At 72.5% G+C, this 56,356-nt stretch carries 52 protein-coding genes (1 of these 52 only partly in view); 24 read left to right on the top strand and 28 right to left on the bottom strand.

Translation table 11 applies throughout. The annotated features are described in order from the left end of the window. From ACZ6C6_RS14045 to ACZ6C6_RS14035, 3 genes are all read right to left on the bottom strand, one after another. Positions 1–287: the 5' portion of a DoxX family protein gene (locus ACZ6C6_RS14045; RefSeq protein WP_469202414.1), read on the bottom strand. The gene continues 82 nt to the left of window position 1, outside the view; only the first 287 of its 369 coding nucleotides appear in the window; the start codon lies at positions 285–287; its stop codon lies beyond the left edge, outside the window. Positions 288–290: 3 nt separating this feature from the next. Further along, entirely contained in the window at positions 291–890 is a 600-nt protein-coding gene (locus ACZ6C6_RS14040) for a TetR/AcrR family transcriptional regulator (protein ID WP_469202412.1), read from the bottom strand. Positions 891–971: 81 nt separating this feature from the next. After that, positions 972–1,862, bottom strand: a complete 891-nt coding sequence (locus ACZ6C6_RS14035; RefSeq protein ID WP_469202410.1) for a TIGR03620 family F420-dependent LLM class oxidoreductase — start codon at positions 1,860–1,862, stop codon at positions 972–974. 206 nt (positions 1,863–2,068) lie between these two features. Here ACZ6C6_RS14035 and ACZ6C6_RS14030 point away from each other — a divergent pair, with 206 nt between their 5' ends. The 4 genes from ACZ6C6_RS14030 (at position 2,069) to ACZ6C6_RS14015 (ending at position 6,193) form a co-directional block, all read left to right on the top strand. Continuing rightward, the gene (locus ACZ6C6_RS14030; protein WP_469202408.1) at positions 2,069–3,613 is read left to right on the top strand and encodes an MFS transporter; all 1,545 of its coding nucleotides are present in this window, start codon (positions 2,069–2,071) and stop codon (positions 3,611–3,613) included. A gap of 68 nt (positions 3,614–3,681) precedes the next feature. Next, positions 3,682–4,545 (top strand): GNAT family N-acetyltransferase, encoded by an 864-nt coding sequence (locus ACZ6C6_RS14025; protein ID WP_469202406.1) that lies wholly within the window; start codon positions 3,682–3,684, stop codon positions 4,543–4,545. Between the two features lie 82 nt (positions 4,546–4,627). After that, positions 4,628–5,413, top strand: coding sequence for a restriction endonuclease (locus ACZ6C6_RS14020; protein WP_469202404.1), 786 nt, complete (start codon positions 4,628–4,630; stop codon positions 5,411–5,413). A gap of 84 nt (positions 5,414–5,497) precedes the next feature. Then, a complete protein-coding gene (locus tag ACZ6C6_RS14015; protein WP_469202401.1) occupies positions 5,498–6,193 on the top strand; it encodes a hypothetical protein in 696 nt (231 codons plus the stop codon). A 35-nt stretch (positions 6,194–6,228) separates the two neighbouring features. Here the strand turns inward: ACZ6C6_RS14015 and ACZ6C6_RS14010 are convergent, their stop codons facing one another. After that, positions 6,229–6,951 (bottom strand): response regulator, encoded by a 723-nt coding sequence (locus tag ACZ6C6_RS14010; protein WP_469202399.1) that lies wholly within the window; start codon positions 6,949–6,951, stop codon positions 6,229–6,231. Continuing rightward, the gene (locus ACZ6C6_RS14005; RefSeq protein ID WP_469202704.1) at positions 6,948–8,183 is read right to left on the bottom strand and encodes a sensor histidine kinase; all 1,236 of its coding nucleotides are present in this window, start codon (positions 8,181–8,183) and stop codon (positions 6,948–6,950) included. Before ACZ6C6_RS14005 ends, ACZ6C6_RS14010 begins: the two co-directional genes overlap by 4 nt. Before the next feature lie 244 nt (positions 8,184–8,427). On the opposite strand from ACZ6C6_RS14005, the gene ACZ6C6_RS14000 reads away from it, so the two are divergent. From ACZ6C6_RS14000 to ACZ6C6_RS13990, 3 genes are read left to right on the top strand one after another with little or no spacing between them, the layout of a single operon-like run. Continuing rightward, positions 8,428–9,135 (top strand): ABC transporter ATP-binding protein, encoded by a 708-nt coding sequence (locus tag ACZ6C6_RS14000; protein WP_469202397.1) that lies wholly within the window; start codon positions 8,428–8,430, stop codon positions 9,133–9,135. Then, entirely contained in the window at positions 9,132–11,483 is a 2,352-nt protein-coding gene (locus ACZ6C6_RS13995) for an ABC transporter permease (RefSeq protein WP_469202395.1), read from the top strand. The genes ACZ6C6_RS14000 and ACZ6C6_RS13995 overlap by 4 nt, the downstream gene beginning before the upstream one ends. 33 nt (positions 11,484–11,516) lie before the next feature. Continuing rightward, positions 11,517–12,077 (top strand): YrhB domain-containing protein, encoded by a 561-nt coding sequence (locus ACZ6C6_RS13990; RefSeq protein ID WP_469202393.1) that lies wholly within the window; start codon positions 11,517–11,519, stop codon positions 12,075–12,077. A gap of 28 nt (positions 12,078–12,105) precedes the next feature. Here the strand turns inward: ACZ6C6_RS13990 and ACZ6C6_RS13985 are convergent, their stop codons facing one another. Then, positions 12,106–12,345 carry a DUF5133 domain-containing protein gene (locus ACZ6C6_RS13985; RefSeq protein WP_469202391.1) on the bottom strand — a complete coding sequence of 80 codons (240 nt, stop codon included), beginning with the start codon at positions 12,343–12,345 and terminating at the stop codon, positions 12,106–12,108. 235 nt (positions 12,346–12,580) lie between these two features. Further along, positions 12,581–13,483: a DUF3626 domain-containing protein gene (locus ACZ6C6_RS13980; RefSeq protein WP_469202389.1), complete on the bottom strand. Its 903-nt coding sequence runs from the start codon at positions 13,481–13,483 to the stop codon at positions 12,581–12,583. Between the two features lie 122 nt (positions 13,484–13,605). Here ACZ6C6_RS13980 and ACZ6C6_RS13975 point away from each other — a divergent pair, with 122 nt between their 5' ends. Genes ACZ6C6_RS13975 through ACZ6C6_RS13965 form a run of 3 tightly spaced genes read left to right on the top strand, consistent with a single transcriptional unit; the run spans position 13,606 to position 14,991 of the window. Further along, a complete protein-coding gene (locus ACZ6C6_RS13975; RefSeq protein ID WP_469202387.1) occupies positions 13,606–14,154 on the top strand; it encodes a hypothetical protein in 549 nt (182 codons plus the stop codon). A gap of 37 nt (positions 14,155–14,191) precedes the next feature. Further along, positions 14,192–14,533 (top strand): hypothetical protein, encoded by a 342-nt coding sequence (locus ACZ6C6_RS13970; protein ID WP_469202385.1) that lies wholly within the window; start codon positions 14,192–14,194, stop codon positions 14,531–14,533. 11 nt (positions 14,534–14,544) lie between these two features. Beyond that, the gene (locus ACZ6C6_RS13965; RefSeq protein WP_469202383.1) at positions 14,545–14,991 is read left to right on the top strand and encodes a glutaredoxin domain-containing protein; all 447 of its coding nucleotides are present in this window, start codon (positions 14,545–14,547) and stop codon (positions 14,989–14,991) included. 10 nt (positions 14,992–15,001) lie between these two features. Here ACZ6C6_RS13965 and ACZ6C6_RS13960 read toward each other — a convergent pair whose 3' ends face one another. From ACZ6C6_RS13960 to ACZ6C6_RS13915, 10 genes are all read right to left on the bottom strand, one after another. Next, a complete protein-coding gene (locus ACZ6C6_RS13960; RefSeq protein WP_469202381.1) occupies positions 15,002–15,889 on the bottom strand; it encodes an NAD-dependent protein deacetylase in 888 nt (295 codons plus the stop codon). Positions 15,890–15,928: 39 nt separating this feature from the next. Beyond that, positions 15,929–18,529: a rifamycin-inactivating phosphotransferase gene (gene rph / locus ACZ6C6_RS13955; protein ID WP_469202379.1), complete on the bottom strand. Its 2,601-nt coding sequence runs from the start codon at positions 18,527–18,529 to the stop codon at positions 15,929–15,931. Between the two features lie 194 nt (positions 18,530–18,723). Then, positions 18,724–19,731: an adenylate/guanylate cyclase domain-containing protein gene (locus ACZ6C6_RS13950; protein ID WP_469202377.1), complete on the bottom strand. Its 1,008-nt coding sequence runs from the start codon at positions 19,729–19,731 to the stop codon at positions 18,724–18,726. Beyond that, on the bottom strand, positions 19,728–20,177 hold the full coding sequence (locus tag ACZ6C6_RS13945; protein ID WP_469202375.1) for a universal stress protein: 450 nt from the start codon (positions 20,175–20,177) through the stop codon (positions 19,728–19,730). The genes ACZ6C6_RS13950 and ACZ6C6_RS13945 overlap by 4 nt, the downstream gene beginning before the upstream one ends. Before the next feature lie 135 nt (positions 20,178–20,312). Continuing rightward, entirely contained in the window at positions 20,313–23,903 is a 3,591-nt protein-coding gene (locus ACZ6C6_RS13940; RefSeq protein ID WP_469202373.1) for a S8 family serine peptidase, read from the bottom strand. Between the two features lie 22 nt (positions 23,904–23,925). Further along, the gene (locus ACZ6C6_RS13935; protein ID WP_469202371.1) at positions 23,926–27,516 is read right to left on the bottom strand and encodes a S8 family serine peptidase; all 3,591 of its coding nucleotides are present in this window, start codon (positions 27,514–27,516) and stop codon (positions 23,926–23,928) included. Positions 27,517–28,030: 514 nt separating this feature from the next. After that, positions 28,031–31,771, bottom strand: coding sequence for a S8 family peptidase (locus tag ACZ6C6_RS13930; protein WP_469202369.1), 3,741 nt, complete (start codon positions 31,769–31,771; stop codon positions 28,031–28,033). A 151-nt stretch (positions 31,772–31,922) separates the two neighbouring features. Further along, positions 31,923–32,729, bottom strand: coding sequence for a sigma factor-like helix-turn-helix DNA-binding protein (locus tag ACZ6C6_RS13925; RefSeq protein ID WP_469202367.1), 807 nt, complete (start codon positions 32,727–32,729; stop codon positions 31,923–31,925). A gap of 207 nt (positions 32,730–32,936) precedes the next feature. Further along, positions 32,937–36,227, bottom strand: coding sequence for a S8 family peptidase (locus ACZ6C6_RS13920; protein ID WP_469202365.1), 3,291 nt, complete (start codon positions 36,225–36,227; stop codon positions 32,937–32,939). A gap of 121 nt (positions 36,228–36,348) precedes the next feature. Then, entirely contained in the window at positions 36,349–36,948 is a 600-nt protein-coding gene (locus ACZ6C6_RS13915; protein WP_469202702.1) for an SUKH-4 family immunity protein, read from the bottom strand. Positions 36,949–37,052: 104 nt separating this feature from the next. On the opposite strand from ACZ6C6_RS13915, the gene ACZ6C6_RS13910 reads away from it, so the two are divergent. Then, positions 37,053–37,589 carry a GNAT family N-acetyltransferase gene (locus ACZ6C6_RS13910; protein ID WP_469202363.1) on the top strand — a complete coding sequence of 179 codons (537 nt, stop codon included), beginning with the start codon at positions 37,053–37,055 and terminating at the stop codon, positions 37,587–37,589. Between the two features lie 29 nt (positions 37,590–37,618). On the opposite strand, the gene ACZ6C6_RS13905 is transcribed toward ACZ6C6_RS13910, so the two are convergent. Next, the gene (locus ACZ6C6_RS13905) at positions 37,619–38,029 is read right to left on the bottom strand and encodes a RidA family protein (RefSeq protein ID WP_469202361.1); all 411 of its coding nucleotides are present in this window, start codon (positions 38,027–38,029) and stop codon (positions 37,619–37,621) included. Between the two features lie 106 nt (positions 38,030–38,135). Further along, complete coding sequence (locus tag ACZ6C6_RS13900) at positions 38,136–38,810, bottom strand: ThuA domain-containing protein (RefSeq protein ID WP_469202359.1); 675 nt, start codon at positions 38,808–38,810, stop codon at positions 38,136–38,138. Positions 38,811–38,959: 149 nt separating this feature from the next. On the opposite strand from ACZ6C6_RS13900, the gene ACZ6C6_RS13895 reads away from it, so the two are divergent. The 5 genes from ACZ6C6_RS13895 to ACZ6C6_RS13875 all read left to right on the top strand — a co-directional run bounded on the left by ACZ6C6_RS13895 (position 38,960) and on the right by ACZ6C6_RS13875 (position 42,646). Further along, positions 38,960–39,184, top strand: a complete 225-nt coding sequence (locus ACZ6C6_RS13895) for a hypothetical protein (protein ID WP_469202358.1) — start codon at positions 38,960–38,962, stop codon at positions 39,182–39,184. Between the two features lie 146 nt (positions 39,185–39,330). Beyond that, positions 39,331–40,026, top strand: a complete 696-nt coding sequence (locus tag ACZ6C6_RS13890) for a response regulator transcription factor (protein ID WP_469202356.1) — start codon at positions 39,331–39,333, stop codon at positions 40,024–40,026. Then, a complete protein-coding gene (locus ACZ6C6_RS13885) occupies positions 40,019–41,098 on the top strand; it encodes a sensor histidine kinase (RefSeq protein WP_469202354.1) in 1,080 nt (359 codons plus the stop codon). Before ACZ6C6_RS13890 ends, ACZ6C6_RS13885 begins: the two co-directional genes overlap by 8 nt. Positions 41,099–41,168: 70 nt before the next feature. Next, positions 41,169–41,855: a VanZ family protein gene (locus tag ACZ6C6_RS13880; protein ID WP_469202352.1), complete on the top strand. Its 687-nt coding sequence runs from the start codon at positions 41,169–41,171 to the stop codon at positions 41,853–41,855. Continuing rightward, the gene (locus ACZ6C6_RS13875; protein ID WP_469202350.1) at positions 41,852–42,646 is read left to right on the top strand and encodes a DUF3152 domain-containing protein; all 795 of its coding nucleotides are present in this window, start codon (positions 41,852–41,854) and stop codon (positions 42,644–42,646) included. The genes ACZ6C6_RS13880 and ACZ6C6_RS13875 overlap by 4 nt, the downstream gene beginning before the upstream one ends. A 12-nt stretch (positions 42,647–42,658) precedes the next feature. Here ACZ6C6_RS13875 and ACZ6C6_RS13870 read toward each other — a convergent pair whose 3' ends face one another. After that, on the bottom strand, positions 42,659–43,267 hold the full coding sequence (locus tag ACZ6C6_RS13870; RefSeq protein ID WP_469202348.1) for a TetR/AcrR family transcriptional regulator: 609 nt from the start codon (positions 43,265–43,267) through the stop codon (positions 42,659–42,661). Positions 43,268–43,420: 153 nt separating this feature from the next. Between ACZ6C6_RS13870 and ACZ6C6_RS13865 the strand changes: the two genes are divergently transcribed. Together ACZ6C6_RS13865 and ACZ6C6_RS13860 are read left to right on the top strand one after the other, a co-directional pair. Then, entirely contained in the window at positions 43,421–44,236 is an 816-nt protein-coding gene (locus ACZ6C6_RS13865; RefSeq protein ID WP_469202347.1) for an alpha/beta fold hydrolase, read from the top strand. A gap of 55 nt (positions 44,237–44,291) precedes the next feature. Continuing rightward, positions 44,292–44,501, top strand: coding sequence for a DUF4287 domain-containing protein (locus tag ACZ6C6_RS13860; RefSeq protein WP_469202346.1), 210 nt, complete (start codon positions 44,292–44,294; stop codon positions 44,499–44,501). Between the two features lie 55 nt (positions 44,502–44,556). On the opposite strand, the gene ACZ6C6_RS13855 is transcribed toward ACZ6C6_RS13860, so the two are convergent. The 6 genes from ACZ6C6_RS13855 to ACZ6C6_RS13830 form a co-directional block, all read right to left on the bottom strand. Further along, positions 44,557–45,828, bottom strand: a complete 1,272-nt coding sequence (locus ACZ6C6_RS13855; protein ID WP_469202345.1) for an MFS transporter — start codon at positions 45,826–45,828, stop codon at positions 44,557–44,559. Further along, positions 45,825–46,364, bottom strand: coding sequence for an ArsR/SmtB family transcription factor (locus ACZ6C6_RS13850; RefSeq protein WP_469202343.1), 540 nt, complete (start codon positions 46,362–46,364; stop codon positions 45,825–45,827). Before ACZ6C6_RS13850 ends, ACZ6C6_RS13855 begins: the two co-directional genes overlap by 4 nt. 112 nt (positions 46,365–46,476) lie before the next feature. Next, positions 46,477–46,698: a helix-turn-helix domain-containing protein gene (locus ACZ6C6_RS13845; RefSeq protein WP_469202341.1), complete on the bottom strand. Its 222-nt coding sequence runs from the start codon at positions 46,696–46,698 to the stop codon at positions 46,477–46,479. Continuing rightward, entirely contained in the window at positions 46,698–47,168 is a 471-nt protein-coding gene (locus ACZ6C6_RS13840) for a DUF2975 domain-containing protein (RefSeq protein WP_469202338.1), read from the bottom strand. The genes ACZ6C6_RS13845 and ACZ6C6_RS13840 overlap by 1 nt, the downstream gene beginning before the upstream one ends. Positions 47,169–47,251: 83 nt before the next feature. After that, positions 47,252–48,085 (bottom strand): NAD(P)H-binding protein, encoded by an 834-nt coding sequence (locus ACZ6C6_RS13835; protein ID WP_469202337.1) that lies wholly within the window; start codon positions 48,083–48,085, stop codon positions 47,252–47,254. A 96-nt stretch (positions 48,086–48,181) separates the two neighbouring features. Beyond that, on the bottom strand, positions 48,182–48,574 hold the full coding sequence (locus tag ACZ6C6_RS13830; protein WP_469202335.1) for an STAS domain-containing protein: 393 nt from the start codon (positions 48,572–48,574) through the stop codon (positions 48,182–48,184). A gap of 94 nt (positions 48,575–48,668) precedes the next feature. On the opposite strand from ACZ6C6_RS13830, the gene ACZ6C6_RS13825 reads away from it, so the two are divergent. The 4 genes from ACZ6C6_RS13825 (at position 48,669) to ACZ6C6_RS13810 (ending at position 52,286) form a co-directional block, all read left to right on the top strand. Beyond that, positions 48,669–49,001: a helix-turn-helix transcriptional regulator gene (locus tag ACZ6C6_RS13825; RefSeq protein WP_469202333.1), complete on the top strand. Its 333-nt coding sequence runs from the start codon at positions 48,669–48,671 to the stop codon at positions 48,999–49,001. A 170-nt stretch (positions 49,002–49,171) separates the two neighbouring features. Next, entirely contained in the window at positions 49,172–50,848 is a 1,677-nt protein-coding gene (locus ACZ6C6_RS13820) for a SpoIIE family protein phosphatase (protein ID WP_469202331.1), read from the top strand. Then, complete coding sequence (locus ACZ6C6_RS13815) at positions 50,845–51,921, top strand: cobalamin B12-binding domain-containing protein (protein ID WP_469202329.1); 1,077 nt, start codon at positions 50,845–50,847, stop codon at positions 51,919–51,921. Before ACZ6C6_RS13820 ends, ACZ6C6_RS13815 begins: the two co-directional genes overlap by 4 nt. Beyond that, the gene (locus ACZ6C6_RS13810; protein WP_469202327.1) at positions 51,918–52,286 is read left to right on the top strand and encodes an STAS domain-containing protein; all 369 of its coding nucleotides are present in this window, start codon (positions 51,918–51,920) and stop codon (positions 52,284–52,286) included. Before ACZ6C6_RS13815 ends, ACZ6C6_RS13810 begins: the two co-directional genes overlap by 4 nt. A gap of 21 nt (positions 52,287–52,307) precedes the next feature. Here ACZ6C6_RS13810 and ACZ6C6_RS13805 read toward each other — a convergent pair whose 3' ends face one another. After that, complete coding sequence (locus ACZ6C6_RS13805) at positions 52,308–52,712, bottom strand: ATP-binding protein (RefSeq protein ID WP_469202325.1); 405 nt, start codon at positions 52,710–52,712, stop codon at positions 52,308–52,310. A gap of 67 nt (positions 52,713–52,779) precedes the next feature. Then, positions 52,780–53,133, bottom strand: a complete 354-nt coding sequence (locus ACZ6C6_RS13800; RefSeq protein ID WP_469202323.1) for an STAS domain-containing protein — start codon at positions 53,131–53,133, stop codon at positions 52,780–52,782. A gap of 218 nt (positions 53,134–53,351) precedes the next feature. Between ACZ6C6_RS13800 and lanL the strand changes: the two genes are divergently transcribed. Together lanL and ACZ6C6_RS13790 are read left to right on the top strand one after the other, a co-directional pair. After that, positions 53,352–56,012 (top strand): class IV lanthionine synthetase LanL, encoded by a 2,661-nt coding sequence (gene lanL, locus ACZ6C6_RS13795; protein WP_469202321.1) that lies wholly within the window; start codon positions 53,352–53,354, stop codon positions 56,010–56,012. A gap of 45 nt (positions 56,013–56,057) precedes the next feature. Further along, complete coding sequence (locus ACZ6C6_RS13790) at positions 56,058–56,216, top strand: VenA family class IV lanthipeptide (RefSeq protein ID WP_018104907.1); 159 nt, start codon at positions 56,058–56,060, stop codon at positions 56,214–56,216. The last annotated feature ends 140 nt before the right edge of the window (positions 56,217–56,356 follow it).

The raw sequence follows: 56,356 nt of genomic DNA, 5'->3' as shown, positions 1-56,356 counted from the left end.
AGCGCCCGTGCGCGGATGTGTGCGGCAGCGGCCGCGAGGAAGTAGACCACGATCGCCGCGGTCGTCGTCATGGCCACACCGGGCACCCAGAAGCCGACGACGAGGCCCGCGACCGAGGCGGTCTTCGCGGTGGTCAGCACCCACCACCACTCGCGCGGCAGCCGTACACCCTCCAGGCAGTCCACGATGAACTTCGGCGGGCGCGGCATCATCGCCGCGTCACCGGCCTGGATGACGAGCAGAACCACCACCGGCCATATGGGGGAGGGGAGTTCGAGGAGCGACATGGGTCAGTTCCCTTCCTGCGCGGTGACGAAAGCGGCGATGGTCCTGAGCCGCGCCGCGGTCTGCTGGGGGTCGGTCGTTCCGGAGGCGAGCAGCATCAGTTCGCCCAGATAGCCGGCGAACATCACCTGCGCCCCGAGCCTGGCGCGCGGCTCGCCCATTCCGTCGTTCACCATCGCGGCCGTCAGGTTGTCCTCCGAGAGCGCGCGGAGTGTGCCGAGGGCGGCGTTCTCCGGCCTGCCGCGGGCCAGGGTCCGGAAGTACGCGCGGGCCAGGTCGTCGTTCTCGGCGAACAGGGCCAGGAACGGGTCGAAGTAGTGCGCCAGATAGTCCGCGGCGGGCGGTGCGGCGCCTGCCTCCGCCGGAGCGGGCGGGGCCGGGATCCGGTCGGCGATCGCCTGGTCGTACACCAGGCCCAGCAGCGATTCCTTGTCCCCGACCGCCATCACCGCCCCTACCGACACCCCGGCCTCGGCAGCGATCTGACGCACCGTCGTGCTCTGGAAACCCCGCTCGTGGAAGAGCGCGGCGGCGGCCCGGACGATGCGGGCGGAAGTCCGCCGCTTCTGCTCCGCACGGGTTGAGTGAACGTGTTCACCGAACATGTTCATAATGTACGAGTACGGCTCCGCCCATGCAAGAGCCCCGGCCCACGTGGTCGCGGACCGGGGCTCGGGCGCCTTCGGTTACAGCTCGTCGCCGAACGCGTCCGCCAGCTCGCGGTACTCGGCCAGCGGCAGCCCCGTCCTGCCCCCGTCCGCCGTGACCACCTGGAGCGCCACGTGGTCCGCCCCCGCATCCACGTACTCGCGCGTCCGCGCCTTCACCCGCTCGGCGTCGCCCAGCGCGAAAAGGGCGTCCAGCAGGCGCGTGCTGCCCCCGCCGTCGAAGTCGCCCTCGGTGAAGCCGAGGCGCAGCAGGTTCCCGGTGTAGTTGGGCAGCTTGAGGTACATCGCCAGCATCCCGCGCGCCGTGTCGCGGGCCCGGTCGAGGTCCGTGTCGAGCACCACGGACAGCTCGGGTGCCAGCAGCGCGTCCGGTCCGAGCGCCTGCCGCGCCTCCGCCGTGTGCGCCGCCGAGACCAGGTAGGGGTGCGCGCCCAGTGCCCGGTCGGACGCCAGCTTCAGCATCTTCGGGCCGAGCGCCGCCAGCACCCGGTGCCGGGCGCCCACGGACGGGTCGGCGGCGTCCAGCGCGTCGAGGTAGGCCACCATCGCGCTGTACGGCTTCGCGTACTGGGGGGCCAGCGCGTCGTGGCTGACACCCAGGCCGAGGACGAAGCGGTCCCGGGCATCGGCGTCGATCGCGGCGACGCGGGCGGCCACCTCCTCGGCGGTGTGGTTCCAGATGCTCAGGATGCCCGTCGCGACGGTGATGGTCCGGGTGGCGGCGACGATCTCGGCGGCGTCCTCGGGCGAGGGGCTGCCGCCGAGCCACAGCGTCCCGTAACCCAGCGCTTCGATCTCGGCGGCCGCCTCCGCGATCGCCTTCCTGCCGTCGGCGTCCACCCGCGACGAGTGCAGGGCGCCGTTCCAGATGCCGATCCGGCCGAACGTCTCACGCTTCTCAGAAGTCATGCCGGGGACAACAGTGGGCGGCGCGCACTATTCCCGCGCCTGCTGCGAACGGGTGAGTCCGTTGCCGACACGCCGTCAGCGGGTCATGCCCGGCCGCCATGTGGCGCAGTCGCCGCGTGTGCGGCGGCGACGCCGGGGCAACTGGCGGATATTGGAGGGCCTGCGGCTCCGCAGGACGCACCCGCCCGGATGAGGAGGTAGCTGCCGTGACGACCCCCGCCGCATCGGAGGGACCTGGAGACAGGGAACATCGCCCACACGGGGGAGGGGACCGGGGGCGCGAGGAGCGTGACGAGGCGGCGGCGCCCGGCGACTCCGGAGTCGGCACCGTCACCACCGCCGTACCGGCCAGACTCGACCGGCTGCCATGGTCGCGCTGGCACTGGATGATCGTCATCGGTCTCGGCACGGTGTGGATCCTCGACGGCCTCGAAGTCACGACGGTCGGCAACATCGCGAGCCGTCTCTCCGAGGACGGTTCCGGCCTGGACATCACGTCCGCCCAGGTCACCGGGCTCGCCGCCGCCCTGTATGTGGCGGGTGCCTGTACGGGAGCGCTGTTCTTCGGCTGGCTCACCGACCGGTACGGCCGCAAGAAGCTGTTCATGGTGACGCTCGCGGTCTACCTCGCCGCGACCGCCATGACCGCGCTGTCGTTCAGTGCGTGGTGGTTCTTCCTCTTCCGCTTCCTGACCGGCTTCGGTATCGGCGGCGAGTACGCGGCGATCAACTCGGCCATCGACGAACTCATCCCCTCGAAGTACCGGGGCCGGGTCGACCTCATCATCAACGGCAGCTACTGGCTGGGCGCGGTCGGCGGAGCGCTGCTGTCGATCGTCATGCTGGACACGGACATCTTCCCCAAGGACCTCGGCTGGCGCCTCACCTTCGCCCTCGGCGTCGTCCTGGGCCTGGTGATCCTCCTCGTACGCCGGCACGTCCCGGAGAGTCCGCGGTGGCAGTTCATCCACGGGCAGGGCGAGCAGGCCGACGAACTGGTCGATTCCGTCGAGCGGGAGGTCGAGGCGGAGAAGCACGAGAAGCTGCCGCCGCCGGCCGGAGAGATCACGATCCACCAGCGCAAGAGCATCGGCTTCGGGCTCATCGCCAGGACCGTCTTCCACAGCTACCCCAAGCGCGCGGTGCTCGGCCTCTCCCTCTTCATCGGGCAGGCGTTCCTCTACAACGCGATCACCTTCGGGTTCGGCGCGATCCTCACGACGTTCTACGACGTGGAGAGCGGGCACACCGGCTACTACTTCGCGGTGATCGCGGCGGGCAACTTCATCGGCCCGCTCGTGCTGGGCAAGCTGTTCGACACCATCGGACGGCGCATCATGATCGCCGGCACGTACATCCTGCCGGGCATTCTGCTCTTCATCACGGCCTGGCTGTTCGACCGCGGCTCGCTGACCGCCAACACCCTCACCGCGTGCTGGTGCGTGGTGCTGTTCTTCGCGTCGGCCGGCGCCAGCAGCGCGTACCTCACGGTCTCCGAGGTCTTCCCCATGGAGACCAGGGCCATGGCCATCGCCTTCTTCTACGCCATCGGCACCGCGGCCGGCGGGATCAGCGGCCCCCTGATCTTCGCCGACCTCACCGAGTCGGGCGTCCCCGGCGACACCGCTCTCGCGTTCTCCATCGGCGCGGCCCTGATGTGCGCGGCGGGACTGGTCGCCGCCTTCCTCGCGGTCGACGCGGAGCAGCGCTCCCTGGAGGACATCGCCAAGCCCCTGTCCCAGACCTCGTAACGCCCCCGGGCGACGGTGGCCCGGGAAACCGGATGCGGTCGGGCCCTGCGGTGGTGTGGGATCGGGGCATGACGATCGCACTCGGCACACCGGACACCGAGGGGCTGACCGCGGCGGCGGACGCGCTGCGGGACTGGCAGGCCGAGGGCGCCCCGATGCAACTGCACCCGGGCGACCTCGGCTGGTACGGCCGGAACGGCCCACGGGCCACCGCCGATGCGGTCAGGACCTGGAGCCGGGCCGGGCGGATCCTCGCTGTCGGGCTGCTCGACGGCCCCGGGCTCGTCCGGCTGACGACCGCGCCGGACGTCCGCCGGGACGAAGAGCTCGCACGACGGCTTGCCGACGACGTGGCCGTTCCCGCACACGGGGTGCTGCCGGAGGGCCGGGCGGCCGTCGAGGCGCCGCGGGACGCGCTGGTCCGGGAGGTGCTGGGGGAGCGTGGCTGGGGCATCGACGAGCCGTGGACGCCGCTGCGCCGCGACCTGACCGGCCCGGTGCCCGAACCGGATCTGGCCGTCGAGATCGCCGGTCCCGACCTGGCTCACCTCGTGGTGGCCGTCCACCGCTCGGCGTTCCCGGGCTCGCGGCTCACGGACGCCGGGTGGCGCGTGATGGCCGGGGGGCCGCTGTTCACCGAGGCCCGCTGTCTCATCGGGCGCGACGAGCGGGGCGACGCGGTGGCGACGGTGACGGTGTGGTCGGCGGGCCCGGGGCGGCCGGGGCTCCTCGAACCGATGGGCGTGCACCGGGACCACCGCCGCCGGGGCCACGGCAGAGCGATCACCCTGGCCGCGGCGGCCGCGCTCCGCGAACTCGGCGCGTCCAGCGCTTTGGTGTGCACCCCGGGCTCCAACACCGCGGGCGTCGCCGCGTACGTGGCGGCGGGCTTCGACCGGCGCCCCGAGATCCACGACCGGTTCCGCGCGTAGGCCGTGACGTGTCGATCATGGACGCCGCCGTTCGGGGCAGGCGGAGGGTGACGACATTCGCGACCCGCCGAAGGAGACGCCGGTGCCGATACGCAGAACGAGAGGCGCCACACCTCGCCCCCGCGCCACCGGCACGGTGCGGAGCCCTGCGCTCGCCCTCGCCCTCGCCGGCGCCCTGATCGGCGCGGCTGTCCTGCTGTTCATCCGCTTCGCGCACTGGGCCGGCGCCCATCCGGTGACCGCCGTGCTGCTGGCCCTGCTCGCCCTGCCCGTCCTCTACGTCCTGTTCCGGGCCATGCCCCGCGCCCGTGAGCTGCGCCGGGCGGCCCGCGCGGGCATGATCCCGCCGGACGGGGAAGAGCCCGGCCCTGAACGGGCTCCCGCCCCGCAGGTCCCGGACGCCGCCACCGACGCCCACGACGGGCTCACCGCCGTACTCCCGCCGCCCGCCCCGGACTTCACGCCGCCCGACTTCGCCGCCCTCGACCCGGACGGTTTCGAGGCGGCGGTGGCCGCGCTGTGCGAGCGGGACGGCTGTGAGGGGGTCGAAGTGGTCGGCGGAGCGGGTGACCTGGGCGCCGACGTCCTCGCCACGGCCCCGGACGGCCGCCGCGTCGTCGTGCAGTGCAAGCAGTACGGCCCCGAGCACAAGGTGGGCTCCCAGGACCTCCAGCGCTTCGGCGGCACCTGCTGGACGGTCCACGGCGCGCAACTCGCCGCCGTGGTGACGACCAGCGAGTTCACCGCGCCCGCCCTGGAGTACGCGGAGGCGTGCGGCATCCGCTGCGTGGACGGCGTCGCGCTCGCGGCCTGGGCGGAGGGCTCGGGCGCGGCCCCCTGGGGCCCGGCGATGCTGGGCACCGCCTGACAAGACCGCCGGACCCTGGGCGCCGCGCGCCTCACCCCTTACGCTCGCACCATCCATCAGGGACACACGGGGGAGGAACCTGCCATGCAGGCTTCGGAGTTGGCCGCTGCGGCGGTACGGGTGATGACCGGGGACGGGCCGGCCGCGAGCGGCCGCAAGTCCGCTGTCCAGGAGCTGGTGTGGGGCCGACTGGGCCGGAGCGACCTCGGTGCGTCCGCGCTGAGACGGCTGCACGAGCGACCCGGCGAGGGCGCGGCGGCCATCGTGGCCTCCGTGCTCGCCGACGACCTGCGTGCCGACGCCGACTTCCGGGCGAGGCTCGACGCGGCCCTGCGGGTGCCGCCCCGCCCCGACGAGGCGCCGGGTGCGACGTCAGAGGGGCCGGCCGGGGTTGCCGCGGCCGCCACCCCGCCGCCCGTGTCCGCCGCCATGCCGGGGGCACGCGGGCGAGCCGCATCCGGCGCCGTTCCGCAGCGGCCCCGGCAAGCGGGGCCCGAGGCCCGGCCCGAGGACACGGCCCGGGCCGTGCTCATGGTCTGGCTGCTGGGGCTGCCCCAGGTGATCCTGGCCTACGTCATCATCAGTGTGGTCGCCCGCCAGGATGCGAGCATGGCCCTTCAGGCCATCATCCTGGTCATCTCGGCCTGCGTGGCCGGATACGCGCTCTGGAGCGGAATCCGCCTGCTGCGCCGAGGAGCGCCGAACCCCTCGTTGCGGGCCGCGACGTTCCTCGCGGCCCTGGTCCTGCTGAGGCTCGTGCTCTGGGTGTTCGTCGTCTGAGCCGGCGTTGAACCCCCGCGGAGACACGACGGCGCCTACGGCAACGCTGTCCGCGGCTCCGGCCCGGCCGCGTCGTCCTGGCCGTCCGCCTCCCGTTCGCCCACACCGATCAGCCCCGTCTCGTACGCGACGATGACCGCCTGGACGCGATCCCGCAGGCCCAGCTTGGCCAGGATGCGGGCGACGTGTGTTTTCACGGTGGTTTCGGCCAGCTGGAGGCGCGCCGCGAGTTCCGCGTTGCTCAGGCCCCGGGCGAGCAGGCCCAGGACCTCCAGTTCGCGCGGGGTGAGCGCGGCGAGGTCGCGGTGCAGGGCGGCCGTGTCGCCGCCGCGCCGGGTGAACCGCTGCACCAGGCGCCGGGTGATGGCGGGTGCCAGGAGCGCGTCACCGGTACGGACGGTGCGCACCGCCGCCGTCAGCTGCTCGGGCGTGACGTCCTTGAGCAGGAAGCCGCTGGCCCCGGCCGAGAGGGCCGCGTACACATAGCGATCGAGGTCGAAGGTGGTCAGGATGATGACGCGGGGCTGCCCGGCGTCACCGGTGAGGATGCGACGAGTGGCCTCCAGGCCGTCCATCTCGGGCATCCGGACATCCATCAGCACCACGTCCGGCCTGGTGCGGCGCACCGCGTCGACCGCCTCCGCCCCGTTCGTGGCCTCGGCGACGACGTCGATGCCGTCCGCGCCGAGGATCAGCCGGAAGCCGGTGCGTACCAGGGTCTGGTCGTCGGCGATGAGTACACGCGGCGGCTCGGTCACGGCGTCTCCAGGGGGATCAGGGCCTCCACACGGTAACCGCCGCCCGGCAGCGGCCCCGTGCTCAGGGTGCCGTCGTGCACGGCCAGGCGCTCGCGCAGGCCGATGAGGCCCCGTCCGCTCCCGGCCCCCGCGCCCGAACGCCCGCCGGTGTCGGTGACCTCCACCCGCAGCCTGCCGGTCCCGTACGCGACGGACACGGCCGCCGACGCGCCGGACGCGTGCTTCACCGTGTTCGTCAGGGCCTCCTGGACGACCCGGTACGCCGCGAGTTCGATCCCGGGTGGCAGCGGGCGGGCCGTCCCGATCACCGTCAGGCCGACCGGCAGCCCCGCGTCCCGGACCCGCCCCACCAGTACCTCCAGCTGGTCGAGTCCGGGCTGCGGCGCCGGCACCACCGCATCGGGATCCGCCTCGCCGTCCTCGGCGGTCGCGGTCAACAGGCCCACCACGTGCCGGAGTTCGGTCATCGCCGCGCGGCCGCCCGCCTCCACGGCGAGGAGCGCCTCACCGGCCAGCTCGGGCGAGGACTTCATGATCGTGCGGGCGGCACCCGCCTGGATGATCATCACGCTGACGTTGTGCGTGACGACGTCGTGCAACTCGCGGGCGATCCTCGCCCGTTCCTGCTCCACCGCCCGGCGCAGCGCCTCCTCCTGCTCGCGCTCCAGGACGGACAGCCGCGCCCGCCCCTCGTCGGACCGCAGCTTCCACGTCCGCAACCCCACCGCGGCCACGGCCATCGGAATCAGGATCAGCAGCGCGATGTACTCGTTGGGGACGATCGGCGTCACCGAGTTCCCGGAGGTACCGACCAGCACCACCGACACCGGCAGCGCCACGAGCGTCGCCACCCGGTGCGGGCTGTACACGGCGGCGCTGTACACCGCGATCACGAACGCGTAGAACGTCAGGCGCATCACGCTCTGCGGGGTCGCCAGCGTCGCGGCCGTCACCACGCACAGCACGGCCAGCGGGCAGCGGCGGCGCAGCACGAGGGCGCCCGAGGCGACGGCCGCGAGCGTCACCATGAAGGCCATCCCGCCGGTCCCGGACGGGCGCTCCAGGGCATAGGCCGTGCCGCCGACCACCCGCACCACCACGTTGTCCGCGTTGTCCACGCCGTAGTACACGGTGGTGACTCCCAGGACCAGCGCCACCAGGGCGTCGAACCACCGGGCACGCGCGGTGGGCCGGGGTGGCGGACCGGCCGCCCGGACCGCGTCCACCCACATCAGGCCCACCCGCGTACGTACATCCGTCACCGCTTCATTGTCCTGGCGGCGCGGCCCCCGGGGGGTCCGCCCCCGTACCCATTCCGGCGACGGTGCGTACACCGCCCGCCTACATCGCAAGGACGACGAGTACACCGCTCATCCCGGCGCGGGACCGAGAAGGGGCCGCGCGGCCGACGCGCGCGGCGCCGGTCCGCTCCTAGCGTTCACGCCACCGGACCGCACATCACCGAGGAGCCGCGCCATGACCACCCCGCTGATCGAACTGTGCGAGGTGAGCCGTCGCTACGACGACGGACCGCCCGCCCTGCACGAGGCATCGCTGACCGTGCGGCCGGGGGAGGCCGTCGCGATCCTCGGCCCCTCCGGCAGCGGCAAGTCGACACTCCTCAACCTCCTCGCCGGTCTCGACCGGCCCGACGCCGGCACGGTCACCGTCGACGGCGTGCGCGTCGACCGGCTGGGCGAGGCCGCGTCGGCGCTGTACCGGCGCGCCCGCATCGGCATGGTCTTCCAGTTCTTCAACCTGCTGGACGACCTGACCGTCGCCGACAACGTCGCCCTGCCCGCCCGCCTCGCGGGCATGCCCCGGGGCGAGGCGGCCCGCCGGGCCGCCGGACTCCTCCGACAGCTCGGCATCGACCGGCACGCCGGCGCCCACCCCGGACGGCTCTCCGGCGGCCAGCGCCAGCGCGTCGCCGTGGCCCGGGCCCTGATGAACCGCCCCGCGCTCCTCCTGGCCGACGAGCCGACCGGAGCCCTCGACACCGCTGCCGGAGAGGACGTCAGCCGACTGCTCACCGAGCTCAACGCCGAGGGCCAGACCATCGTCCTCGTCACCCACGACCTCGCGCTCGCCCGCGCCTGCACCCACCGCACCGTCCGCATCGCCGACGGCCGCATCACCCACGACCTGCCGTCGCAGGCCGTCGCCCCGGAGGCCGCCCGATGAGCGCGCTCGGCCGGGTGGTGCGCTCCGGAGTGGCGCGGCGCCGCGTGCAGACGCTGGTCATCGGACTCGCCGCGATGATGGCCGTGGCCGCGTCCGTACTCGCCGGATCGCTGCTCGTGGTCTCCGGTGCCCCCTTCGACGACGCCTTCGCCCAACAGCACGGGGCCCACCTGTCCGTGCGGTTCGACGCGAACGCGGTGAGCGCCGCACGGCTGGCGCGGACCGCGCACACCGAAGGGGTACGCGAGGCGGCAGGCCCCTTCCGCACGGCGACGGTCACCCCGCGCGCCGACGCGACCGGCCCCGGCTGGCCCCTGACCGTGACGGGCCGCGCGGACCCGGGCAGCGACGTGGACCGGGTCGCCCTGACCGAGGGCCGCTGGGCCGCGCGCCCCGGCGAGGTCGTCCTCTCCGCCGACTCCTCCCTCTTCCCCGTCCTGGGCAAGGAGGTCCGCTTCACCGGACTGACCGGCGACCCCGCGCTGACCGTCGTCGGTGTCGCCCGCTCGGTCACCGGCACCTCCGACGCCTGGGTGCTCCCCGCGCAGATGCCGGCCCTGACCCCGCCCGGCGCCGGTGGTTACCAGATGCTCTACCGCCTCACCGAGGCGGACACCGCCGCGCGGATCTCCGAGGCCGCCAGGAGCGTGAAGGCATCCCTGCCCGCCAGGGCCGCCACGGGCGAGCAGTCCTGGCTGACCGTCAGGAGGAACGCCGAGCAGGACACCGCCCTGTACGTCCCGTTCCTCTCCGCGTTCGGCGCCCTGGGCCTCGTCATGTCGGTCCTCACCGTCGGCAACGTCGTCGCCTCCGCCGTCGGAACGGGGACGCGTCGCATCGGCATCCTCAAAGCCGTCGGCTTCACCCCCGCCCAGGTCGTACGGGCGTACGTGGGCCAGGCGCTGATCCCCGCGACCGCCGGCGCCGTCCTCGGCATCGTCGCGGGACACCTGCTCGCCGTTCCCGTGATGGCCGAGACCGAAGCGGCGTACGGCACCTCGTCCCTGGCCGTCGCACCCTGGGTCGACGCGGCGGTGGTCGCCGGGGCGCTCGGCCTCGTGTCGGCGACCGCCTGGGCCGCGGCCCGGCGGGCGGGCCGGATGCGGACCGTCGACGCGCTGGCCGTGGGGCGCACCGCGTCGGCGGGGCGCGGCCGTTGGGCCGCACGCCTCGCCGGACGTCTGCCGCTGCCGCGGCCCGTCGCGCTCGGGCTGGCCCGGCCGTTCGCCCGGCCGGCCCGCGCGCTGGCCATGGGCACCGCGATCCTCTTCGGCACCGTAGCCGTCACGTTCACCGTGGGGATGGCCGCCTCGCTCGGCGAGGTGATGAAGGCCAAGGCGCACGACGCCGCCGACGTCGTCGTACCCGCACCCCTGCCGGACTTCGGGCCTCCCGGCGCCGAACGCCCCGCACGGCGAACCCCGGCCGACCCGGCGGCCGTTGCGGCGGCGGTCGAGGCGGCCCCGGGCACCGCGAAGCACTACAGCGCCTCCACGGTCCGCGCCACGGTGGACGGGCTCACCGGCACCACCGACATCGTCGCCTTCACCGGCGACGCGTCCTGGGGCGGTTACACCATGGTCGCCGGCCGCTGGATCACCCGGCCCGGCGAGGCCGCCGTCCCGTCCCCGTTCCTCACCGCCACCGGCACCCGCATCGGCGACACCGTCACCCTGGGCGGCCTGGGCGCGCCCGTCACCGTACGGCTCGTCGGCGAGGTCCTGGACCCGCGCAACGACGGCATGCAGGTCTTCACCGACGCCGCGACGCTCACGGCGGCCCACCCGGACCTGACGGAGACCAGCCACCACATCGCGGTCGCCCCGGGCACCGACGTGCACGCCTACACCGACGCGCTCAACAAGAGCCTGGAGCCGCTGGGCGTAACGGCCAGGGCGGGCGGGCTCGGCGCGGGCGGGGACATGGTCGCCACGCTCAACGCCCTGTCCGCGCTCCTCACCCTGATGCTCGTCGCCGTCGCCGCGCTCGGCGTGCTCAACGGCGTCCTCCTCGACACCCGCGAGCGCGTCCGGGAGATCGGCATCCACAAGGCCCTCGGCATGACACCCCGCCAGACCTTCGCCATGGTCCTCACCTCGGTCGCCGCCACGGGCCTTGCCGCGGGCTGTCTCGGCGTACCGCTCGGCATCGCCCTGCACCGCCGGGTCCTCCCCGCGATGGGCGGGAGCGTGGGACTGCGCCTTCCCGAGTCCGTCCTCGCGGTATACCCCCCGGCCGGAGTGCTGCCGCTCGTCCTCGGCGGCCTCGTGATCGCCGCGCTGGGCGCGCTGCTGCCCGCGGGCTGGGCCGCCAGGACCCGTACGGCGGTGGCCCTGCGAACCGAGTAGACGCGGGGCGGGTGCGTGCGGAAGGCTGCCGGGGTGATCGACCGGGAGACGGCGGTGCGCCTCGTCGAGGAGCAGTTGGAGCGCGAACACCGCGAGTGGCTGGCCAAGGGCGTCGAGCAGCCTGCCGTGGCCGTGGGCGACGTCGAGGAACACGAGCTGGTGTGGATCGTGTCCTGGCAGTCCGTGAAGTACCTGCGGACCGGGGCCTTCGGGGACATGCTGCTGGGCACCGGACCGTATCTGGTCGACCGCGTCGACGGGAGCCTGCACAGCATCGGCGCCGTCTCGGCGATGTCCGGCGCGTGGATGGACGACTACCGCGGCCGGATCCGGGGACTGCCCGTCCGGACCGCGGTGGACGACCTCCACGACGCCGTGCGGGCGGCCGCCGCCGAGCACGGACGGCTGTACGCGGTGCGGATGCTGCGCCGGAAGCTGCCGGGCCTCTCGCCCTCGGCGGCCGCGAATTACGCGCGCACGCTGCTGGACGGCGAGCCGCCCGCGCACTTCGTGGCCGCCGCGACGGCGGAGCTGGTGGAGCCCGTCAACCCGGTCGAAAGGGTGCGGACCATCCGGCCGGGCCGCGCGACCTAGAAGCACGGTCCCACCTCGGGGGCGTGCCTCAGACCGGCACGGCGTCCGAGTGGTCGGCCTCCGTGGCGGAGGCGCCTCGGCTCAGCAGGGCGTCGGCGGTGCTCAGGGCCTCGCGCACGTCACTGACGCCCGTCATGACGCACAGGGTGTACGCGGTGTCCTCCCGCTGCCGGATGGTCTCCGGGGTGGAACGGCGCTCGTCCTCGATGACCGCGTCGGCGTATCGGGACAGTGCGGCACGCAGGTCTGCGGGCGTGGGAAGCAGCACAGCCAACTCCTCTCAACTGAACTGACCCTCCCGAGCCGGTGGGCGGCCGGGGCAGGGGTGTCGCTGACGACGATCATCGGATTCCCCGTCATACGCAGACCATTCCAACCGTTTTCGGCCGAAGAAGAATTCCCGCGACACCCTTGACAGCGCCGTCACGGGGCACACGTGCCCCATGGCCGGGGCGGCCGCCCTGCGGATGTGGACACCCAGCCCCGCACGGCAGGCCCCCCGGTCATTCGTCCTTTCCCGCCGGCACCGGCTCACCGGACGACCCGGTGACCTCCCCGCTCCGGTCCTCGTGCGGGAAGCCGAAGCGTGCCAGGCAGTGCCACACCTTCTTGACCGCCTGCGGGTCGAAACGCCCCGAGCGCGCCGCGTCCCCGACGACACGGGGGTCGAGGAAGCCGTCCACGGCGATGGCCGCGCCCAGGTCCACGTACTCCTGCCCCCGGTAACCGGGGTGCCGCCGCAGCTCGTCCACCGCCAGGCGGAACCCCGGGTGCCACTCCACCGCACAACCCAGGCGCCCGGCGGCCGCTTCCACCTCGGAGCCCCGGTAGCAGGGGTCCAGGACCAGCGCGTCCACATGGGAGTCAGGACGGACCGGGCCGTGCACCTGCGCCTCGATGTAGTCGTCGAGCACGTCCTGCTCATCGGCCAGCGCGAGGGCGATCAGGCCCATGCGCGCGGCGACCCCGAAGTCCGTGGGTTCGAGAAAGCTGTCCGGATAGCAGAAGGTCGTACGCTCCACCGCCCCGGCGTCCAGCCGGAAGTGCGCGGAGCCGAACCTCGGCGCTCCGCCGACCGGGTACCGCCGGAAGTTCAACGCCCCGTAGACGGGCCGCTCCGCGGCCGGCGCGCTGTCGTAGGCGCCGCCGAAGATCCTGCTCTCCCAGCGCCACCGGTCGCCGCCCGGATGGGCGGTGAGACCGCCGTTGCTCGTGCCGGTCACGAACTGCGAGGAGTAGAAGCCGGTTTCGGCCATCGTCTCCAGCACGGGCCTGCCGTCCAGCAGCCGGTCCGGGTGGAAGTTGAGGGTCACGCGCACGGCCGGGTCCGCCGCGGGACCCGAGGCCAGGGCCGCGACATGGGCGAGGGCACGCCGCTGGGACGCGCCGAAGGAGTGGGAGCTCATCGGCACAGTCTCCCCGCAGGCGGCCGACGGGCGCACGGGGATTTTGCACCGCTCAACCGGCCGCGCGATGCCGGAACGTTATGGTTTCTCCGCCGTGCAACAGGACCGACCGGGGGGCCTTCGTGAGTCTGACCGCACAGATACTGCCGCTCGCGGGCGTCGCCGTGGGGGCCGTCACCTCGTTCCTGGTGACCAGCGCCAACGAGCGTACGAGATGGCGCAGACAGCAGTCCGTGCGGTGGGACGAACGCCGCCTCACCGCCTACGCCGAATACGCGCACGCCGTCAAGGAACTGGCCGCGCGCTACCAGATGCTCGCCGCCGGCCGGGGACTCACGACCGGCCCCATCCCCGTGGAGGCGACGCCCGAGGTCCTGGCCGAGGTCGGCCAGCTGGAATCGCGGCGCTCCGCGCTCTCGGAGACGCTCGGCCTGCTCGGCGACACCGAGGCGAACACCGCCTCCAAGTCAGTGGACCACTGCCTGTGGCGGCTGGAGGCCCTGGCGCGGGGGGTCGAGACCTCGGTCGAGCAGGACTGGGACCAGGCGTACCGGCAGTTCCGGCAGGCGCGCGACCGTTACGTCGGCCGTGCCCGGGCCAGCCTCGGTGTGCCGGGGGCCGTCGCCCGCGCCGTGCCGTGGCCGGACGACTGGCGCCCCTCCGCAGGCTGAGCGGCACCGCCACGGCGTGCGCTACGTTCGTGGGGTTATGGACGACGACGCCGAGGCACCCTTCATCGACCCGGAGTCGGACTACCCGTGCTGCTGGTTCTGCCCCGCGCTGCGGCTGCCGCGCACCGGCTTCCTCGTCGCGGACCGGCCCAGCCGGGACTGGCCGTTCGACGCGGCGGACGGCTTCCGGTACACCGTGGAGGGCCGGACCCCGGTCTGCGTCCACCCCGGCCGGGTCGGCCTGGCTGCGGAGCTCACCGCCCGGACCTATGCGGACCCGCCGCTGCCGGACCCCGGGCCCGAGCACCCGGACGGGCGCCCGCGCCGGTGGTGGCGGCTGCGGCGGCCCGGCGTCCGGTCCGCACCGGCGCGCCGGTAGCCTGGGGCGCCATGACGCGTGCCTGGCTCCTGCCGATCCTCTTCCTCGCCTCCGGAGCGGCCGTCGCCGCCGGGCTCATCGCCAAGGGGAGCACCGGTGAAGGCGTCGTCCTCCTGGTGGCCTTCGCGTTGCTCGCGGGCCTGAACTCGCCCCTGGTCTTCCCGAGGTCGGTCAGCGCGGCGGAGGCCCGGCGCCGCAGCGCTGCCGACGGCCGCCCCATCGTCTTCTGGCGGCCGGGCTGCACGTACTGCCTGCGGATGCGGTTCCGGCTCCGCCGGCACGCCCGTCGGCTGCACTGGGTCGACATCTGGCGCGACCCCGAGGCCGCCGCCGCGGTGCGGGCGGTCAACGACGGCAACGAGACCGTGCCGACGGTCTTCGTGGCGGGGCGGCCCCACACCAATCCGGACCCGGCGTGGGTGCGGGAGCAGCTCACGCCCGCCGAGCGGCGGGGCTGAGGGCCGCTCCTCAGTCCTCTGCGCGAAGCCCCAGCCGGTCCGCCACCGTCCCCAGGGCCGCCCCCAGCGGAAGCCCGATCCGCGCGACGGCCTGAGCGTCGCCCCGGGTCGGCTCCCGGTTGACGATGAGCACCGGCTTCCCGGCCCGCGCCGCCTGCCGGACGAACCGGAGCCCGGACATCACCGTCAGGGAGGAACCCAGGACGAGCAGCGACGACGCCGCCCGGACCAGCTCGCGGCAGTGCTCGACCCGCGCCGGGGGCACCGACTCACCGAAGAACACCACGTCCGGTTTGAGGATGCCGCCGCAGACCGCGCACGGCACCACCCGGAAGTCCCCGACCTGCTCGTCGGTGAGGTCGGCGTCGCCGTCCGGATTGACCCCGGCCGCCACCGGCTGGAAGCCGGGGTTCGCCTCCTCAAGGCGCCGCGCGACCTCCCGGCGCGCGACGAACGTGCCGCAGTTCAGGCAGACGACCCGGTCCAGGCCCCCGTGGAGCTCCACCACGTCCTCGCTGCCGGCGGCCTGGTGCAGCCCGTCGACGTTCTGGGTGATCACCCCGGACAGCGCACCCCCGCGCCCGAACGCGGCCACCGCCCGGTGGCCGGCGTTCGGAAGGGCACGCCGGAACGTCTTCCAGCCGAGGTGGCTGCGCGCCCAGTACCGCCGCCGGGCCCGGGCACCGGACGTGAAGTCCTGGTACGTCATCGGCGTGTGCCGGCTCAGGCTTCCGCCCTCGCCCCGGTAGTCGGGGATGCCGGACTCGGTCGAGATGCCGGCCCCGCTCAGCACCAGCACACCGCCCCGGCCGAGCGCTTCGACCACGGGTTCCAGGTCGGTGGTGGCCGGGGGCAGCCCCTCGGTGGGGGTCCAGCTCAGTGTGGGGCGCATGCGCATGCGTCCAGGGTACGGAACCGGCCACCGCTTGCCCCGCCGTCAGGACAGCAGCTCGATGTACCCGTCGGTGCCGTGGACGCGGATGCGCTGTCCGTCCCGGATGCGGCGCGTGGCGTGCTCGACGCCCACGACGGCCGGGAGGCCGTACTCCCGGGCGATCACCGCACCATGGGTCATCAGGCCGCCCACCTCGGTCACCAGGCCCGCGATCCCGACGAACAGCGGGGACCAGCTGGGGTCCGTGAAGGTGGTGACCAGGATGTCGCCCGCTTCCAGGTCCGCCTCGGCCACGTCCAGGATCACGCGGGCCCTCCCCTCGACGGTCCCGGCGGAGACCGGCAGCCCGTTCAGCGCTCCCTCCGGCACGTCGTCGCGCCGGTACGCGCCGTTCACCGCCTCGCCGTCCGAGGTCAGCACCCGGGGCGGGGTGAGCGCGCCGTACGCCCGGAACTCCTCCTTGCGGCGCCGGATCAGCTCCTGGTCCACCGAGCCGGAGCGCACGGCGTCACCGAACTCCTCCAGGGTGAGGAAGAAGGCGTCCTCCCGGTCGGCCAGCACCCCGGCGCCGACCAGGCGGTCGGCCTCCCGCACGAGGGCCTGCTTGTAGAGGAAGTAGCGGCAGACGATCCCGTACTTCGGGTACTCGCGGTAGCCGATGAAGGTGCGGACCCGGTCGATCATCGCCTTGGTCTCGTCGGCCTTGCGGTCCCCGTCCGGAAGCGCCCGCAGCCGTGCCAGCACGTCCCGTTCCTTCGCCAGAGCCTTCTGCCGCCCCTCCTCGAAGCGCCGCGCGGCCGTGTCCGGCCCGAAGAGCCGTACGTTGTCGAGGATCACCGGCACGAGAGCGGTGGGACGCTCGCTCCAGCGCGGCCGGGTGATGTCGATCTCGCCGACGCACCGCATGCCGTACCGGTCGAGATACGCCTCGATGGCCGCGCGCGCCTCCGCCCCGCCCGCGACCTTCCCCAGGCCGTCCAGGAAGCCGTCGTCGTCCCCGGCGCCCCGCAGATACGCCACCGCCTCCGGGTGCGGGCGGATCGCGTCGGCGACATCGAGGAGCGCGAGGCCCATCTCCGAGGTCACGTTGTCGGGGGCGGACAGGGTGAGCGTGTCGGCCGCGTTCTTCTCGCCGAGCCATTCGAGCAGCTTGTCGTTGAGCCACCAGGTGGACTCCATGCCCGCCATGATCGCCTGCATGCTCACGGGGTCGCCGAGCACCCGTTTGTGCTCATCGAAGGCCGTCGGCAGGAAGTCGAAGAGCGCAGGACCGGTGTGCTTCCGGATGTCGCGCGCCAGGGCGGCCACGGACGCCTCGCTGCGCGCGATCAGCCCGGCGACGACGGCCCGGTCGGTCGCGATCGGGTCGGGCGCGCCTCCGGCCGGGGGCGCGGCGGGCGCCGGATCCGGGAGCACCGGGACGAAGCCGGGGCGGGCGAGGACGGTCTCCAGGGCGTCCCTGACGAGCGGGTCGCCCTTGCCCATCATCTCCAGGAGCCCGGCCCGGACCGAGGGCGGGCCGAGGCGCCGGGTGACGTCCACGAAGAGCCGCCCGCCGGCCTCCAGCATCGGAGCCATGGCGGTCTGCCGCCACATCGAAAGCCCCAGGGGTTTCATCGCGTCGGTCATCATCTGCTGATGTCCGACGGAGACGTATACGTGGTTCTCGCCGTCGTGCGCCTCCGGGACGGGGAACAGCGTCGTGACCGGCCGGCTCTGCACGATCCGGAACCCGTCGTCGGACAGACACCACTCGATGTCCTGCGGGCGGCCGAAGTGCGCCTCGATCCGCCGCCCGAGCCGGACGAGCCCGAGGACCTGCTCGTCCGTCAGCGCCGGCTCCTCCCGCAGGCGCGCGTCGACCGCCACCACCCGCGTGCCCCCGCCCGCCAGGGCCTCGACCGCGCGCTCCTTGGCGGCGATCGACCTGGTGGTGATCTCGTCGTCGCGCACGGTGAAGACGTCCGGGTTGACCAGGCCGGAGACCAGGGCCTCGCCCAGCCCGAAGCCTGCGTCCACCGTGGCGTCCTTGCGGTTGCCCGTCACCGGGTCGGCCGTGAAGAGGATGCCCGACGCCCGCGGAAACACCATCCGCTGCACGACGACGGCCATATGCACGGCACGGTCGTCGATGCAGCCCCGCCGCCGGTACGCCACGGCCCGCTCGGTGAACAGCGACGCCCAGCACCGGCCGATGTGCCGGAGCACCTCCTCCGGGCCCACGACGTTCAGATACGAGTCCTGCTGTCCCGCGAAGGAGGCCGTCGGCAGGTCCTCCGCCGTCGCGCTGGACCGCACGGCGTACGCGGCGTCCTCGCCGTGCCGGGCGAGTGCGCCGGTGACCGCCGCCACCAAGCCGTCCGGGAGGGGGAGGCCCTCGATGGTCCGCCGGATCCCGGCGCTCAGGGTGCGCACGGTCTCCCGGTCGTCCGGGTCCACGTCCGCCAGGCGTTCGAGCTGTTCGGCGACCGCCGGTTCAGAGCCGACGACGTGCCGGAAGGCGTCCGTGGTGACACAGAACCCGTCCGGCACCCGGATGCCCTCGATCCGCGACAGCGTGGCCAGGTGTGCGCCCTTGCCGCCGACGGCCGCGACCGGCGCCCCGTCGGCCTCGTTCAGATCCCACACGTACCGCTCGCGCACGCAGCGTCCTCATTTCCGCAGGTCGGGGTGGTCAGGTCGTAGATTCTGCGGCACCCCCCGGCCCTTGCCGCAAGCCCCCCGGTGCGCTATATGTTGGGTACGGCAGGGAGAGGGTTCTCCCTGCTTCCTGTTTTTGTACGCCGTTCCGGGTGCGCGGCCCGCCATCGGCGCGCGCCCCCGCCCGCCTCATCGGGTCACGCGGCGGGCTTACCCCTCCGCAGCAGCACCGGCCGCAGCCGGCTGTAGCCGCGCACCGACACCGGGCGCAGCGGCCGCAGCGTGTATCCCGCCATCCCCACCAGCTCCCCGGCGAGCGCGGTGTTGACCAGCACGGACGCGGGGCGGGCGACCGCCGTGAGCCGGGCCGCGACGTTGACCGCCGCCCCGTAGACGTCACCGAAGCGGCCGATCACGGGGCCGTGGGCCAGACCGGTCCGCACCTGCGGCAGCTTCGGGTCGGCCTGGGCCCGGGCCGACAGTTCGAGGCCGATTCCGGCGGCGTCGGCCGCGGACTCGCAGACGAAGAGCACCTCGTCACCGATGGTCTTCACCACCTGGCCCCGGCCCTCGGCCACCACATCGCCGGTCATGGTCTCGAACCGGTCGAGCACAGCCACCAGTTCGGCGCCGTCCAGGCCACGCGTCATCCGGGTGTAGCCCACCATGTCGGTGAACCCGACCGCGCGGTCCCGGACATGGGCGCCGTCGCCGGCCACGACGCCGTCCTCCCGCTCCTCGGCGGGCAAGTGCCCGGCATGCGCGACGAGATGGCGGCGCCAGACGTACCGCTGGAGGCGTTCGATCTCCGGCAACAGCGCCGCCATGTGCGCCAGGAGGGCTTCCCGGCCGGGCGAGGTGTCGTCGGCCCGCCCCATCCAGTCCCGCAGGGTGTCCACCTGCCAGTCCGCGAGCCGCGAGAGGTGGTGGCCCAGGGCGCGGGCCATCAGCGCCTCGCTGTGCTCGGTGATGAGCCCGGCCGCGATGAGGCGTTCCCCCGCGCGCAGGGCCTCCACGTCGGCGTCGGTGAACACCCTGGCGTCGTCGTCCAGCGCCGGGAACCCGAGCGCGCGCCACACCCGTACGGCCCGCTCGAACTCCACCCCGGCGCGCTCCGCGACGTCCCGCCGCGTCCAGACCCGGCCCCCGCCGAGCAGCACCTCCTCGACGGACCCCGCCCCTGCGCCGTCCGGCTCCCCGCTCACGTGGTGTGCACGATCAGGACGTCGAGGCCGGCCTTCCTGGCGACGTCCGCCGGCACGGAGCCGAGGAGCCGCCCCGCCAGCGACCGCAGCCCCCGGTTGCCCACCACCAGGAGGTCGGCCGAACACTTCCGGGCCGTCCGTACGAGCGAGGGCACCGGCTCACCCTCCACGGCGACCGTACGCACCTGCGACGCGCCCTGGAGGCGCGCGCGGTCTCTCGCGGTTCTCAGTGTCTCCTCGGCCGGCGCCGAGCCCACCACCTGATACGCCTCGGCTCCCAACTGGTCTTGTGCGACAGCCAGTTCGGGGCCGCGCATGGGAGCGTACGCGCAGGTGATGACGAGCTCGGCACCGCAGACGGCGGCGAGGCGTGCGGCGGCCTCGACGGCCGCGTACGAGGATTCCGATCCGTCCGTGCCGACCAGCAGGGTCCGATAGGCGGTCAAGGCAAACTCCTTACTCTGAAGTAAACTTACTTCAGAGTAAGCTACGGGCCCCGGTGCACCCGGGCAAGAGTGCGGCGGGCCCGCCCCGGAGCTGTCTCCGGAACGGGCCCGCCTGTGTGCCTACTACCCGCTGAATCAGCCCGTCAGGTCCGGGCGCTGGGTCACCCGAATTGAGTTGACCAGCGTCTCTCCGGTGATCGCCTCGAAGGCGACGTTCAACTGACCATCCGTCACCTTGACGGTGAACGTCTTGAACAGAGCGGTGCGGACACCGCCCGATTCCAGCCGCACATCCACGTCCGGAACCTTCTCCGTCCCCTCGGCGAGCACATCGAACACGCGCGCGCCCGGCTTCGTCCCGGCGGCCTCGGCGAAGCCGAGCTCCACCTGGTAGACACCCGAGGGGACCTCGTCGAACCGGTACTCAGCAACACCTTCACGCCCCGAGCGCAGCAGCTGCTGCGCCGGGGAGCTGCCGGCGTCGGCGATGTCCTTGCGCGTGTAGGTCAGCGCGGTGTTCTGGCCGGTGAACCCGAACGCGCCCTCCGCATAAGTGCGGTCCGCGCTCCACGCGTCGCCGAGCGCGTCCACCGAAGCGAAGTCCGCACCCACGTCGACGCCCTGCTGATAGGCCGGAACCACCAGCTTCAGCGGCAGCGAGAGCGACGGCGCACGCGCGCTCCGCGAGGTCAGCAGGAGCGTGCCGCTGTACACGGTGCCCGGCTTCGCCGCCGCCGTGTCGAAAGTCAGCGTCACCTCCTGCCGGCCGCCCGCCGCCAGTGTGCCGGAAGCGGGGGCGATCTTCAGCCAGGAGGCGCCGGACTTCTCCGCGACGGTGTACTGCGCGGCCGAGCCGTCGTTGGTGAGCGTCAAAGTGCGCTCGCGCTGTTCACCGACGGGTACGGTCAGCTGCCAGCCGTCCGCGTTGTCGGCACGCACCGCGCCGGTGTTCAGCGCGGTCTCGGTGCGCAGCGCTGACAGGCTGTCCAGCGCGGCACTCCGGCTCGCGGTCGTGTAGTCCGGCGCCGAGACCGTGATCTGGTGGGTGGCGTTCTCCGTCACCGGAATCTGTGCCAGATACGCGCCGTCCGGCCGTGTGGTGGCAGTCCCGACGGTGGTACCGGCCCGCGTGACCTTCACAGCGGCGCCGGAGACCGGCTTCCCGTCATTCGCGTCGGTCACCGTCCCGGACACCGCGGCGTGGCCCTCCGGCCGGAACCGGATCGCCATCCCGTCGCGCAGGGAGAGCTCGTTGTACGAGTACTGCAGCGCGTCCGTGCCGTCGTGGTTCTCGGCCCCGATGGTCGCGCCCGCGCCCTGCTCGAAGCCCTTCTCGCTCGGGTCGAGGCCCTTGTAGTGGAAGCTGTACGTGCCGTCCTCACCGATCACCGCGGCGAACCCGACGCGCTGTGTGGTGTCCCGGGCGATCAGCATGTCCCGCCACTCGACCACGTACTCCCGGTGCGGCGCGGACCCGCGCACCGCCGTGTAGACGCCGGAGGAGGCGTCCATGGTGAGGTTGTCCCAGAACGGGAAGAGCGCACCGTTGGCGCCTCCCTTGGCCGGCAGTGGACCGTTGTCGTTCAGCGCGAGGTAGCCGAAGATCAGCTGTCCGTCGCGGGCGACCCACCCCTTGTCGTAGGTGTGGCCGTACAGCGCAACGGGGAACGGCAGGGTGACGGCCTGGTACGCCGGCAACGGCAGGGCGATGCCGAGCTTGTCCTCACCGGTCGGATACTGCGCCGACACCTGCCGGCAGGTGGTGCCGAAGGCGTCGGTGCGCGAGACGAGGGCGACGTCCTTCGCCGTGGAGCCCGCCGCCACGTCGGTGACGATTCCGACGGCCGCTGCGCAGTGGTTGAGCGGGGTCAGGCTGATCCGGTAACTGCCCACGGGCAACGTCAGCTTGTACGTGCCGTCGGACGCCGTGGAGGCCCGCACCGGCGTGCCCTGCACCTTGATGGCGACGTCCGCCTCGGTGCCGGAGTCGCTGCGCACCGTCCCGGTCAGGGTGCCCGTGGGGGCGGTGGCCAGCGCGACATCGTGCACGGCGGATCCGCCATCGGTGACGGTGAGCGTGGCCGACGCGGTGACGTATCCGAACTTGGTGACGGTCACCGTGTAGTCGCCGGACACCAGACGCGGGAAGGCGTAGGTGCCGTCCTTCTTCGTGGTCAGGGTCGCCCGCGTCGGACCGGTCACCGAGACCTCGGCGTCCGGGATGCGGTCGCCGCCCGCCGTGACCGTGCCCGTCAGCGCGCCGACGTGGTCCCGCGGGGCCGCCTCGACGGCCTTGTACGCGTCGAGCCGGCCCTCGCCGTAGACGTTGTTGAAGTCCGCGGTACCCCCGCATGAGGTGTCGTCCACGTCGATCGCGGAGTCGTTCAGTACCCCTTCGGTCGCGGTGACGTCGCCGCGCAGGGCGGGGGCGGCCGACCAGAGCAGAGCCACCGTGGCGGCGGTGTGCGGCGAGGCCATCGAGGTGCCCGACTTGGCGGCGTAGCCACCGCCGGGGACGGCCGAGCGCACATTCACACCCGGTGCGGCGATGTTCGGCTTGACCGTGCCGTCGACACCGGGACCGCGTGACGAGAAGGACGCGATCTTGTTGTTGTTGTCGAAGGCACCCGAGGCGTACGTGTTGGTGTACGCACCGGGGGAGCCGGCCGTGTCGCAGTACGGGCCGGTGTTGCCGTTGGAAAAGGCCGGGAAGATACCGGCGTCCCGCCAGGACTGCACCATCGCCTGGTACCAGGTGTCCAGGCTGTCCGCGCCCCACGAGTTGTTGATGACGTCGGGGGCGAGGTCCGGGCGGGCGTTCTCGCCGTCCGCGTCGGTCGGCGCGAGCATCCATTGCCCGGCGGCGAGCAGCGCCTCGCGCGGGCAGCCTGCCGGGGTGCACGCCTTCGCCGCGATCCAGCGGGAACCGGGTGCCACTCCGATCGCGTTGCCCGCGCCGTCATCACCGACCATCGTGCCCATGGTGTGGGTGCCGTGCCCGATGTCGTCGCAGGGCGCGGCCGTGCCGCAGGTGCGGGTCGCGTCGAACCAGTCGTAGGCGTGGTCGTACGAGCCATCGGCCTTCATGCCCCGGTACGAGGCCGCGAGCGCGGGATGCCGGAAGTCGACACCCGTGTCGATGCTGCCGATGACGATGCCGTCACCGCGCACCCCGAACTCGTCCCAGACCTTGGGCGCGTTGACGCGGTCCACGTTCCACTCGATGCCGTCGACCTTGGCTTCGTTGGTGCCGTTGACCGCGGGGGGCAGCGGAATGGTGTCGTCGGCCGCGATCGACGCGACGTCGGAGCGGGCGGCGATCTTCGCGGCCAGGCTCTTGCTTCCGGTGACCTTGACCGTGTTGCTGATCCAGTACGACTCGTAGGACGCCCCGGCCTTCTTCAGCAGGGCCCTGAGCCCCTGCTGCGAACTCTTGGCGTACGCGGTCTTCGCCTTCAGGACCGCACCGCCCCGGCCCGCCTTGGTAGCCGCCTTCTTCGCCGCCGAGGTATCGGCCTGCGAGTCGAGCTGCACCCAGAACGACACCCTGCCGTGCTGCGTGAAGTCCTGGAGCAGGGCGCCGTCGGCCTTGCTCCGCAGGGCCGTCGGGATGGTCGGTTCCGGCTCGGCGGCGGCGGCCGGGAGCGTGCCCAGGACGGGTGCTCCCAGTGCCGTGGCCAGCGCGGTGACGAGCAGCCCCCGCCACCGGGATCTGGGTCGGTTCACGTCTGTCGCTCTCCTCATGTGGTCAGCTGCTCAGGTCGGGGCGCTGGGTGACGCGGACGGCGTTGACGAGGGTCTTCTCCGCACCGGTCGGGACCAGGCGGAGGTTCAGCTGACCGTCGGTGACCTTGACCGTGAAGGACTTGGCCAGCGCGCGGTAACTGCCGCCGGTGGTAAGGACGATGTCCAGATCGGGCAGTTGCACCGAGCCCTCGGCCAGCACATCGGTGAGCCGCTTGCCGGCAGCCACCTCGCCCAGCTCGGCGAAGTCCAGCTCGATCTGGTAGGTACCGTCGGGGACGTGGTCAAAGCGGTACTCCACGGCGCCTTCGCGGGCCGTGCGGAAGAGCTTGTCGTCGTCGGTGTCCTCGATGGCGTTGGTGGTCGTCACCTTCGTGGACTGGCCGATGAATCCGTACGACCCCGCCGTGTACTTCACGTCCGGCGACCAGACCTCACCGGCGGAGTCGGTGAATGCCTTGCCCGCGCCGCTGTCGATCGCGGTCCGGTAGCCGGGCACGGAAACGGTCACCGGGATCTTGATCTCGGGCGCGCGGCCGCTGTCGGAGGCGATGACGACGGTGCCCTTGAGGACGGTGCCGGGTGCTACGCCGTGGGCGTCGTAGGTCAGGACGACCTTCTGCTCACCGCTCTTGGTGACGCGGCCCTCGGCGGGGGCGGCCGTGAACCAGGTGGCACCGTCCGCCTCGGTGACGGTGTACGCCGTGTCGGCGCCGGAGTTGGCAAGGGTCACGGTGCGCGTCCGGCTCTCCTCGGCGGGGACGACGACGGTCGTCGCGGACGCCGGGGTGGCGGTGACCTTGCCCGTCGCGAGGGCCGTCGAGAGTTGCTCCGCGGAGCCGGTAGCCAGGGCGACGGAACGGCTGTACGCCGCGTAGTGCGGGGCGGAGACGGTCACCTCGTAGTCCGCCTTGTCGTGCGTCACCGGTGTCTGCACCAGGTAGGTGCCGTTCGACAGCGTGGTCCCGGTGGCGACCGGCTCGCCGTCACGGCTGACCGTGACCGTGGCACCGGCGAGCGCCTTGCCGTCGTTTCCGTCGGTGACGCTTCCGCTCAGGGCGGCGCTCCGGGTCGGCAGGAACTCCACGGACAGGCCGTTCTGCACCGAGGCTTCGTTGTACGAGTACTGGAGGGCGTCGGTGCCGTCGGCGTTCTCGGCGCCGATCGTGGCCCCGGCACCGCGTCCGTAGGTGGCGCCCGTGATGTTGGCGTAGTGGTAGGAGTACGTCCCGTCCTCGCCGATCACCACGGAGAAGTCGAGCCGTTGGGTGCGGTCGGTGCTGGGCACCATGTTCCGCCATTCCACGATCACCTCGCGGTGCGGCGCGGTGCCCCGGGACGACCAGTAGATGCCGCCTTCGTTCGTGGACAGTTGGAGGTTGTCCCAGAACGGGTAGAGCGAGCCGTTGGGGTAGCCGGTGTACGGCAGGGACCGGTTGGAGCTGAGACTCACCGGTGTCTCGAAGCTCAGGTAGCCCTCGACGTTGGCGGACGCCTTGGAGTACGTCTTGCCGTACAGCGCCACCGGGAAGGGGAAGTTGACCGTGGCGGTGCCCTCGTAGTCGCTGCTGACACTCAGCCGGGTCTCACCGGTCGGGAACGAGGTGTCCCGTGCGGTTCGGCAGACGGTCCCGAACCGGTCGCCGCGGTCGGGCAGCGCGAAGTCCTTGGCGTGGGCTCCGGCCGTCACCTCGACGCCGAACGCACCGGTCGTGGCGCACCGAGACATCGGGGTGATCGTCAACTGGTAGGTGCCGGAGGGAAGCTCCAGGCGGTAGCTGCCGTCGGACCCGGTCGTGGTCGTCGTGCTCGCGGGGGCGCCCGCGACCACGATCTTCGCACCGGCCTCAGGCCCGGAGAGGGTGTTCACGGTGCCGCTCAACGTCCCGGTGGGGGCGACGGCGAGGCTCAGGTCACCGGTGGCGGTGGCACCCTCGGTGACCGTCGCGGTGGACTCGGCGGGCGTGTATCCGTACTTCGTGACCTTGATCCGGTAGGCGCCGACCATCAGCTTCGGCAGGCTGTACGTGCCATCGGCGTGGGTCTCGGCGAGGGCGTTCATCGGCCCGTCGAGCTCCACGGTCGCGCCGGCCAGAGGGGCACCGGCCGAGGTGACGGTGCCGGTGAGGCCGCCGAGCGGACCCCGGGGCACGGACGCCACGGCCTCGTACGCGTCGAGCCGGCCCTCACCGTAGACGTTGTTGTTCGCGGCGCTGCCGCCGCACGTGGTGTCGTCCACATCGTGGGCGGTGCGGTCCAGGAGCCGTTCGGTCGCCGCGACGTCACCGCGGATCGCGGGCGAGGCCGCCCACATCAGCGCCACGGTCGCGGCGGTGTGCGGTGAGGCCATCGACGTACCCGACATGACGGCGTACCCGCCGCCGGGCGCCGCCGAGCGGACGTCGACACCGGGCGCGGAGATGTCCGGCTTGACCGCGCCCCCCTCGCCGGAGCCGCGGGAGGAGAAGTACGCGATGTCGCCGTCGCTGTCGTAGGCACCGGTCGCGTAGGTGTTGGTGTACGCGCCGGGGGAGCCGGCCGTGGCGCACCCGGGGCCCGCGTTGCCGTTCGAGAACGCGGGGAATATCCCGGCGTCGCGCCACGCCTGGACCATTTCCTTGTACCAGGTGTCGATGATGTCGGCGCCCCACGAGTTGTTGATGACGTCGGGGGCGAGGTCCGGACGCGGGTTGTTCCCGGAGCGGTCCGTGGGGGCCAGCATCCACTGGCCGGCCGCCATCAGCGCGGATTGCGGGCAGCCTGCCGGGGTGCACGCCTTGGCGGCGATCCACCGGGCGCCGGGTGCCACACCGATGGCGTTGCCGTCGCGGTCGTCGCCGACCATCGTGCCCATGGTGTGCGTGCCGTGCCCGTGGTCGTCACACGGGGCCTCACCAGAGCAACTCGCTGTGGCATCAAACCAGTTGTACTCGTGGTCGTAGGTTCCGTCCGGCTTCAGGCCGCGGTATTTGCTCATCAACGTCGAGTGCTGGTAGTCGACGCCGGTGTCGATGTTGCCGATGACTATGCCGTCACCGCGCACGCCGAGCTCGTCCCAGACCTTGGGCGCGCCGATGCTGTCGACGTTCCACTCGACGCCGTTGACCTTCGGTTCCTGCTCGGCCGGGAACTCCTCGGGCAGCTGGAACAGCCGGTCGGGCTCGATCGCGGCGACCTCGGGCCGGGCGGCGATCTTCTGCGCCAGGGCCTTGTCGCCGGTGACCTTCAGCGTGTTGCTGATCCAGTACGAGGTGGCGTGCGCGCCCGCCTTCTTTACCAGGGCCTCGACGCCGGCCTGACTGCTCGCCGCGTGCTTCTTCTTGGCGGCGATGAGGGCCTTGTCCCGGCCCGTCCGCGTTCTCTGCTTCTTCGCGGCCGAGGTGTCGGCCTGCGAGCCGAGGCGCACCCAGAAGGTCGCGGTGTCCTTCTTGTCCAGCTGCCGGACGACCTCGGCGTCGGCCTTGCTCCGCAGGTCGCTCACCGGCGGGGGCGGGGGAGCGGCCGCCACGGGCACCGCCGCGAGGAGCGGCACCCCCATGGCCATGGTGAGCGCGGCGGCCAGCAGGCCGTGGCGTCTCCAGAGTTGCTGTCTCACGTACGGACTCTCTTTCCTGAGGGTTTCCGATGGGCGACCGCGCTGACAGGTGCGGGTCAGCCCAGGTCCGGCCGGTGGGTGACGCGGACGGCGTTCACGAGCGGCTGGTCGGCCGGGCTCGCGAACTGCAGGTTGAGCTGCGCTCGTCGACGTGCAACGTGAACCTCATGTCACGTACCGCGCCGGCCGTCTTCTGCGCGTGAGGGCTCGGCTCGGGCGGAGCCGCCGGCGACGCGGGGAGCACCCCGATCAGTGGCAGGCTCATGACACTGAAGGGCTGCGGCGAGCGTGCGCCGTCGTGGGGGATGTGCCTCAACACGCACTCTCCTTCACACGAACGATCACGAGGTGGTGACCTCAGCAGTATGGGAGCGGTACACCGAGTCACCGGGGGCTGTGCGCTGACGAGTTGGCGACATGGCGCCCACTCGCCAACCGACCGTCCGGACGGTGGATGTCGAGGAACGCCGAGTGCCCCCGGACGCGACCAAGTCCGGGGCCACTCACCGATGCCTCACTTGATGGCGTACGCCCGTGTGACGGTCTGCTCCACGGTGTTGCCGTCGGCGTCCTTCGCGCCGATGCGCAGGGACACGTAACCGCTCTTCCTGGGGTGGTGGGCAGAGACGGTGAACCGTCCCTCCGTGCCACCGGAGACCGTCGCCCGGCTCCAGGTGGCGCCGTCGTCGTACGACACCTCGGCGGCCAGCGTCCGTGCTCGCACCGGGCCTGCCGTGCCGGGCTCCTCGGTGCGTACCGAGAAGCTGAACTTCCGTCCCGCAGGCGCCCGGTTGAGCAGGTCGAGCGGCAGGTCGTAGTACAGCTGGAGGAGCGGGATCGGGACCGTGCCCGACTCCGGACGGGCCGAGGTGAAGCGCCACTCGGAGTGGGTGCGCGTGGACATCTTCCAGTAGTCCGCGTCCCGCGCGCTGTCCATGGTGAGGGTGTACTCGGTCGGTTCCGCGTACGGCGCCGGGAACGAGCCGACGGCCGTGATGCGCTTCGCCAGCACCTCGCCGTGGGCGGAGAGCGTGGTGGTGAACGTGTCGGTGGCGTACGAGTACACCCCGTCATGCCCGGACTCGGAGTCGGTCCAGGGAGTGATGGCCAGACCCATCTGGGTCGCCCCGCGCGCCGGTATGTACTCCGGGTCGTTCTCGGGGACGGCCGGGCGCGCCACCTGCTTGAGCCAGTCCTCCTTGATCACGTCGCCGGGGGCGTAGTCGGTCATCGGACCGCTGTAGTGGCTGCCCCATTCTTTGTCCAGGTAGACGAGGTGACGCCATGTCACCCCGTTCGCCGACACCCACTCGGTACGGTGTGCCGGCGCCGGCAACGGGCGCGGGGTGCTCCAGGAGGTGGCGGCCACCTGGCCCGGACGGTAGCCCCAGCGCAGGTCCTGCGCGTAGGGGTGCGGGGTCTGGGAGTGGTAGTCGGCCTCGATGCGAGCGGTCGTGGTGGAGTCCACCTTCAGCGTGGTGTCCTCGGGCACCTGCCCGTCCCACGGGAACAGCAGATCGTACGCGTACCGGCTGTCGGCCTCCGCCGAGAGCAGCAGGTACTGATGCCCGGACGTGGCCTGCTCGGCGAGCTTCCGCCCCGGACCCGCGTCCAGAGTGAGCGCGGGGACCGGCAATGCCGCCGTGCCCGCCGAGGCGAGGAACCGGCCCGGCGCGGTGGTGTACACGAGCGCCGCCTTCGCACCCGCGCCGGCCACCGCCTCCACCTGGTCGGTGAGCGGGACGCCCGCGTCCGCCCGGATCAGCGCGATCCGGTCGGAGAGCTTCACTCCGGCGAGGTCCGCCGGCGAGGCGGTGCCCACCGGGACGACCTTCCGCAGCGAGATCCCGTCGAGCTTCGGTGAGCCGACGACGTACTCCGGATCGTTGACCCTGCCCCGGCCGAGCGCGTCGATGCGTATCTCGGGGGTGTACATCACCCACTGGGTGAACAGGGTGAACCGCTCACGCGACGCCTTCTCGGTCGGCAGCGCGTACACGTGGTCCACGTACTGGTCGAGCTGCGCGATCTGGGTGACCGAACGCGAACCGCTGGACCTTTCGTACCCCATCATGAGGCCCCGGTGTTCCGCCGGGGTCGGGGTCTTGACCTTGACCTCCTTGGCGGCCGTCCCGTCGAGCGTGACCGTACGGTCCTTGTCGACCACCAGCTGCGGATCGCCCGCCATGGTGAAGTCCGTGACCTGCTTGCCCGCCTCGTCGAACCCCGCGAGGAAGCCCATCAGGCTGTACGTGCCCGGCTTCACCCGGAACGTCGCGTCGCCCTTGGAGTTGAACGGGACGGTGGAGACCGCCCCGGTGTCCAGGTTGTAGAGGCTCGCATCGCTGTTGCGGTAGGCGAGCTGCCCCGCGTGGTTGACGGCGTGCACGGTGACGGAGACCACCTGGTCCTCCTTGACCAGCCCGAACTCCGTGTGCACGCTGCCCGAACCGTCGCGCGGCACGGCGGTGAGCGTGCCGCTGATCCGCCCGCTCAGGCCCGCCCCGGGGTCGGCGGTCAGCCCCACCTCGACGGTGCCGTGCGCGGGCACCGTCACCGAATCCGCCGACGCCGTCACCATGCCGGCGGGCAGCGAGGCGCCGAGCCCGTTGTCCCCGCGTACCGACAGGTCCAGCATCCGCGCGGTGTCCCCGTCGTTGCGGAACTCCACGGTCCGGGTCACCGGGGCGTTCTCGGCCCCGTACTTGAAGAAGCCGAAGCCGACGGAGCCGGTCGCGAAGAGGGACCGCGCGGTCGTCCGCCCGATGTCCACCCGCCCCGCGCCCTGCTCGTAACCGGTGGCCCCCGCGACGGACTCGGAGGTGGACATCAGGGCGTCCTTCAGCCGCCGGGGCGACCAGTCGGGGTGCTCCTGTACGAGAATCGCCGCCGCGCCCGAGACGTGCGGGGTAGCCATGGAGGTACCGCTGAGCGATGTGTAGTGCTCGTCCACCACCTGGCCCTCGGAGGTCCCGGCGGCCCGCGCCGCGACGATCCCCACGCCCGGCGCGGCGACGTCCGGCTTCAGGACGCTGTTGGCGAGCGGGCCACGGCTGGAGAAGGACGCCGTGACGTCGTTGTGGTCCACGGCCGCGACGGCCAGCGCGGAGGGCGCGGTGGCCGGGTTCGAGACGGTGCCCGGGGCGGGGCCGTCGTTCCCGGCGGCGATCACGAAGAGCGCCCCGGTCTCCTCGGTCAGCCGCTCCACTGCGAGGCTCGACGGGTCGTCGCCGTTGCCCGGACCGCTGCCCAGGCTCATACTGATCACCTCCGCGCCCGAGTGCGCGGCCCACTCCATCGCGCCGATGACGGAGGACGTGGTGCCCTGCCCGTTCTTGTCGAGCACCTTGCCGATGACCAGCCGGGCCCCCGGTGCCACCCCCTTGTACTTCCCGCCGGACGCCGCACCGCTGCCCACGACGGTGTCCGCGACATGGGTACCGTGGCCGTTGTTGTCGACCACCGAGTCGGCATCGCCCTCGGTGGTGAAGTTCCGGGACTCCACCACCTTCCCGCTCAGATCGGGGTGGGTGGCATCGATGCCGCTGTCGAGCACGGCGACCTTCACCCCGCTGCCGTCGTAGCCGGCCTTCCACGCGACCGGCGCGCCGATCTGGGGAACACTCCGGTCGAGCGAGGCCGTCACCTTGGCATCGAGCCAGATCCGGGTCATGCCGCCGTCGAGGGTGGACCGCCGCTCCTTGCTCCCGGGGCGCACCACCTCGTCCCAGAACGCGTGCGCCTGCTTCTTGTGCGTACGCAGCGCGGCGGCTCCCAGGCTCTTCAGCGTGCGGGTGCGGGCGGCGCCGTCGGGCACCGCGGCCCGGGTCGCACGGTCATCGGAGCTGTACGAGACGATCAGCGGCAGGTCGGCGGCGCGCGCGTCGTCGTACCCCTGCTCGACCAGGGCCGTGACGTTGAAGAGCCGTGCGTCGACCTTCCCGGAGTCGACCAGGTCGCGCGCCTGCTCGGGGATCACGAACAGGCCGTCGGGCGACTCGGTGATGTACGCGTTGTGGCGTACGGTGCCGCCCTCGGGCACGAGCATCGCCGAGCGACGCCCGTCCGGCCACTGCGTCAGTCGCACCACGTCCCCGGTCACGAGCGTGACCTGATGCTCCGTCGACTGGGGCTGCGCACCCGACTTGGCGAGTGGTAACGGAGATGCCGAGCCCGGGACTTGGCCCAGTCCGCTGAGTCCGAGGGTGAGGGCGGCGGCCGCCGCCAGAAGGGAATACCGTCTGTTTCCGGGCACGGAGGGCTCCTTGTCGACACGGGGGGAGTGCGGGGAGACCCCACGGATCGTGGCGGAGCCCCGCACACCGCGACAAGGCGTGCCGCTGGCGAGTGTGCGTCAGCGCCTCCCGGTGGCGCACACTCGCCACCCCCCGGACATGGGAGACCGGTCAGATCCAGTTGTTGCGCATCGCGTACCAGCCGAGCTGGAGGCGGGACGTCACTGACGCCAGGTCCATCAGTGCCCGCAGTCTGCGCTGCACCGTCCGAGGTGAGGTGCCCAACTGCTTCGCCGTCGCCGCGTCCGTCAGCCCGGAGAGCATCAGCTGCAGGATCTGCCGGTCCACCGGGGAGAGTTCGGCGACCTCGCGGAGATAGGGGCGCGAGTGCCGCCACGCGGTGGCGAACAGCTCCGTGACGAGTGTGGTGAGCGGCTGCCGCATCAGTACCGCCCGCTCCGGGCTGAACTGGACCATAGCGGTCTCGCCGTCCGCCACGGCCAGCTTCATCAGGGGGCTGTCGACCACCCGGACCTGCTCGCCGCGCCGCACCCGCTCCTCCAGCGCCGCCACCGCCGCCGGCTCGGCGAGGAAGTCGCGGTCGACCAGCAGCTGGTAGGTGACCTCGGGCGGAGCGCTGAGCGGCGGAGCCCCGGTCTCCCCGTCGCCGGAGACCGTATCCGGTGACGGGGCGAGCGTCTGGGGGACCGGCGTGATCCTGTTCAAGCCCGTCAGGAACGCCTGGAACGTGTGCCGCGCGCCGGTCTCCAGCTCAAGGATCCGCCGCGCCTGGGCGGCCGCCCCGTCCACGGTCTCCACCCGCACCGGCCCCTCGGTCGGCGGCTGGGCGCGGACCAGCTCGGCCACCGCCGCCTCGGCGTGCCGCACATCCTCCGCCAGCCGGCGGAAGACGGCGCGCACCTGCTCCGGCGAGGCGTCCGCCCCGTGGGTCCTCTTCGGTCGTCCAAGATCGGGCATGGGCCTCAGTGTTGTCGACGGCTTCCACCCTGTCGCGAGCCCCGAAACCCCGCAGCGAGGCCCGTTCACCGCATCATTGCTGGCCTGAAAGGGCCTGCCGAGGCCGCCCGGCCGGCGGTGGCGAAAGTGCGTCATGACGTGACCTCGCCACCCCGGAACGGCCGGTCCCCGAGTGAGGACCGGCCCGTCAACTCGTCAGTTCGACTATCACCAGGGCTTGTTGACGCCGAAAGCGCGAGTCACCGTCTGCCTGACCGTGCTGCCGTCACTCGCCGTGACCGTGGCTCGCAGTGTGGCGTACGAGGCACGCGGCGGCGCGGTCAGCAGGGCGTGCGAGGGCTTCCCGTTCCGGCCGTCGGTGACCTTCACCGTGCTCCAGGTGCCACCGTCGTCCCAGCTGACCTCCAGCTCGACGGGGCCCACCGTGGCCTCCACCGCCCCCGGCGCCCGCTGCACCCGCACATCCACCGGTGTCGGGACGAGGCTCAGGGCCCTCCCCGAGTCGTCGAGGCCGTACGGGGTGAAGCGGACCGCCATCAGCGGCAGGATCGTCCCGGCGCCGTCGTCGGTGTCCGAGTCGAACGCCCACTCCGACCGCACCCGGGTGGACAGGGCGGCGTATGCCTGGTCACGGCTGATGTCCGCGCTCAGGGTGTAACGCCCGGGCCCGGCCGGGACCGTGACGGTCTTCCCGCTGCCGACAGCACTCCAGGCGGCCACCTGCTGCCCCTCCTTGGCCAGGGAGAGGGTGCCGGTCGCGCCCCAGTCGGAGCCGCCGCGCGTGCCGTCACCGTCGGCGAGCCACGGCATCCCGGCCCAGACCACGGAGTTGTTCACCCGGTACGCGGGCGCCGCCGGCAGCCCGGGCCCCACCACCGCGGCAGCGAAGTCCAGCCGGTGCACGGAGCGCCCGTCGAACTTCTCCGTCGAGGTGGCGATGGACTGACGGCCGGCGATCGAGGCCCGGTCGAGCCACTCACCCGGCGTCCGGTAGTCACGCACGACCGACGGGAACCGCACCGCCTGGTCGATGAAGAGCGGAAGAAGCACATCGTCGTCCGGAGTCGCCCCCGACGTGCCCGCCGCCGGAGCCCCCTGCGCGTTGAAGTGCTCGCGCACCTCGGTCAGGTCCCCGCGCTTGACCGAGAACGACGGCTTGGCCGGGACGCCGTGGTTCCAGGTGTGCGCCACGTGGTAGAAGAACGGGCTGGGAGCCTGCGAGGACGCGCCCTCGGACGCGAACACCGCGAACGTACGGTACGTGGCGTCCTCGTCCGCGAACGGCGTCGCGTACAGCGACTGCCCGGCGCGCTCGCCGGTGGTGACCACACTCAGCGTGTACGACCCCGTGCCGGCCGGAACGGCCAGGGCCGCCTGCACGGCCGTCGCCCGCGCCGCGTCGTCGTGCACATCGGCACCGACCGGCACGGCGGTGCGTGCGTCCAGGTCGACGTCGGTGTCCGCGAGCGGGGTGACCGAGGTGACGGCCATGGTGGTCGAGCGCTCCGCACCGGCGCCGCTCGTGATCGTCATCCCGACCCAGTACTGGGCCTCGGGCACCGTCACCGTACCGGTGCCCGACGTGAGGCGGACCGGATAGCGGTCACCGGTCCAGCGATTGACCATCAGCGCCGAACCGGTCGCCGGGGTGCCGTCCCGCTGCTCCGCGTGGAGCGTTACCCGGTGGCTGGGGATGGCGCTGTCGACCGCGAGGACCGTACGGGTGACGGGCTGCCCGCCCTTCGAAGCGGTGAGCACCGCGGACCACGGGCCGTGCGGGAGCAGGGCGGCACGGGTGGTGACGGTGGCCGTGGCGCTGCCGTGCGCGGGGACGGTCACCGTGTCGCGGTCCACCGAGAACTGCTCCGCGTTGCCCGGCTGGGCGGTCGGCGACAGCGGCTTCTCGACGGCAAGAGCGAGCGTGGTGTCGCTGTCACCGGAGTTGGTGAAGGTGACGGTGTGCTCGGTGTCCTTGCCCGCTCCGTCCGCCCAGCCGGCGGTCGTCGTCAGGTTCGCGGGGGAGGCCAGGACCGTCTGCCGTTCGGCGCGGGCCACGTCCACCCGGCCGGTGCCCTGCTGGTACGCGGAACGCTTCGCGTTCGGCACCGCGCTGTTCATCAGCGCGGTCTTGATCTGCTCACCGCTCCAGTCCGGGTGTGCCTGGGCGACCAGCGCGGCGGAGCCCGCCACGTGCGGGGTCGCCATCGACGTACCGCTCTTGGAGGTGTGGCCGCCGCCCATCTTCGCCGCCACGATGGCGACCCCGGGAGCGGTGAGGTCGGGCTTCACCGCGTTGTCGCTCGGGCGCGGGCCCCGGCTGGAGAACGGGGCGAGCTCGTCCTCGGAGTCGACGGCGCCCACGGCCAGCGCGGCGTTCGCGATGGCGGGCGCCCCGACGGTGCCGGTGCCGAACTCGCCGTCGTTGCCGGCGGCGACGACGAAGAGCGTGCCGGTGCTCGCCGACAGGTCGTTGATGACCGCGATCGCGGGGTCCGTCTCGTCCGCCGGGCCGCCGAGGCTCAGGTTGACCACCTTGGCGTGCACGGTGTTGACCGCCCAGTCGATGCCGGCCAGCAGCGCGGAGGTCGGGCAGGTCCCGGTGCTGTCGCACACCTTGCCCACGGCGAGCGAGGCGTCCGGGGCGACGCCCCGGTACGTGCTGTCGACGCCCGCGATCGTGGAGGCCACGTGCGTGCCGTGCCCGTTGTCGTCCTCCGCGCTGTCCCCGCCGAGGAAGTTCGCCGAGACGGTCACCCGGCCGGCCAGGTCCGGGTGGTCGGAGTCGTAACCGCTGTCGAGGACGGCGACCGTGACGCCCTTGCCTGTGTAGCCGTCGGCCCACGCCTGCGGGGCGTTGATCTGCGGCACGCTCTTGTCGAGGGCGACGCGCATCCGCCCGTCGAGCCAGAGTTTGGTCGCACCGCCGGCCAGCGCGTGCCCGGTGCCCTTGGTCAGGCGCTTCCAGGTGGTGGCCGCGTCCGCGCCGTCGTCCGGGCCGAGCGGGGTCAGGCCGAGCCGGGCGATGGCCCGCCCGGGCCGGGCCGCACCGCCGACGGCGTCCCGCGCTCTGCTCGCGGCGGTCTTGCCCCTGCCGTGCTGGACGATCACCCCCAGGGCGCCCCGGGCGGTGGTCCCCTTCACGCCGTAGCCCGCGTCCAGCAGGGCGCCGATGTCGAAGAGACGAGGGTCGACGCGCCCGGCGGCGAGCAGCGGCCCGGCGTCCTCCGGTACGACGCTGAGGTCGCCGTCGCCCACCGAACTGGTGGTGAAGGAGACCCCCTCACGGCCGGCGGCCGGGGTGACCGTCGCCGAACGGAGATCGTCGCCCGCACGCTCGACGGTCACCGAGTCGCCGGTGGGCAACGGAACGCTGAGCGTGGTGACGGCGGCGGCGCGGGCGGCGGTGACCGGCACGGACGGCCCCGCCGCCTGCGCGGCACCGATGGGTATGAGCGCCGCCACCAGACCGGCGGCGGTCGCGAGGGATCTGACCTGCACGGAGAGAACCTCCAAGGATCACGGAGAGCGAGAACGCCCTGATCCTGGCAGCGACGGCAACTCCAACGGCTGGTCTCACGTGGCGACTTGACGACGCGTCGCAGACCCGCCACGGAGCGGGTCAGCCGTAGAGGAACGAGGCCCCCGGGCTGCCGTGCGCGAAGCGCTGCCCCATGGCGATCTCGTCGGCGACCACCGACCACACCGACTCCCCGTCCGCGAAGGGCAGCGGGTCCACGGCACTCGTCGTCCGCCGGATGTGGTCCACCGCGCGCTCCAGGCGCTCGAAGCCGGCCTCCTCGTCGGCCCCGTCCCCGCCGAAGTCGAACGTGTCCAGCAGCCGCTGGAGCCGCTGGGTGACGTGGGTGAGGGACGAGACATCCGCGTGCAGTGCCCGCACGGTCTCCTCGTCCGGGTCGACGGCGCAGACCGTCCCGGAGCCCGGGTCGAGCGCGAGGTGCGCGTTGAGCAGCCACCCGATCACCGGCCACTCGCCTGCGTCCTCGTCGGTGTCGGCCACCTCCCGCACGCGGGGGAGGAGTCCAGACTCCGGGTCGGGGCCCCGGAGCGAGAGCGTCCCCGTGGGCGCGCCCACGGTCTGCAGGAGGCGGGCCCCCTCGGTGCGGGCGGCACAGGGCGGGAACGCGGCGGCGGGCAGGGTGGCCATCCGGCCCTCGCCGAAGAGGGCGACGAGCTCGGTACGGGTGACGGCGAACAGCACGGGGCAGAGCTCCGGAGTCGGCGGCGGGCGGGGGTACAGCATCGCCCATGCCAGGTGACGGCAGAGCCCCGGGCTCGGACGGCCCCTGGGATAGGTTGCCGACCATGGCTGAACCGAGCTTCCTGCCCTGGCCGCCCGCGCCGATACACACCGCACGGCTCGTGCTGCGCGAGTCCGAGAGCCGGGACCGCCCGGCGTTCGTGGAGCTGTTCGCCTCACCGGAGGTGAACACCTACCTGGGCGGCGCCCGCCCGCGCGACGAGTGCGAGCGCGCCCTGCCGGAGACACCCGGAAGGCGCCCCGGGCACTTCGTGATCGAGCTCGACGGCGCGATGATCGGCACCGTCGAGCTGAAACGGCGCGACCTGGACCGTCCGGACGCGGTCCGTCCGGACGCCGGGGAGGTGGAACTGGGCTACCTGCTGCTGCCGGAGGCCTGGGGCCGGGGTTACGCCGCCGAGGCGTGCGCAGCGGTCCTCGACCGGTTCGCCGGGTCGTTCCCCGGCGAACCCGTGGTGCTCTTCACACAGACCGCCAACGCCCCCTCGATGCGCCTCGCCGCCACGCTCGGCTTCACCGAGATCCACCGCTTCGAGGCGTGGGGCGCCGAGCAGTGGATGGGCGTACGGCTCACCCCCTAGCGCCTGACGACAGGCCCGAGGGCCTGTCGTCAGGCGTCGAGCACGGCGGCGACCGCCTCGATCTCGACCAGTTGATCCTTGTAACCCAGCACGGTGACGCCCATCAGCGTGCTGGGCACGTCATGGTCGCCGAAGGTGTCCCTGACGACCTGCCAGGCCGCCACCAGATCCTCCTGGCGGCTCGACGCCACAAGCACCCGGGTGCTGATGACGTCGTGGAGCGACGCACCGGCGGCACGGAGGGCGGTCCCCATGTTCTCGACGGCCTTGCGGGCCTGGCCCGCGTAGTCCCCGAGCGCCGCCGTCGAACCGTCGGCGTTCAACGGGCACGCCCCGGCGAGAAAGATCAGCCGGGACTCGGCGGGGGCCGTGGCCGCGTACGCGTACTCGGCGACATCGGAGAGGGCGGCCGAGCGGATCAGGGTGACGGCACGGGGCATGGTGCGGGGGTCCAATCGGTAGAGAGCCGAACCCGGGCATCCTGCCAACGATCCACGAGCCCGTCCTCTCCTTTTACGCCGCCACACCGGACTGCCGCGGACACGCCTACTGAGCCGCCCACCGCAGGCCGCCCAGCAGGTGGGCGCGGAACGCCGGGTCTGTGTAGGCGGCCGCCGCGTGTCCGAGGGCCGTGTAGAACGCGCGGCCCGCGCCGGACTCCCGGCACCAGACCAAGGGGTGGTCGGGCCCCATGCCACCGCCCTCGTAACCGGTCTCGTCGATCGTCGCCAGGACGCGCACCCTGGGCAGACGGCGCGGGTTGCTCCGGAAGTCGTACCACTCGTCGTTCCGGTCCCAGCGCGGCGGAAGATGGCGTGTCGCCGGGTGGTCGCGGTCCTCGATCAGCACAGTGCCCGGCTGGAAGGCGGGATGCCCGGCGAAGCGCGCACCGAGCAGCTCCCCGTAGTACGGCCAGTCGTACTCGGTGCACGCGGCGGAGTGGACCCCCATGAAACCGCAGCCGCCGGAGAGCCGGCGCCGGAGCGCGGCGCGCCCGTCCGGGGTGAGCACGTCCCCGCTGGTGGACAGGAAGACCACCGCACCGCGCCCGGCCAGGGACGCGTCGGTGAAGACCGAGGGGTCCTCGGAGCACTCCACCCCGAACCCGTACTCCTCGCCGAGCTCACGCAGGGCCGCCCGCCCGGCGGGGATCGAGTCATGGCGGTAGTCCGTGGTGCGGGTGAAGACGAGAACGTCCGACAGGCGGCCGGTGCGGGGCATGCTGCGACTCCGGGGTCCAGGTGGTGCGCGAGGGCGACGGTCACCGGCAGTCTGCCCCGGCGGGCGGGCGCCCCACGCGTACGTACCGGTTGGGCAACCGTTCGAAGCCCCAGGCCCTCCCGGCCGGGGCGCGTACCTAGACTCGTCGCATGAACCACCTCACGTGCACCCATTGCGGAACCGTCGGCCTGGAGGACGGCTTCATCGAGGATGCCGGAGACCACTCGCGCGGGTACGCCCGCTGGATCGAGGGCGCGCTGGAACGCGGGGTCTTCGGCGGCGCCAAGCGCATGGGCCGGCCGCGCCGGCAGATCGAGGCGTTCCGCTGCCCCAAGTGCGGCCACCTCGACCTGTTCGCCACCAACCCCGTCTAGGGCGTGTATCGGACGTAGCGCCGTCCGCCCGCCGGACAGGCGGGACTTCCGAAACACGCCCTAAGGCCCGTCCGGCGGATCGCGTCCGGCGGACGCCCGCCGTTTCAAATACACCGACGATATGCGGCGGCTCGTAGCATGGCCGCATGCGTGTGCTGATCGTCGAGGACGAGCCGTTTATGGCGGAAGCCATCCGCGATGGTCTGCGCCTGGAGGCCATCGCGGCCGACATCGCGGGCGACGGCGACACCGCGCTCGAACTGCTGGGCGTCAACAGCTACGACATCGCCGTCCTCGACCGGGACATTCCCGGGCCCTCCGGGGACGAGATCGCCAAGCGGATCGTCGCCTCCGGGAGCGGCATGCCGATCCTGATGCTCACCGCGGCCGACCGTCTCGACGACAAGGCGTCCGGCTTCGGACTCGGCGCCGACGACTACCTCACCAAGCCGTTCGCCATGCGCGAGCTGGTGCTCAGGCTCCGGGCGCTCGACCGCAGACGCGCGCACAGCCGGCCGCCCGTGCGGGAGGTGGCGGGCCTGCGCCTGGACCCCTTCCGCCGCGAGACCTACCGCGACGGCCGGTACGTCGCGCTGACCCGTAAACAGTTCGCGGTGCTCGAAGTCCTCGTCGCCGCCGAAGGCGGGGTCGTCAGCGCCGAGGAACTGCTGCAACGCGCGTGGGACGAGAACGCCGACCCCTTCACCAACGCCGTACGCATCACCGTCTCCGCGCTGCGCAAGCGACTCGGTGAGCCGTGGATCATCGCCACCGTGCCGGGCGTCGGCTACCGCATCGACACCGCGCCGGGACCGGGCGACGGGGCGACGGCCCATGGGTAGACAGCCCGGCCCGAGCATCCGCCTCAAGCTCACTCTCAGCTACACCGGGTTCGTCCTGCTGGCCGGCGTCCTGATGCTCGCCACCGGGTGGCTGTTCCTGACGCGCGTCCCGCACATCGGGCTGGTCTTCGTGCCCGACTACCAACTCGCCGTCGCCCGCGACTTCGCCCCGCTGGCCGCCGTGACACTGGCGTCCCTGCTGGTGTTCGGGCTCGGCGGCGGATGGATTCTCGCCGGCCGCATGCTCGCCCCGCTCAACAGCATCACGCAGGCCACCCGCACAGCCGCCGCGGGATCGTTGTCCCACCGCATCCGACTGCCCGGGCGCCAGGACGAGTTCCGCGAACTCGCCGACGCCTTCGACACGATGCTCGCCCAACTCGAAGCGCACGTCGGTGAACAGCAGAGATTCGCCGCCAACGCCTCCCACGAACTGCGCACCCCGCTCGCCGTGACGAAGGCCCTGCTCGACGTGGCCCGCGCCGACCCGGGCCGTGCGACCGACCCGCTCCTCGACCGCCTCCACACCGTCAACAGCCGGGCCATCGACCTCACCGAGGCGCTGCTCCTGCTCAGCCGGGCGGACCGGCAGACCTTCACACGCGAGGACGTCGACCTCTCCCTCCTGGCGGAGGAGGCGGCCGAAACGCTGCTGCCACTCGCCGAAAAACACGGTGTCACCCTGGAAACCGAAGGCGACATCGCCCCCACGACCGGATCGCCGGCCCTCCTGCTCCAGCTGACCGCCAACCTCGTGCACAACGCGATCGTCCACAACCGGCCCGAACACGGCAGCGTACGGGTCACCACCGAGGTCCGCCCGGCCACCGTGGTGCTCACTGTCGAGAACACCGGCGATCCCGTGCCCCCCGACCTCGTCCCGCGCCTCACCGAACCGTTCCAGCGCGGCACCGAACGCGTCCACACCGACCACCCCGGCGCCGGGCTCGGACTGGCCATCGTCCGGTCCATCACCCACGCCCACGACGGCACGCTCACCCTTACCGCGCGACCCGAGGGCGGACTCCGCGTCACGGTCGAACTGCCCGCCGCCTCCACGCCGGGCCCCTGACCGCACATATCGCCCGCGTATGGAAATACGCATACGCCCTCGCAACCGCCCTGCGTGTGGAGTAGGGGGCATGGATCAGAATTCCGCGCTGCCCACCTCGCCCCGTCGCGTCCGAAGAGTCGTCCGCCTGGCCGTGCTCACCGCCCTCGGCGTCGTAGCGGCGGCCTTCGCCCCGTTCGTACTGCGCATGTTCGTGGTGTCCGTGCCCATGGTCGTGCGCGGTGGCTGGTACGCCTGGTTCTGGACGTTCAACGGCGTGATGCTGGCCATGGTGGCCGCGCTGCCGCTGTCCGCGCTGATCGTGTGGTTCCTGACGCGCAGGCGCCGGGCGGCGGGCGTCGAGCCGGGCCGGGCGCGGCGCGCCTCGCTGGCCGAGGTCGGCATGGTGCACGGGACAGTGCCGTGGGTGTGGCTCATCCTGATGCCGGGCGCGCACGCGGGCGAGGTTCCCGGCCGCGTCAGCCTGGTCCCGCTGGTGGACCTGGTCACGATGGGGCCGCTCGGGCTGCTCGGCAATCTGCTGGTGTTCGCCGCGCTCGGCTTCTTCGCCCCGATGCGGTACGCCGCGCTGGCGTCGCTGCCACGCGTCCTGGCGCTCGGCGCCGGTCTGTCGGTCCTGCTGGAGACCCTGCAGTACGTGCTCCGGCTCGACAGGGTCTCGTCGGTGGACGACGTGCTGGTCAACGCGACCGGAGCCGTTGTGGCCTCCCTCGCGTCCACCCGGTGGTCGCTGCCGCGCGAGGGGGCCGCGAAGTGACCGGCCGCTCTCCCGCGACACGCAGCCACCGGGCCTCGGCCCGGCGGCGTCCCGGGGCAGCCGTCACGGTGGCGCTGCTGGCCCTCGCCGCAGCCGCGGTCCTCCTGCTCACCGGCCGCGGACTTCCCGGCACGTCCGGCCCGGCCGCGACGCCCGCCGCCGTCGCCGGGAAACCGGAACCCCGCGGCGAGGACCCCACCCCCGAGGCCACCGCCGACGGTGCCGCGTCCGTGCCGGAGTCCGGACCCGGCACCTTCACCGTCGCGAGGGCCGACGCGCACCGCACCGGGCCGGGCCGGCCGTACCGCGTGGAGGTCGAGGACGACATAGGTGTCGACCCGGATGACGCCGCCGGGCAGATCGCCGCGATCCTCGACGACGAACGGGGCTGGGCGCGGGGGGCCGGAGTCACCTTCCGGCAGGTCGCCGACGACAGCGCCACGCTGGTCATCCGCATCGCCACCCCGGACACGGCCGACGCCATCTGCGCCACCGGCGGCCTGGACACCGAGGGCGAACTCAACTGCCGGGTCGGGCGGACGGTGGCCGTCAACCTCAAGCGCTGGCAGCTGGGTTCCCCTGAGTTCGCCGGGCCGCCCGAGGAGTACCGGGCACTCATCATCAACCACGAGGTCGGTCACTGGCTGGGTTACGACCACCGGGAATGCCCCGGTCCCGGCCGGCCCGCCCCGGTGATGATGCAGCAGATCAAGGGCCTGCACGGCTGCGTCTCGAACGCCTGGCCGTACGCGGCGGACGGCAGCTTCCTCGACGGCCCCAAGGTGCCCTGAGCCTGAACGTGGTCACGCATAGGCGGCCAGGAAGGCTCTGATGCCGCCGTCCGCGAAACGGTTCAGGTCGGCGTCGGTGTACTGGGCGCTGCCGTGGAACATGGCCTGGTTCACCGGGATCCACAGCAGCATCCCGGAGAAGTGGTGGGCGGCCAGCAGTGGGTCCGGGGTCTTGAGGAGCCCCTGATCGGTGAGGCGGCGGAAGGTGTCCGCCAGGGTGGCGAGGACCCGCTCGAACCCCTGCTCGTACCAGGCCGCGCCGAGCTCGGGGAAGGCGTCGGCGTTGGCGATGATCAGGCGCCGCAGCTGGATCACCTGGGGCCGGGTCAGAGCAGTGAGGAACTGCCGGGCGAGCCGGGTCAGGTTCTCGCCGAGGGTCTGCGGGTCGTCGGGGATGTCCGCCACCAGGTTGACCAGGGCGTCGATGCGGTCCGTGGTGGCCAGCACGATTTCCGCGAACAGCTTCTCCTTGTCCGCGAAGTGCTTGTAGACGGTCTGCTTGGAGACCGCGGCCAGCTTCGCGATGTCGTCCATGCTCGTGCCCGCGTATCCCTTGTTCAGGAACACAGCGGTCGCGGCGTCCAGGATCGCCTGGTGCTTCCGCGCTGACCGGCTGTCCATCTTCGGCTCCCTCTCCACGTCCCCGTTGCCTGCCCCGAAGAGTACTGGACTGATCAGTACTCGTGTGAGTACTGTACCGTCCAGTTCCAGTTCGCGACTCGTCGCGGCCGGGGAACAAACCATGTCAACCATGCATCAGTGGGGGTATTTCGCATGAGCAGGACCGTGGACAAGGTCATCTCCGCCGACGGGACGGCCATCGCGTTCGAGAAGCAGGGAACGGGCCCGGCCGTGGTGCTCGTCGGCGGCGCCCTGATGACCCGGGGCGCCTCCGCCGAACTCGCCGCGCTGCTGGCCGGTGAGTTCACGGTGATCACGTACGACCGCCGTGGCCGGGGCGACAGCGGCGACGGCCCCGCGTACGAGGTGCGCCGTGAGATCGAGGACATCGACGCGCTCATCGAGGGCCCGGGCGGCGGCTCCGCGATGCTCTTCGGGATGTCCTCGGGCGCCGTGCTCGCCCTGGAGGCGACGGCCCGGGGGAGTGCCGTTCCGCGTCTCGCGCTGTACGAGCCGCCGTTCATCACGGACGACAGCCGGCCGCCGCTGCCCGCCGATTACGTGGCGCACCTGACGGAACTGGCCGGCCGCGAGGCCTACGGGGACGCCGTCGCGTACTTCATGACGGCGGCGGTCGGCGTGCCCGGCGAGGCGGTCGAGGGCATGCGGCAGGCGCCGTTCTGGGCGGACCTGGAAGCGGTCGCCCACACCCTTTCGTACGACGGCCGGATCATGGGCGACACCATGTCCGGCCGACCGCTGCCGGTCGAACGCTGGGCCCCGGTGACCGTGCCGGTGCTCGTCGGCAGCGGAGACATGGGCGATCCGCACATGCTGGCCGGCGCCCGCGAACTCGCGGCGACGGGCGACAACTTCACCCTCCGGGTCTTCCCCGGCGAGGAGCACGACATCGCCGCGCGGAGCCTGGCGCCGGTCCTCGCAGCCTTCTTCGGCGGCGAACAGGTGTAGTGCTCGGCAGCAGTCGGCACGATCACGTACACCCGCATCCCGAGGAGGCACTCGCATGACCGCGCAGGTAAAGGGACCCGCCAGCTACTTCCCCTCCATCGAGAAGAAGTACGGCCGCCCCGTCGAGGAGTGGAAGGACCTGATCCGCGCGTCCGGCCTGGCCAGGCACATGGAGCTCGTCGCCTGGCTCAAGACCGAACACGGCCTGGGCCACGGCCACGCCAACGCCCTGGTCGCCCATACGCTCGCGGAAGAGAGCAAGTGAACGCGGCCCGCCCGAGCCCTGGTGCGGGGATCGGGCGGGCCGGAGGGGGAGGAGTTCACACCGGGCCGGGTACACCGTCCCGGGGGGTCTCCCCAGCCGGGGCGGCCGCGCGCAGCGCCGCTTCGACGCGGCGGTTGTTCGTCATGGACGCGGTGACGGCCGTCATCGTCAGAAGCAGCGCGGCGGCGGTGTAGAGCGGGGTGCGGAGGTCGTACGCGGTCGCCAGCCAGCCGCCGAGGAACGCCCCCATAGGCGCGGCGCACATCGCGAGCATCCGTGAGGTCGACGCGACCCGGCCCATCAGGTGGCCCGGGACGATCGCCTGCCGGAGCGAGGGCGCGAGCACCATCGTGGCGCCCATGGCCGCCCCGCAGACGGCGAGCGCGAGCCCGGCGACGTACGGGTTCGAGGCGGTGGCCAGCCCCAGGATCGCCAGGCCCTCGATGGCGGCCGTGCAGGTCAGGGCGGTGCCGGTGCCGAGGAGCCGGCCAAGTCGCGAGGCGATGGCCGCGCCGAGCAGGCCGCCGGTCGCTTCCGCGGTGAGCAGCAGCCCGAAGCCGTACGCGCCGATGCCGAGGCGGTCGTGGGCGAAGAGGGCGAGGACCGTCTCCACGGCGAGGAAGGCGATGTTCCCGACCGCCGGGCGCAGCGCCAGCCCCAGCAGCAACCGGTTGCGGAAGACGTAGGACGCGCCGGCCCGGGCCTGCTTGAGCAGCGAATCGCGGGCCTCCGGCACGGGCCGGGGCATGACCGGCAGCGTACGTACGAGGAAGGCGGAGAGGGCGAAGGACACGGCGTCGGCGACCAGCGGAACCACCCGCCCCAGCGCCAGCAGCGCGCTGCCCGCGGGCGGCCCCGCGAACCCGGACATCGCTGTCTGGGCGCCGCGCAAGCGGGAGTTGGCGCGCTCCAGTTGCCCGGGGTCGCGGCTGAGCAGGTCCGGCAGGTAGGCCGTTGCGGCGGTGTCGAAGAAGAGCCCGCCGAGACCGAGCAGGAACGCGACGGCGGCGAGCAACGGAATGCTCAGCAGGTCGAGCCCGGCCGCCACCGCCGGTATCGCGAGCAGCACGGCACGCACCGTGTCCGCCACCCACATGGTGCGCCGTCGGTCCCAGCGGTCCACCAGCGCACCGCCGAGGACCCCGAAGAGCAGCCACGGCAGCGTGCCCGAGGCCGTGACGACGGCGAGGGCCATCGGGTCGCGCGTCAGCGTCAGCGCGATGAGCGGCAGCGCGGCGTGGGTGACACCGTCACCGAGCGAGGAGACCGTCTGGGCGGTCCACAGCCGTCCGAATCCGGCAGGCAACTTCGTTTGACCGGACGTCACTTGTTGCCCCCTTCCGTCTCCCGCACCGGCGCGGGCTGAAACAGTGCGAAGACGAGCGAGGTGTCCGGCAGCGACGGGTCGGAGAGCTCCCGGTACTCGTCCGCCAGTGCCTGCAACCGCGCCCCCAGCTCCGCGAACTGCTCGTCGGTGAGGCGGAGATGCGCCATCCGTACGTGCCGTTCGCCGCCCGCCGGCGATGCCTCCAGGTCCGCCACCGCGTGCCGCATCAGCACGTCCGGCCCTCCTTCGCCGGGGTCGGGCAGCTCGATCGACCGCGCGGCCATCGCGTAATACCGCTCCGTGACGCCCCGCACCTTGCGCGTCCGTACCACCTTCACCAGGCCGGCCCGCTCCAGGAGCCGCACGTGATAGCTGGAACTCCCCTTCGCGAGGCCGACCCGGTCGGCGATCTGCGTGATCGTCGCGGGCTCGAAGCGCAGCACGGCCATGATCCGGTGGCGCGTCAGATTGGAGACCGCGCGCAACTGTTCGTCGGTGGTGACATGAAACGTCTCGGGGACGTCATCGGTTGGCATGCCCACAATGGTCAACGTTTCTTGACCATTGCGCAAGAGGTTTCCCCGACAGGGTGTGAAAAAGGCCCCGGGCGGCGGAATTCCGCACGACCCGGGGCCTGTTGGATGAGGGCTACTCGCTCGCCGTCTCCTCGGGGCGCCAGCGCAGCAGGTCGCCCGGCTGGCAGTCGAGGACCTCGCAGAGAGCGGCGAGCGTCGTGAAGCGCACCGCCTTGGCACGACCGTTCTTGAGTACCGCCAGATTGGCGGGCGTGATGCCCACCCGGTCCGCCAGCTCGCCCACGGACATCTTCCGCCTGGCCAGCATCACGTCGATGTCGACGGTGATCGGCATCAGATCACCTCGTTCAACTCGGCCCGCATCCGCGCGGCCTGGGCGAGCAGCGCCCGCAGGACGAGCACGATGAGGGCGACCCCCAGAATGCCCACCCCCACCCCGGCCATGATGACGGTGACTCCGGGGTCGTCCCGCTGCCCCGGGGCGTTCACGGCCGTGACCACGAACCACACGAGGGCGGCCGAGGCGATGGCGCCGATCACGCCGTCCACGTAACGGAAGGCGGCGTGGGAGAACACCGTGCCGCGCCGGGCCATCGCCACGAGTCGCCAGACGCACACGGCGACGACCTGGACCGACACCATCCCCACGATCGTGAGCACCCGCAGCGGTGTCAGTGGCATCGACCCGTCCTCCGGGTCGTTCCCGCTGATCAGCGCCCATGCCATGCCCGCCTGTACGAACAGGGTGCCGGCGCACACCACTACGAGCATGGCGCGCAGAGCGCCCACGGTCAGTCGTCCCATGATTCACCTTCCATCGAGCAACGATGGAAATCTATCGAAAAACAATAGGCGCGACAAGGTGGGGCGTGCGCGGAGGGCCCGCCTCAGCGGAAGGCGTCGGCATGCTCCGTGGCCCACTGCCGGAACGGCCTGGCCGGTGTGCCGGTGACGTGCCGGACCGTGTCGCGCACGGCCAGCAGTTCCTCATTGGCGTCTCCTCCCATGACGTCGAGCACCGCGTCCGCGTCCTCCTCGCCGACGACGCCGGCCATCCACCGGCGGGCCTCCTGCCGCCCGATCTCCGTGAAGGGCACCGGGCGCCCGATCGCCGCCGCCACGGCCTCCACCTGCCACCGGGCGGGCATCGGCTCCGGGCCGGTCAAGGCGTAGGCCCGCCCCCGGTGGCCGGGCTCGGTCAGCGCGACCCGGGCCACCGACGCGATGTCCGCGGGATGGATCGTGGGCAGCCCCGCATCCGCGAACGGCGCGCGGACCGCTTCGCCCGCGCGGATCGACGCGGCCCACAGCAGTGCGTTCGACGCGAACTGGGTCGGCCGCAGGATGGTCCACGCCATGCCGCTGTCCTTGAGCAGTCGCTCGACCGCCAGATTCTCGGCGGCGGGGCCGAGGTGCGGATGGGTCAGCGCCGTGATGGACGACACCAGCACCACGTGCTCCACGCCTGCCCGTCGCGCCGCCGCGATGATGTCGGCGTCCGGCCCTACGCGCGACGGCAGGAACAGCGACCGCACCCCGTCCAGGGCGCGCTCCAGGGACTCGGGTACCGCGAGGTCGCCCTCGACGGCCTCGATCCCGGCGGGGAACGCGGCCCGCGAGACGTCGCGCGTCAACGCCCTCAGGGGGCCCGCCCCCTGTGCGTGCAGCTCTCGCAGCAGGGCGCTTCCGATGTTTCCGGTGGCTCCGGTCACGAGGATCATGGCGTGTGTGCTCCCGTCGTCAGGCGATGGACTCGGGAACACGCTAGAAACTCAAGCGCACTTCAGGTCAAGGGATCACTCGTGCCGCCCCGTGGGTCAGCAGGCGGCCGCTTCCTCGACCGTGGCCCGTACGTACAGGACCGCGTCGAGGCCCGTGATCCGCAGCAGGCGCTGGAGGTGGGGCCGGGGTCCGGCCACACGCAGGGCGACCGACTGATGGGTGAGGATCAGCAGGTTCAGGAGCGACGAGTCCGCGAAGGTGATCCCCGACGCGTCCAGGACCACCTTCGGCCACGTCCAGGCTGCCGTGGTCAGTGCCTCTGTCAGTTGCGTGATCGACTGCGCGTCGCACGAGCCGTGAGCCGCGACGACCCATACACCGTGCTGCGCGTACTGCGTCACCCCGGCCTGTGGCGGGCCCGCCGAGGGTGCACTGCTTGCCCCGGCCCTGCTCATGTGCGCTGCCGGGACGGCTTCGCCGTAGGACACCCCGAGCCTCCTGTGACTCTCACCATGTCAATGAATACACGAAAACTATGTCATGTAGTTGAGTTCGGGCAAGGGGTCGCGCTTAGATGGGGGCATGCCTGGAGTACCCGAATCCCACACCGGATGGACGTTCATCACCAACCACGCGCGTGTACTGGCGACCATCGCCGAGGACCCGACCGTCCGGATCCGTGACATCGCCGCGCACTGCCGGCTCACGGAGCGAGCCGTCCAGCGGATCATCGCCGACCTCGAACAGGACGGATACCTCTCCCATACGCGAGAGGGGCGCGCGAACACGTACCGCATCGAGCCGGACAGGGTGCTGCGCCACCCCGCGGAGGCCGGTCTGTCCGTGGCCTCGTTGCTCACCCTCCTCGTGCAGGACGAGGCGGACCGCAGCAGGGAGCCGGTGAAGACGCCGTGAACGTCACGTATCGGGGGCGTGCTCGGGCGGTAGAGGTGTGACGGTGCGTCACCGGCGCTGAGGGTCGGCCGATTGCCATCGGGGGTGGCCCTGCGTGATAGTTGCCGCAAGGCAATACTTGTCCGTCCAGTTGGAAGGTGGTGCGACTCGCCGCAGGCGGGTCCCCCCTCATGTCTCCTCCCCAGAGAACTCCCGCGGCGAAAACCGGCGAACGGCCGGCATCCGGCGCCTGGTCCACGGCCCCGTACCCGGTGATCGAGAGCGGTGCGAACGGGGTGCTGACCGGGCTGAACCCCGCGGCCTCCCGGCTCCTGCCGTACGCACGTCCGGGGGCCACCATGGCCGACGCGGTCCCGGCCTGGCTCGCACGGGCCGACCGGGAACTGCGCGATCCGACGGCGAGCACGTCCGCCGGCCCTCACGCGGTAACGGTCCCGCCCGCGTCGGGGTGGATCGGCAGACGCAGCTACCAGGCACACGCCGGCCACGGCGCCAATGGTGACGCGGTGTGGTGGCTGGTGGACGAAACCGACCGCCGGCTCGCCGAAGAGGCGCTGGCCACCGAACGCGAACGCACCGCGTTCCTCGCGGAGGCGTCCAACGTCCTGCTGGCCTCCCTGAACACCGACCGCTGCGTCGCCGCGACGGCCCGGCTCGCCTCCCAGTACCTCGCCGAGGCGGCCGTCGTCGTCTCTCCCGCCAGGGGGGACAAGCTGCCCCTGGCCCACGCGGTCGCCGGCCGCGAGACCGTGCGCGCCCTCGTCGAGGCCGACCCGTCCGAGGTTCCCGGCCTGGACGAAGCGCTCCAGGGCTTTCCGCCCGTGCCCTCGCGCTGGATCGACCCCGCGTCGCTTCCCGCGTGGGTGATCCCCGAGGGGTACACAGGCCCGATCACCTCGGTCGTCGTCGCACCGCTGCCCGGCCAGGGCGTCCCCGCGGGCGCCCTGGTGCTGCTGCGGAGCGGCGGCCAGTTCACCGAGGACGAGCAGACCGTCGCCCGGATGTTCGCCGCGCGCGCCGGGGCCGCCCTGTCGGCCGCCCACCTGTACGCCGAGCAGAGCGCCATCACCCGCACCCTGATGCAGGACCTGCTGCCGCCCCGGCTGCACCGCGTGCACGGCGTCGAGTTCGCCGGCGGTTACCGCCCCGCCGCCGCCCGCGAGCGGGTCGGGGGAGACTTCTACGACGTCCACCCGGCGGGCGCCGACGAGGACGGCTCCTCGCTGGTGGTCCTGGGTGACGTGTGCGGCAAGGGGCTGGACGCGGCCGTGCTCACCGGCAAGATCCGCAACACCCTCCAGGCGCTCATCCCCATGGCGGACGACCACCAGCAGGTGCTGCGGCTCCTCAACGACGCACTTCTCAACTCCCACCACACCCGCTTCGCCACCTTGGTCCTGGCCTCCGTCCGGCGGACGGACCATCTGGTGCGCCTGAGGCTCACGGCCGCCGGCCATCCCGTACCGCTGGTGGTGCGGGCGGACGGCCGGGTCGAGGAGATCCGGACCCGGGGCACCTTGGTGGGGGCGCTGCCCGACATCGAGTCCTGTTCCGCCGAAACCGTGCTGCGGCCCGGCGAGACCTGTCTGCTCTACACCGACGGATTCACCGAGGCCCGGGGCGGCCCGCTGGGCGACGAGATGTTCGGCGAGACCCGGCTGAAGCGGGCGCTGTCGGAATGCGCGGACATGCCCGGAGAGGCCGTGGTCGAGCGCATACAGATGCTCGCCGCCGAGTGGGTGCGGGGCGGCGGCCACGACGACATGGCCGTCGTCGCGATCACCGCACCCCGGACCACCCATCTCAGCGCGGTGGACGGGCACACCCGGGGCAGGTACACCGCATGACACCCTGCCTGCCCGAACTCCGCGACCGCCTCCTCACCGCAGCCGCCCTCGACCGCGACGAGTTCGCCGCGGCCGGACTCGTCACCGGCGCCCTCGATGACGGGGTGCCCGCCGAAACGGTGCTTCTGGACCTCATCGCTCCCGTACAGGCGCGGGTCGGCACCGAGTGGGCGGCCAACCGCCTCACCGTGGCCCAGGAGCACGCTGCCAGCGCCATAGTGGAGCGGGTGATCACCGCGCTCGCCCACCACCCGGCCGCCCGGGCCGCGCCCCGGCACCGGCACGGGAGGGTCACCGTCGCCTGCGTGGAGCAGGAATGGCACTCCCTGCCCGCCCGCCTGCTGGCCGAAGTCCTCACCCTGCGGGGCTGGCAGGTCGACTTCCTGGGAGCCCAGGTCCCCACCCCTCATCTCGTCGCCCACCTCCACGACACCGGCGCGGACGTCGTCGCCCTCTCGTCCTCCCTCCCCACGCGGCTGCCCTCCGCCCACGCGGCGATCACCGCCTGCCAGTCCGTAGGGGTGCCCGTCCTCGTCGGAGGGGCGGCCTTCGGGCCCGACGGCCGCTTCGCGGGCATGCTCGGCGCGAACGCCTGGGCCCCCGACGCCCGCACCGCCGCCGACCTGCTGGCCGCAGGGCTCGCCCCGCCGGCCCCGGCCGACGTACGGCAGCAGATCGACGACCTGCCGCACCTGGTCGACCAGGAGTACACCCTGGTCGCGCGCTCGCAGGGACAACTGGTCAAGCAGGTACTGACGCGACTGGACGAACTGTTCCCGGCCATGTCCACGTACACCGATGTGCAGCGCGAGCGCACCGCCGAGGACATCGCGCACATCGTGGAATTCCTGACCGTGGCCATCTACACCGACGACGACGACCTGTTCACCACCTTCATCACGTGGACCGCCGGCATCCTCACCGCCCGCCGCGTCCCCGCCCACTCCCTGCGGCCCGTCCTGGACATCCTGGCGGCCGAGCTCAAGGACTTCCCCCGGGCCGTCCGGCCGCTGGAGCGGGCGAGGACCGCACTGGCCGACGCCACCGCAGCACACTCCGGAGCACCCGAATGAACGTCCCGTCCCTCAGCCTCACCGTCGAAACGGGCGACGGAATTACCCGGCTGCGCCTCGCGGGTGTGCTCGACTACGACACCAGCGACGCATTCGGCGCGCGCGCCACGGCTTGTGTCGACGCCGACCCCGGACCGGCCGAACTCCGCCTGGACTGTGCCGGGCTCCGGCTCTGCGACTCCATGGGGCTCGCCGCCCTGCTGATGATCCACCGCCGCACCACCGCGCGCGGGATCACCCTCGTCCTGGACGACCCGCCGCCCTCCATGGAGCGGATGCTCCGTATCACCGGAACGGGGCACCTCTTCGCCCCGGGAGCCGAGGAGTCGAGAGGTCCGGACGAACTGACCGAGACGACCGACTGACAGTCCTCCGGACGCGCCCCGTCACGGCGGCGCGGGCAGCGCCATCACCACCGTGATCCGCTTGCCGTCCGGGTGGACGCCGACGGACACCCGGCTGGCGAGCAGCCGCACCAGCGGCCAGCCGTAGCCACCGATCCTGGGTGCCTCAGCCCGCACCCGTGGCTCCGTGGAGGGCAGTTCCGCCGGGCTCTCGCTGCTGGCGTCGCCCACGGTGATGCGCAGCCCGTCACCGGTGACCACGGCCTCGAACGCGGTCAGCCGACCGCCGTGCCGGAAGGCGTTCGTCACCAGTTCGGACGTCACCAGCAGCGTGTCGTCCACGACATGGGGCGGCCACGTGTCGAGCGCGGCCCCGAAGTGTGCAGCCAGCAGTTCGGTCACGATGGCCCGCGCCGCCGCCGCGTTTCCCGGAACGGCCGACAGCACACCCTCCGCTTCTCCGCTTGCTTCTACCGCCACCGGCATACGCCCCCGACCCGGCGGACCGACGCCCTCAGCACGTGAGCGCGGTTTCGACGTCGTCGGCGAACCGGAACGCGCCGGCGGTGCCCGTGACCTCGAAGAGCCTGCGCACACCGGAGTGCAGCGGACCGGCCAGGACGAGCGGCACGCCCGCCTTCACATGTTCCCGCTGACCGCCCAGCAGGGAGTGGAGCGCCGAGGAGTCGGCGAACGTCACGCCGGAGAGGTCGACCACCGTACGCACGCGACCGTCCGCCACCGCGCCGGTCAGCGCCGCCGACAGCTCGTCGCTGCCCGACCACCCGTCCAGGCTGCCCCGTACCCGGATCAGCACTACGTCGTCGGCCGTCTTCTCGGAGCCGACCGACCGCTCGTCTTCCGCCATGAGCCGTATCTTCCTATGCCACGCCCCCGGACCGGCGCCCGGGGTCGGTGGACGGTTCTCCGGCGCGCGCCTCCACGTGCGCCGGGCGCCGCCGGACCCGGTCAGCAGCGACCCCCCACGCTCGCTGGAGCAGGTGATTCCGGCTCGGGCGCGTTCCGCGCTCACGTGACATGGGCAATTTCCGACCAGCGGTCCTCACCGTTGGAGGGACACCCCACATGACGAGCCACGCGACCGAAGCCGCACTCGAAAGCCTTCTGAACCGAGCACTTCAGGCCACCCGCACCCGCGACTGCTGGACGACCCGGACCGACGAGGCATGGTGCCGCGTCGCCCCTCGCTCGGCGACCCGGCGCGACCAGGGCTGGAAGCTCCACCTCTCGGCAACGGCCGCCTCGGCACCGACCGTCCTCGTCAGGGCCCTGGACGTCCTGCTGCCGGACACCTCGGCGTTCAAGTTCGCCCGGTCCCTCGACCAGGTGAGCACCCTCAACTCCCGCGCCACGCCCCGGGGCAGCTCCGGAAAGTTCATCACCGTCTACCCGCGTTCGGACGCCGACGCGGTCCGCCTCGCCCGCGAACTGCACACGGCGACGGCCGGACTCGCCGGCCCGCGCATCCTCTCCGACCAGCCCTACGCCCCGTACAGCGTGGTGCACTACCGCTACGGCGCCTTCACCGGGCGGCAACGGCTCTCGGACCAGGGCCTGTTGATCTGGTACATCGAGGACCCCGACGGCAACCCCGTGGAGGACGAGCGCAGCGGCCACTACGCGCCGCCCCCGTGGGCCGTCTGCCCGTTCCCCGCCACGGTGCCCCTGCCACCCCCAGCGGCGGAGGCGGCGAGCGGGCCCGTCCTGCTCGGCGGCCGCTTCGCGGTACGGGAGGCGATCCGGCACACCAACAAGGGCGGCGTCTACCGGGGCACCGACGTCTCCACCGGGGCGCCCGTCGTCATCAAGGAGACCCGGCCCCACGTGGAGGCCGACGCCTCCGGGCGTGACGTCCGCGACTGGCTGCGGGCCGAGGCCCGGATGCTGGACAGGCTGAAGGGCACCGGGCTCGCCCCGGACGCCCTCGCCCTCTTCGAGCACGGACAGCACCTGTTCCTGGCCCAGAGCGAGGTCCCCGGCGTCAGCCTGCGCACCTGGGTGGCCGAGCGCTTCCGCGACCTCGGGGCCGAGGAGTACCGGCGCGAGGCCCGGGTCCTGGTCGCCCGGCTCGTGGAACTCGTCACGGCGGCCCACGCCCACGGCTGCGTCCTGCGCGACTTCACACCCGGCAACGTCATGGTCCGCCCCGACGGCGGACTGCGCCTCATCGACCTGGAACTCGCCGCCGACGACACGGGCTCCTGCCTGCCGACCCGGGTGGGCACCCCCGGCTTCAGCGCCCCCGAGCGCCTGAGGGACGCGCCGGTGTCCGTGACGGCCGACTACTACAGCCTCGGCGCCACCGCATGCTTCGTCCTGACCGGCAAGGTGCCGAACCTGCTGCCCGAGGAACCCGCCGCCAGGACCGGCGAGGAACGGCTCGCCGCCTGGCTCCGCGCCTGCGGACCCGCCGGACCCCCGGGCCCCCTGGCCGAGATGATCACCGGGCTGATGAAGGACGAGCCCGCCGCCCGCTGGGACACCCGCCGGGCGCGCGAAGCCCTCCGCGCCCGGGAGACCGCCCGCCCCACGCGCGGCGCACCGGCACCCGCGGCACGGGACGCGGAACTGGACCAAGCCGTCGCCGGACTCGTCAACCATCTGCTCGACACCATGACCCCGGAGGACGACCGGCGGCTGTGGCCCGTGTCCACAGCGGCCGGCGAGACCAACCCGTGCACCGTGCAACAGGGGGCCGCCGGACCCCTGGCCGTCCTGACGCGGTACTTCGAACTGACCGGGGACCCGCGACTGCCCGAAGTCCTCGCGGCGGCAGGCCACTGGATCGCGGACCGCACCCACCTCGCGACCGCCCGCCCCGGCCTGCACTTCGGGGACCTCGGCACCGCCTGGGCGCTGTACGACACCGGCCGGGCCCTCGCCGACCAGGCGCTCACCGACCACGCGCTCGCCCTCGCGCTGACCCCGCAGGAGCCCACCCTCAACCACGACATCACCCACGGCACCGCAGGCAGCGGCATGGCCGCCCTCCACCTCTGGCAGCGCACCGGTGACCCGCGCTTCGCCGCGCTGGCCGAGGACGCGGCCGACCGGCTGGCGTCCGCCGCGCGGCGCGGCCCGTCGGCGGTGAGCTGGCCGGTCCCCGCCGAGGCGGTATCCGGTGAGGCCGGCAAGCAGTACCTGGGCTTCGCTCACGGGTCCGCGGGCATCGGCTGCTTCCTCCTGTGCGGCGCTGCGGCCTCCGGGCGCCAGGACCACCTGCGGCTCGCGGTGGAGGTCGGCGAACACCTCCTGCGCAGCGCCGTACGGATCGGAGACGCGGTCCAGTGGCCGGCCCAGGCCGGCGACGAACCCACCGCCCCGTACTGGTGCCACGGCTCGGCCGGCATCGGCACCTTCCTCGTACGGCTCTGGCGGGCCGCCGGCGACGACCGGTTCGGTGACCTCGCCCGCCGCAGCGCCCCGGCCGTCACCGAACGCGCCTCCCGGGCCCCGCTGTCCCAGTGCCACGGGCTCGCGGGCAACGGCGACTTCCTGCTCGACCTGAGCGCCGCCACGGGGGAGTCCTCCCACCATGCCATGGCCGACGCGATGGGACGCCTCGCCGTCACCGAAGGCGCCCACCGCCACCGGCACCTCGTCTTCCCCAACGAGTACGGAGACGTCTCGACCAGCTGGAGCGACGGATCGGCCGGAATCCTGGCCTTCCTCCTCCGTCTCCGCCACCCGAGCTCCCGGCACTGGCTCGCCCAGCTGCCGGGCTGAGCGGCAGAGAACCTGCCGCCGAACCACAAGAAGAAGGAGAGAACCATGGAAAACCAGACCCAGGACCTCGAACTCCTCGCCCACCTCCACGCCCTCCCCGAGACCGACCCCGTCGGCGCCGAAGCGGGCTTCTCCGCCACGTGTGAGTGCGTCGGCCTGCTGACGGTCCTCAACACGGTCTGCATCGGCATCAGCTGCGCCTAGGACCGGCCCACCGTCCGGCCGGCGGCGGGCCCCGGGCCCCCCCCCCCCGGCCCCCCCCCCCCCCCCCCGGGGGGGCCCCCCCCCCCCCCCCACCCCCCCCCCCCCCGGCGCACCCCCCCCCCCCCCCCCCCCCCCCACCA

It is taken from the genome of Streptomyces sp. NPDC041814 (assembly GCF_055590565.1).
Note: the sequence above shows the minus strand (reverse complement) of the source record. Positions and strands in the feature narration are given on the sequence as shown.

What these genes read in the sequence shown, in the direction of transcription:
- ACZ6C6_RS13820 (WP_469202331.1), top strand. Translation starts at nt 49,172, where the DNA reads ATGTCTCCTCCCCAGAGAACTCCCGCGGCGAAAACCGGCGAACGGCCG.
- ACZ6C6_RS13970 (WP_469202385.1), top strand. Translation starts at nt 14,192, where the DNA reads ATGGACGACGACGCCGAGGCACCCTTCATCGACCCGGAGTCGGACTAC.
- ACZ6C6_RS14040 (WP_469202412.1), bottom strand. Translation starts at nt 890, where the DNA reads ATGTTCGGTGAACACGTTCACTCAACCCGTGCGGAGCAGAAGCGGCGG.
- ACZ6C6_RS13840 (WP_469202338.1), bottom strand. Translation starts at nt 47,168, where the DNA reads ATGGGACGACTGACCGTGGGCGCTCTGCGCGCCATGCTCGTAGTGGTG.
- ACZ6C6_RS13880 (WP_469202352.1), top strand. Translation starts at nt 41,169, where the DNA reads ATGGATCAGAATTCCGCGCTGCCCACCTCGCCCCGTCGCGTCCGAAGA.
- ACZ6C6_RS13960 (WP_469202381.1), bottom strand. Translation starts at nt 15,889, where the DNA reads ATGCGCATGCGCCCCACACTGAGCTGGACCCCCACCGAGGGGCTGCCC.
- ACZ6C6_RS13850 (WP_469202343.1), bottom strand. Translation starts at nt 46,364, where the DNA reads ATGCCAACCGATGACGTCCCCGAGACGTTTCATGTCACCACCGACGAA.
- ACZ6C6_RS13815 (WP_469202329.1), top strand. Translation starts at nt 50,845, where the DNA reads ATGACACCCTGCCTGCCCGAACTCCGCGACCGCCTCCTCACCGCAGCC.
- ACZ6C6_RS14000 (WP_469202397.1), top strand. Translation starts at nt 8,428, where the DNA reads ATGACCACCCCGCTGATCGAACTGTGCGAGGTGAGCCGTCGCTACGAC.
- ACZ6C6_RS13925 (WP_469202367.1), bottom strand. Translation starts at nt 32,729, where the DNA reads ATGCCCGATCTTGGACGACCGAAGAGGACCCACGGGGCGGACGCCTCG.
- ACZ6C6_RS13995 (WP_469202395.1), top strand. Translation starts at nt 9,132, where the DNA reads ATGAGCGCGCTCGGCCGGGTGGTGCGCTCCGGAGTGGCGCGGCGCCGC.
- ACZ6C6_RS13800 (WP_469202323.1), bottom strand. Translation starts at nt 53,133, where the DNA reads ATGGCGGAAGACGAGCGGTCGGTCGGCTCCGAGAAGACGGCCGACGAC.
- ACZ6C6_RS13835 (WP_469202337.1), bottom strand. Translation starts at nt 48,085, where the DNA reads ATGATCCTCGTGACCGGAGCCACCGGAAACATCGGAAGCGCCCTGCTG.
- ACZ6C6_RS13905 (WP_469202361.1), bottom strand. Translation starts at nt 38,029, where the DNA reads ATGCCCCGTGCCGTCACCCTGATCCGCTCGGCCGCCCTCTCCGATGTC.
- lanL (WP_469202321.1), top strand. Translation starts at nt 53,352, where the DNA reads ATGACGAGCCACGCGACCGAAGCCGCACTCGAAAGCCTTCTGAACCGA.
- ACZ6C6_RS13865 (WP_469202347.1), top strand. Translation starts at nt 43,421, where the DNA reads ATGAGCAGGACCGTGGACAAGGTCATCTCCGCCGACGGGACGGCCATC.
- ACZ6C6_RS13810 (WP_469202327.1), top strand. Translation starts at nt 51,918, where the DNA reads ATGAACGTCCCGTCCCTCAGCCTCACCGTCGAAACGGGCGACGGAATT.
- ACZ6C6_RS13885 (WP_469202354.1), top strand. Translation starts at nt 40,019, where the DNA reads ATGGGTAGACAGCCCGGCCCGAGCATCCGCCTCAAGCTCACTCTCAGC.
- ACZ6C6_RS13895 (WP_469202358.1), top strand. Translation starts at nt 38,960, where the DNA reads ATGAACCACCTCACGTGCACCCATTGCGGAACCGTCGGCCTGGAGGAC.
- ACZ6C6_RS14025 (WP_469202406.1), top strand. Translation starts at nt 3,682, where the DNA reads ATGACGATCGCACTCGGCACACCGGACACCGAGGGGCTGACCGCGGCG.
- ACZ6C6_RS13860 (WP_469202346.1), top strand. Translation starts at nt 44,292, where the DNA reads ATGACCGCGCAGGTAAAGGGACCCGCCAGCTACTTCCCCTCCATCGAG.
- ACZ6C6_RS13790 (WP_018104907.1), top strand. Translation starts at nt 56,058, where the DNA reads ATGGAAAACCAGACCCAGGACCTCGAACTCCTCGCCCACCTCCACGCC.
- ACZ6C6_RS13900 (WP_469202359.1), bottom strand. Translation starts at nt 38,810, where the DNA reads ATGCCCCGCACCGGCCGCCTGTCGGACGTTCTCGTCTTCACCCGCACC.
- ACZ6C6_RS13965 (WP_469202383.1), top strand. Translation starts at nt 14,545, where the DNA reads ATGACGCGTGCCTGGCTCCTGCCGATCCTCTTCCTCGCCTCCGGAGCG.
- ACZ6C6_RS13825 (WP_469202333.1), top strand. Translation starts at nt 48,669, where the DNA reads ATGCCTGGAGTACCCGAATCCCACACCGGATGGACGTTCATCACCAAC.
- ACZ6C6_RS13870 (WP_469202348.1), bottom strand. Translation starts at nt 43,267, where the DNA reads ATGGACAGCCGGTCAGCGCGGAAGCACCAGGCGATCCTGGACGCCGCG.
- ACZ6C6_RS14005 (WP_469202704.1), bottom strand. Translation starts at nt 8,183, where the DNA reads ATGTGGGTGGACGCGGTCCGGGCGGCCGGTCCGCCACCCCGGCCCACC.
- ACZ6C6_RS13845 (WP_469202341.1), bottom strand. Translation starts at nt 46,698, where the DNA reads ATGCCGATCACCGTCGACATCGACGTGATGCTGGCCAGGCGGAAGATG.
- ACZ6C6_RS14015 (WP_469202401.1), top strand. Translation starts at nt 5,498, where the DNA reads ATGCAGGCTTCGGAGTTGGCCGCTGCGGCGGTACGGGTGATGACCGGG.
- ACZ6C6_RS13980 (WP_469202389.1), bottom strand. Translation starts at nt 13,483, where the DNA reads ATGAGCTCCCACTCCTTCGGCGCGTCCCAGCGGCGTGCCCTCGCCCAT.
- ACZ6C6_RS13910 (WP_469202363.1), top strand. Translation starts at nt 37,053, where the DNA reads ATGGCTGAACCGAGCTTCCTGCCCTGGCCGCCCGCGCCGATACACACC.
- ACZ6C6_RS14035 (WP_469202410.1), bottom strand. Translation starts at nt 1,862, where the DNA reads ATGACTTCTGAGAAGCGTGAGACGTTCGGCCGGATCGGCATCTGGAAC.
- ACZ6C6_RS13890 (WP_469202356.1), top strand. Translation starts at nt 39,331, where the DNA reads ATGCGTGTGCTGATCGTCGAGGACGAGCCGTTTATGGCGGAAGCCATC.